52 protein-coding genes and 1 pseudogene are annotated in these 57,671 nt (G+C 36.4%); 25 read left to right on the forward strand and 28 right to left on the reverse strand.

Going from position 1 to position 57,671, the window contains the following annotated elements; genetic code table 11:
- Positions 1–417 precede the first annotated feature (417 nt).
- The 6 genes from H7U22_RS19375 to H7U22_RS19400 all read right to left on the reverse strand — a co-directional run bounded on the left by H7U22_RS19375 (position 418) and on the right by H7U22_RS19400 (position 6,005).
- Positions 418–741: a DUF962 domain-containing protein gene (locus H7U22_RS19375; protein ID WP_187072996.1), complete on the reverse strand. Its 324-nt coding sequence runs from the start codon at positions 739–741 to the stop codon at positions 418–420.
- An 8-nt stretch (positions 742–749) separates the two neighbouring features.
- Positions 750–1,385, reverse strand: coding sequence for an HAD family hydrolase (locus tag H7U22_RS19380; protein ID WP_187072997.1), 636 nt, complete (start codon positions 1,383–1,385; stop codon positions 750–752).
- A 120-nt stretch (positions 1,386–1,505) separates the two neighbouring features.
- Entirely contained in the window at positions 1,506–2,249 is a 744-nt protein-coding gene (locus tag H7U22_RS19385; RefSeq protein ID WP_187072998.1) for a c-type cytochrome, read from the reverse strand.
- Positions 2,249–4,195 carry a PQQ-dependent sugar dehydrogenase gene (locus H7U22_RS19390; protein WP_187072999.1) on the reverse strand — a complete coding sequence of 649 codons (1,947 nt, stop codon included), beginning with the start codon at positions 4,193–4,195 and terminating at the stop codon, positions 2,249–2,251. Before H7U22_RS19390 ends, H7U22_RS19385 begins: the two co-directional genes overlap by 1 nt.
- 111 nt (positions 4,196–4,306) lie before the next feature.
- Entirely contained in the window at positions 4,307–5,716 is a 1,410-nt protein-coding gene (locus tag H7U22_RS19395) for a PQQ-dependent sugar dehydrogenase (RefSeq protein WP_187073000.1), read from the reverse strand.
- Between the two features lie 106 nt (positions 5,717–5,822).
- Positions 5,823–6,005 carry a hypothetical protein gene (locus H7U22_RS19400; RefSeq protein WP_187073001.1) on the reverse strand — a complete coding sequence of 61 codons (183 nt, stop codon included), beginning with the start codon at positions 6,003–6,005 and terminating at the stop codon, positions 5,823–5,825.
- Positions 6,006–6,215: 210 nt separating this feature from the next.
- On the opposite strand from H7U22_RS19400, the gene H7U22_RS19405 reads away from it, so the two are divergent.
- The gene (locus H7U22_RS19405; protein WP_187073002.1) at positions 6,216–6,458 is read left to right on the forward strand and encodes a cold shock domain-containing protein; all 243 of its coding nucleotides are present in this window, start codon (positions 6,216–6,218) and stop codon (positions 6,456–6,458) included.
- Here the strand turns inward: H7U22_RS19405 and H7U22_RS19410 are convergent.
- Positions 6,455–6,985: a GAF domain-containing protein gene (locus H7U22_RS19410; RefSeq protein ID WP_187073003.1), complete on the reverse strand. Its 531-nt coding sequence runs from the start codon at positions 6,983–6,985 to the stop codon at positions 6,455–6,457. The genes H7U22_RS19405 and H7U22_RS19410 overlap by 4 nt on opposite strands.
- Before the next feature lie 735 nt (positions 6,986–7,720).
- Positions 7,721–10,180, reverse strand: coding sequence for an ATP-binding protein (locus tag H7U22_RS19415; protein ID WP_187073004.1), 2,460 nt, complete (start codon positions 10,178–10,180; stop codon positions 7,721–7,723).
- 297 nt (positions 10,181–10,477) lie between these two features.
- Between H7U22_RS19415 and H7U22_RS19420 the strand changes: the two genes are divergently transcribed.
- From H7U22_RS19420 to H7U22_RS19450, 7 genes are all read left to right on the forward strand, one after another.
- Positions 10,478–11,068, forward strand: coding sequence for an RNA polymerase sigma factor (locus tag H7U22_RS19420; RefSeq protein ID WP_187073005.1), 591 nt, complete (start codon positions 10,478–10,480; stop codon positions 11,066–11,068).
- A 108-nt stretch (positions 11,069–11,176) separates the two neighbouring features.
- On the forward strand, positions 11,177–12,211 hold the full coding sequence (locus H7U22_RS19425) for a FecR family protein (RefSeq protein ID WP_187073006.1): 1,035 nt from the start codon (positions 11,177–11,179) through the stop codon (positions 12,209–12,211).
- A 189-nt stretch (positions 12,212–12,400) separates the two neighbouring features.
- Positions 12,401–15,784, forward strand: coding sequence for a TonB-dependent receptor (locus tag H7U22_RS19430; protein WP_187073007.1), 3,384 nt, complete (start codon positions 12,401–12,403; stop codon positions 15,782–15,784).
- 11 nt (positions 15,785–15,795) lie between these two features.
- Positions 15,796–17,172, forward strand: a complete 1,377-nt coding sequence (locus H7U22_RS19435; RefSeq protein WP_187073008.1) for a RagB/SusD family nutrient uptake outer membrane protein — start codon at positions 15,796–15,798, stop codon at positions 17,170–17,172.
- A 121-nt stretch (positions 17,173–17,293) separates the two neighbouring features.
- Entirely contained in the window at positions 17,294–18,409 is a 1,116-nt protein-coding gene (locus H7U22_RS19440) for a TlpA disulfide reductase family protein (protein WP_187073009.1), read from the forward strand.
- A gap of 4 nt (positions 18,410–18,413) precedes the next feature.
- Complete coding sequence (locus H7U22_RS19445) at positions 18,414–19,895, forward strand: redoxin domain-containing protein (protein ID WP_187073010.1); 1,482 nt, start codon at positions 18,414–18,416, stop codon at positions 19,893–19,895.
- Positions 19,896–20,067: 172 nt separating this feature from the next.
- Entirely contained in the window at positions 20,068–20,361 is a 294-nt protein-coding gene (locus H7U22_RS19450; protein WP_187073011.1) for a putative quinol monooxygenase, read from the forward strand.
- 74 nt (positions 20,362–20,435) lie between these two features.
- Here the strand turns inward: H7U22_RS19450 and H7U22_RS19455 are convergent, their stop codons facing one another.
- Positions 20,436–21,128, reverse strand: coding sequence for a DUF2461 domain-containing protein (locus H7U22_RS19455; RefSeq protein WP_187073012.1), 693 nt, complete (start codon positions 21,126–21,128; stop codon positions 20,436–20,438).
- 122 nt (positions 21,129–21,250) lie between these two features.
- On the opposite strand from H7U22_RS19455, the gene H7U22_RS19460 reads away from it, so the two are divergent.
- A complete protein-coding gene (locus tag H7U22_RS19460) occupies positions 21,251–21,649 on the forward strand; it encodes a hypothetical protein (RefSeq protein WP_187073013.1) in 399 nt (132 codons plus the stop codon).
- Between the two features lie 10 nt (positions 21,650–21,659).
- On the opposite strand, the gene H7U22_RS19465 is transcribed toward H7U22_RS19460, so the two are convergent.
- The 4 genes from H7U22_RS19465 to H7U22_RS19480 all read right to left on the reverse strand — a co-directional run bounded on the left by H7U22_RS19465 (position 21,660) and on the right by H7U22_RS19480 (position 24,650).
- Positions 21,660–22,022 (reverse strand): response regulator transcription factor, encoded by a 363-nt coding sequence (locus H7U22_RS19465; protein WP_187073014.1) that lies wholly within the window; start codon positions 22,020–22,022, stop codon positions 21,660–21,662.
- Between the two features lie 209 nt (positions 22,023–22,231).
- Complete coding sequence (locus H7U22_RS19470; RefSeq protein ID WP_187073015.1) at positions 22,232–22,750, reverse strand: RNA polymerase sigma factor; 519 nt, start codon at positions 22,748–22,750, stop codon at positions 22,232–22,234.
- Between the two features lie 130 nt (positions 22,751–22,880).
- A complete protein-coding gene (locus H7U22_RS19475) occupies positions 22,881–23,531 on the reverse strand; it encodes a response regulator (RefSeq protein ID WP_187073016.1) in 651 nt (216 codons plus the stop codon).
- A gap of 39 nt (positions 23,532–23,570) precedes the next feature.
- On the reverse strand, positions 23,571–24,650 hold the full coding sequence (locus H7U22_RS19480) for a PAS domain-containing sensor histidine kinase (RefSeq protein WP_187073017.1): 1,080 nt from the start codon (positions 24,648–24,650) through the stop codon (positions 23,571–23,573).
- A gap of 369 nt (positions 24,651–25,019) precedes the next feature.
- On the opposite strand from H7U22_RS19480, the gene H7U22_RS19485 reads away from it, so the two are divergent.
- The 3 genes from H7U22_RS19485 to H7U22_RS19495 all read left to right on the forward strand — a co-directional run bounded on the left by H7U22_RS19485 (position 25,020) and on the right by H7U22_RS19495 (position 26,875).
- Entirely contained in the window at positions 25,020–25,637 is a 618-nt protein-coding gene (locus H7U22_RS19485) for a YciE/YciF ferroxidase family protein (protein ID WP_187073018.1), read from the forward strand.
- Positions 25,638–25,958: 321 nt separating this feature from the next.
- On the forward strand, positions 25,959–26,480 hold the full coding sequence (locus H7U22_RS19490) for a sigma-70 family RNA polymerase sigma factor (protein ID WP_187073019.1): 522 nt from the start codon (positions 25,959–25,961) through the stop codon (positions 26,478–26,480).
- A 215-nt stretch (positions 26,481–26,695) separates the two neighbouring features.
- Positions 26,696–26,875: a hypothetical protein gene (locus H7U22_RS19495; protein ID WP_187073020.1), complete on the forward strand. Its 180-nt coding sequence runs from the start codon at positions 26,696–26,698 to the stop codon at positions 26,873–26,875.
- Positions 26,876–27,013: 138 nt separating this feature from the next.
- Here H7U22_RS19495 and H7U22_RS19500 read toward each other — a convergent pair whose 3' ends face one another.
- Both H7U22_RS19500 and H7U22_RS19505 read right to left on the reverse strand, forming a co-directional pair.
- Positions 27,014–27,211 (reverse strand): cold-shock protein, encoded by a 198-nt coding sequence (locus H7U22_RS19500; protein ID WP_187073021.1) that lies wholly within the window; start codon positions 27,209–27,211, stop codon positions 27,014–27,016.
- A 128-nt stretch (positions 27,212–27,339) separates the two neighbouring features.
- Positions 27,340–27,630 (reverse strand): hypothetical protein, encoded by a 291-nt coding sequence (locus H7U22_RS19505; RefSeq protein ID WP_187073022.1) that lies wholly within the window; start codon positions 27,628–27,630, stop codon positions 27,340–27,342.
- A gap of 612 nt (positions 27,631–28,242) precedes the next feature.
- Here H7U22_RS19505 and H7U22_RS19510 point away from each other — a divergent pair.
- The 8 genes and pseudogenes from H7U22_RS19510 (at position 28,243) to H7U22_RS19545 (ending at position 35,937) form a co-directional block, all read left to right on the forward strand.
- Entirely contained in the window at positions 28,243–28,647 is a 405-nt protein-coding gene (locus H7U22_RS19510) for a LytR/AlgR family response regulator transcription factor (RefSeq protein ID WP_187073023.1), read from the forward strand.
- Positions 28,648–28,790: 143 nt separating this feature from the next.
- On the forward strand, positions 28,791–30,176 hold the full coding sequence (locus H7U22_RS19515) for a mercuric reductase (RefSeq protein WP_187073024.1): 1,386 nt from the start codon (positions 28,791–28,793) through the stop codon (positions 30,174–30,176).
- Between the two features lie 7 nt (positions 30,177–30,183).
- Complete coding sequence (locus tag H7U22_RS19520; protein ID WP_187073025.1) at positions 30,184–31,146, forward strand: ABC transporter ATP-binding protein; 963 nt, start codon at positions 30,184–30,186, stop codon at positions 31,144–31,146.
- A gap of 25 nt (positions 31,147–31,171) precedes the next feature.
- Positions 31,172–32,710: pseudogene (locus H7U22_RS19525) on the forward strand (ABC transporter permease/substrate-binding protein).
- Entirely contained in the window at positions 32,710–33,858 is a 1,149-nt protein-coding gene (gene egtB / locus H7U22_RS19530; RefSeq protein WP_187073026.1) for an ergothioneine biosynthesis protein EgtB, read from the forward strand. Before H7U22_RS19525 ends, egtB begins: the two are co-directional and overlap by 1 nt.
- 8 nt (positions 33,859–33,866) lie before the next feature.
- Positions 33,867–34,841, forward strand: coding sequence for an L-histidine N(alpha)-methyltransferase (locus H7U22_RS19535; protein ID WP_187073027.1), 975 nt, complete (start codon positions 33,867–33,869; stop codon positions 34,839–34,841).
- Positions 34,842–34,897: 56 nt separating this feature from the next.
- A complete protein-coding gene (locus H7U22_RS19540; protein WP_187073028.1) occupies positions 34,898–35,368 on the forward strand; it encodes a DinB family protein in 471 nt (156 codons plus the stop codon).
- Positions 35,369–35,556: 188 nt separating this feature from the next.
- The gene (locus H7U22_RS19545; RefSeq protein ID WP_187073029.1) at positions 35,557–35,937 is read left to right on the forward strand and encodes a VOC family protein; all 381 of its coding nucleotides are present in this window, start codon (positions 35,557–35,559) and stop codon (positions 35,935–35,937) included.
- A 15-nt stretch (positions 35,938–35,952) separates the two neighbouring features.
- Here H7U22_RS19545 and H7U22_RS19550 read toward each other — a convergent pair whose 3' ends face one another.
- From H7U22_RS19550 to H7U22_RS19565, 4 genes are all read right to left on the reverse strand, one after another.
- A complete protein-coding gene (locus tag H7U22_RS19550; RefSeq protein ID WP_187073030.1) occupies positions 35,953–36,906 on the reverse strand; it encodes a cytochrome-c peroxidase in 954 nt (317 codons plus the stop codon).
- A gap of 19 nt (positions 36,907–36,925) precedes the next feature.
- A complete protein-coding gene (locus H7U22_RS19555; protein WP_187073031.1) occupies positions 36,926–37,312 on the reverse strand; it encodes a hypothetical protein in 387 nt (128 codons plus the stop codon).
- Between the two features lie 124 nt (positions 37,313–37,436).
- Positions 37,437–40,376, reverse strand: a complete 2,940-nt coding sequence (locus H7U22_RS19560) for an ATP-binding protein (RefSeq protein WP_187073032.1) — start codon at positions 40,374–40,376, stop codon at positions 37,437–37,439.
- A gap of 91 nt (positions 40,377–40,467) precedes the next feature.
- The gene (locus H7U22_RS19565; protein WP_187073033.1) at positions 40,468–41,568 is read right to left on the reverse strand and encodes an SGNH/GDSL hydrolase family protein; all 1,101 of its coding nucleotides are present in this window, start codon (positions 41,566–41,568) and stop codon (positions 40,468–40,470) included.
- A gap of 365 nt (positions 41,569–41,933) precedes the next feature.
- On the opposite strand from H7U22_RS19565, the gene H7U22_RS19570 reads away from it, so the two are divergent.
- The 4 genes from H7U22_RS19570 (at position 41,934) to H7U22_RS19585 (ending at position 46,897) form a co-directional block, all read left to right on the forward strand.
- Entirely contained in the window at positions 41,934–43,076 is a 1,143-nt protein-coding gene (locus H7U22_RS19570; RefSeq protein WP_187073034.1) for a TlpA disulfide reductase family protein, read from the forward strand.
- A gap of 117 nt (positions 43,077–43,193) precedes the next feature.
- Complete coding sequence (locus H7U22_RS19575) at positions 43,194–43,424, forward strand: hypothetical protein (protein ID WP_187073035.1); 231 nt, start codon at positions 43,194–43,196, stop codon at positions 43,422–43,424.
- Positions 43,425–43,605: 181 nt separating this feature from the next.
- Positions 43,606–44,445 carry a hypothetical protein gene (locus H7U22_RS19580; RefSeq protein WP_187073036.1) on the forward strand — a complete coding sequence of 280 codons (840 nt, stop codon included), beginning with the start codon at positions 43,606–43,608 and terminating at the stop codon, positions 44,443–44,445.
- 13 nt (positions 44,446–44,458) lie between these two features.
- On the forward strand, positions 44,459–46,897 hold the full coding sequence (locus tag H7U22_RS19585) for a bifunctional YncE family protein/alkaline phosphatase family protein (protein ID WP_187073037.1): 2,439 nt from the start codon (positions 44,459–44,461) through the stop codon (positions 46,895–46,897).
- A 159-nt stretch (positions 46,898–47,056) separates the two neighbouring features.
- Here H7U22_RS19585 and H7U22_RS19590 read toward each other — a convergent pair whose 3' ends face one another.
- Together H7U22_RS19590 and H7U22_RS19595 are read right to left on the reverse strand one after the other, a co-directional pair.
- Positions 47,057–48,316 carry an arsenic transporter gene (locus H7U22_RS19590; RefSeq protein WP_187073038.1) on the reverse strand — a complete coding sequence of 420 codons (1,260 nt, stop codon included), beginning with the start codon at positions 48,314–48,316 and terminating at the stop codon, positions 47,057–47,059.
- Entirely contained in the window at positions 48,316–49,548 is a 1,233-nt protein-coding gene (locus H7U22_RS19595; protein ID WP_187073039.1) for an MFS transporter, read from the reverse strand. Before H7U22_RS19595 ends, H7U22_RS19590 begins: the two co-directional genes overlap by 1 nt.
- A 258-nt stretch (positions 49,549–49,806) precedes the next feature.
- On the opposite strand from H7U22_RS19595, the gene H7U22_RS19600 reads away from it, so the two are divergent.
- Positions 49,807–50,598 (forward strand): tryptophan-rich sensory protein, encoded by a 792-nt coding sequence (locus tag H7U22_RS19600; protein WP_187073040.1) that lies wholly within the window; start codon positions 49,807–49,809, stop codon positions 50,596–50,598.
- A 286-nt stretch (positions 50,599–50,884) separates the two neighbouring features.
- On the opposite strand, the gene H7U22_RS19605 is transcribed toward H7U22_RS19600, so the two are convergent.
- From H7U22_RS19605 to H7U22_RS19635, 7 genes are all read right to left on the reverse strand, one after another.
- A complete protein-coding gene (locus tag H7U22_RS19605) occupies positions 50,885–51,070 on the reverse strand; it encodes a CsbD family protein (protein ID WP_187073041.1) in 186 nt (61 codons plus the stop codon).
- Positions 51,071–51,167: 97 nt separating this feature from the next.
- Positions 51,168–51,554: a hypothetical protein gene (locus H7U22_RS19610; protein WP_187073042.1), complete on the reverse strand. Its 387-nt coding sequence runs from the start codon at positions 51,552–51,554 to the stop codon at positions 51,168–51,170.
- Between the two features lie 25 nt (positions 51,555–51,579).
- Complete coding sequence (locus H7U22_RS19615; protein WP_187073043.1) at positions 51,580–52,593, reverse strand: hypothetical protein; 1,014 nt, start codon at positions 52,591–52,593, stop codon at positions 51,580–51,582.
- Between the two features lie 132 nt (positions 52,594–52,725).
- Entirely contained in the window at positions 52,726–53,307 is a 582-nt protein-coding gene (locus H7U22_RS19620; RefSeq protein ID WP_187073044.1) for a hypothetical protein, read from the reverse strand.
- A 25-nt stretch (positions 53,308–53,332) separates the two neighbouring features.
- A complete protein-coding gene (locus H7U22_RS19625) occupies positions 53,333–54,613 on the reverse strand; it encodes an OmpA family protein (protein WP_187073045.1) in 1,281 nt (426 codons plus the stop codon).
- Between the two features lie 428 nt (positions 54,614–55,041).
- Entirely contained in the window at positions 55,042–55,761 is a 720-nt protein-coding gene (locus H7U22_RS19630) for a LytR/AlgR family response regulator transcription factor (protein WP_187073046.1), read from the reverse strand.
- 211 nt (positions 55,762–55,972) lie between these two features.
- On the reverse strand, positions 55,973–57,625 hold the full coding sequence (locus H7U22_RS19635) for a sensor histidine kinase (RefSeq protein ID WP_187073047.1): 1,653 nt from the start codon (positions 57,623–57,625) through the stop codon (positions 55,973–55,975).
- Positions 57,626–57,671 lie beyond the last annotated feature (46 nt).

Consider the following 57,671-nt stretch of genomic DNA (forward strand, 5'->3'; position numbering starts at 1 on the left):
CGGACAAACAGGAAGGGAGCTGGGTTTAATTGAAAGGGAATTAAAAAGAAGGAAGCTTTAAGTACAAACTTATTAGCATTAATTAAAATAATTTCTTGTAAACGAACGTTCGGGAATTCTTCGGATGATGTAGTCCCGCTTTACGCTGTATCGCCAGTGAAGAACTGGCGGATGTCGCTACAATCGGGTTTAAAAAACTTAGTTTAGTGCAATTAATATAATTTGCAGATTGCTAAGGCATCTTTCTTTTTCCGTGTCTTCTGTGTTTCCGTGGCAAAATTTTAGATAGAGGATTACCCCACAGGAGTTCTATTTGGAAAAAATCCTCATTACAGAAGACGGGATTGCAAATCCCGACTAGCTGAGAGTGCCTCAGCATGACAAGGATATTCGAGGTTTGTGGGTAATGAATAATCCTTAATCTTTCTTCACTGCAAAACCTTGCTTACCTGTTAACAAATCGTAAAACAAAATAAAATCACTGGCTAAGCTATAACCAGGATACTTAAAAGTTGCAGGTTTATTTTTCTCGAAAAAGAAATGACCAACCCAAGCAAAACCATAACCCAAAACGGGCATCGCTAAAAAGAAGTGCCAGTTGTGAAATAAGAAGCCTGTAAAAAAGGCAAGCGAAACTAAGCCTGTGCCTATAAAATGAAGGATTCTAGAAGTTGTATTGGTGTGTTCTGTTAAATAATAAGGATAAAATTCCTTAAGGGATTTAAACTCTTTCTCTGGCATAATCTAATCTAAAGAATTCCGTTGGCTTTTAAGAAAGCTTCTAATTGAGCCGGCTTTTCAGTCATTAATAACGTATTTAACCCAACTTTTTTAGCGCCTTCAATATGTTGCGGACTATCATCAATAAACAATGTTTCAGCAGGATTAAGGTTGTTATCCTTTAAAACCTGTTCGAAAATATTGGTGTTGGGTTTGCGCAATTTCATGTGTTGAGAAAAGTAAGCTTTCTCGAAATACTCTTCGTAATTATTAATTTGAAAAGTGGTTTTTAGATAATTGATAATCCAATCGTAATGAATTTCATTGTTGTTGCTCAAAAGAAAGGTGCGGTATTTCTCTTTCACTTTTAATAATACATCGTGGTTTTCTTGGATGGTTCCAATTAATAAGCTATTCCAAGCCTCATCAATTTGGGCGTCAGTTAAATCTGGCTTGTTGGCAGCTTTTCTAATTCCAGCTCTAAACTCTGCAGGAGAAATTGCTGCGGTTTCAAAGTCATCAAATAATTGATTATGAGATTTATGCGCAAAGAAACTTTCAATATCTGTAATGCCCAGTTTTTGAAACGAGGCTTGGGCGATTTTAAAATCTATATCGAATATTACGTTGCCGTAATCAAATATGATGTTTTTAATATGTTGCATGAGGAATTCTGATTATGGTACAAAGATATTATTACTGCGTTAAGCCCATGTATGGATTTGTATTTTTTACATAAAAATGCCTCGCATATTGAGTTATACGAGGCATTGAATAAGATTTAATTAAAGAGATTCTACTGTAACCGATTTTATAATTGGCCTTTCACCAGAGGCTTCCTTAAAAACAAAATATACTCTATGGAATTTTCCACCAGAAACTGGGTGAATTGCGACATCGCTTTTCAGTGCAGATTTTCCCAATAGTTCTCCTTCTAAGTTATCTAATCGAATTTCTACCTCATAATTGGTGCTATTGGCTAAATTAAATTTGAAACCGCTAATGTTTGTTAAATCAATATTGCTTAAGCTAAACGAACCATTATTTTCTGTTAATGCAATTACTTCAGCTCCAGATACTTCCTTTTTCTCAAATCCTTTTAAATTTTTAATGTCAGAAGCATCAATTTCATTGCTTTTTAAATTAACAGCATTGGTTGTAGTTAAAGGTTTTAATTTTGCAGTGCCGGCATCTGTATAAGTTGCTTTAAGTGTTAAAACCGATTTCTTTTTATCAACATTATTGGCTGGAGTAATTTTTCCGGAAGCTGGTAACGATTTAGCAACAGCATCTTTATTGCCTAACGTCATAATCCATTCGGTAATTTTTTTAACCTCAGCTTCCTTCATCGCCGAATGCGCAGGCATCGGGATTTCTCCCCAAACACCAGAACTTCCGTTAATCACTTTGTTGGCAAGATAATCTACAGCTTTCGGATCACTTTGATATTTTATAGATACTTTTTCAAAAGCAGGTCCGATTGAGGTTGTCGAGATTTTATGGCAAGTACTACAATCCGATTTAAGCATTAATGTTTTCCCAATGAGGGTTTGTGCAGCCTGTTGATGCCCCAATTGCGCACCAGCCAATCACTTCCTTCGGTGTAAGTATTTGAAATATAAATTCTTTCTTTATTTACGGTCGCACCTTTATCCGATACCAAAACTTGGTAATCTATCGCTTTATTTGGAAACCAAAAACTTTTATTCCCTGTTAAAACGATATCAACATTTGGGTGTTCGTTACCCGCAAAAACCGGAATTATCTGGCTTTTTGCAGAAGCTTTACTTTTATCTAAAACCAAAACACTTACCGGATATTCGCCAGCAATGGTGTAGGTATATTTGAGTTCTGGAACATTTGTCGTTTTTTTAATTCCATTACCCAAATTCCATATATAAGTTAAAGCGTCTCCATCAGGATCAGTCGCTTTTACTTTTGCAGTAAGCTTGTAAGGCAATAAACCACTGGTTTTAGTAATTTCCAATCTATCTACATTTGGCGGTCTGTTTCCTTTTAAATAATCAATTCTAGTGATTCCTGCATCTGGATTTTTCGTGAACCAACCTTTTCCATATTCCAAAATGTACAATTTCCCATCGGGGCCAAGTTCCATATCAATAGGGGCAGCCAAAGAAATTTTAGAAAGCATGGGTTCCATGCTCATATAATCGCCTTGTGGCGACATGGTTACTGCTTTTACCCAGCCACGAACCCATTCGTAAATAATTAATTTTCCGTTATAATAAGCAGGATAAGGTGATGCGCCCGGTTTTGCATAATAAACTGGACCTGCCATTGCTGTTCTACCTCCAGAACCAACTTGTGGAAATTCCTTAGATTCGCCATAAGGATACCAAATAAATGCAGGTTGTGCGGGTGGTACTGTACTTAAACCCGTATTATTTGGCGAATTGTTAATCGCACCGGCGGGATCAAAAGGATTTCCGCTTTGTCCGTTTGTATAATCATATGCTCGATAAGGATAATTATTTCCGATGAAATATGGCCAGCCAAAATTCCCTGCTTTTCGGGCTTGGTTAACTTCATCGTAACCACGAGGGCCACGAGAAGCATCATCATTACTGGCATCAGGACCAACCTCGCCCCAATATAAGTAGCCGGTTTTTTTATCAACCGAAATTCTGTAAGGGTTTCTATTGCCCATAACATAAATTTCTGGTTTCGATTTGGGGTCACTTTTTGGAAACAGGTTCCCATCGGGAATGCTATAAGTTCCATCCTCGTTCATTTTAATTCTTAAAATTTTGCCCCTTAAATCATTTGTATTTCCGGCAGATCTTCTTGAATCGTATTGTTCCAAACCTTTGCGATTATCTAATGGTGCATAACCATTATTTACATATTGCTGTTTGGGAGCATCGAAAGGAGTGGAGTTATCGCCAGTAGAAACATATAAAAGGTTATCTGCACCAAAAGCGATCGAACCACCCGTGTGGCAACAGATCTCTCGCTGAGAATAAAACTGTAGGATGATTTTTTCTGATGATTTATCGATTTTATCGTTAACCATTTTGAAACGGGATAAACGATTTACTGATTTATCAAATGGACTATAGAAAAGATAAATGTATTTGTTTACGGCAAATTTTGGGTCTGCAGCCATTCCCAATAAACCTTCTTCGGCATTAACATCAGGTGTGCTGGTTTTAAAGTAGACATCTAATTTTCCCGCTTGCGATAATTTTTTAGTCAGGTTTTTATAAAGCATAATCTCCCCACGGCGTTGCGCAACAAGAATATCCAAGTTCGGTAGAACGGCCAATTCTGTAGGTTCGGTAAATTCTCCCTGAACAAGATTAACCTTAACAAACCGATCCTGATCTGGAGTATCAATTCTGTTTTCGGCTTTTTGAGCGGTTTTCTTTTGCGTATACAGGTTTTTGTTTAGCGTGGTTGCGTACAAAAAGGAAAAGGCAATGAACGAAATTGATAGAGTAAAAATAGTTTTCATTTATTTGGTTTTGTGTGTTTACTCAATAAATATATAGGATTGTTTCTCAGCGTGAATAATTATATCAACATTTATACTCAATCGCTTATTGTAACTCTTATACGATGGCGATTATTTGGTTACTGTTAATATGTAATCTGCCAATCCTTCAATATCTTTTTTGCTAATTGCACCATTCCATGCGGGCATTCCTTTGGCCACTACACCATTTGTAATGGTTTTTATTATCGATTTTTTATCTGCACCATAATTAAATTTTCCACCTATTAGGCTTCTTACAACTTCTGTTCCTTGTAATTTATCTCCATGACAGGATGCACAAAGCTGTTTAAACATATTTTGAGGGTTGTTTTTTGCTAAATCACTTTTGTTGTTTGAGGTAATTCGCTCACTTGCAGTGATAACTGTTCTATCAGTGGAAGGACGGAGTCTCAAAATCATATCATAGGGGCGTTCCCCTTTACTTTCGGGCATATCGAAGTTAGATGTGGAGATGTATATAAAGCCATCAGGACCAACAACCACCGAACGGATTCTGCCAAATTGCTTTTTAAGAAATACTTCTTGGTCATTTGGTTTATCCAGAGGGATTCTCAAAATTGATTCGCCACGCAAACAACCAACCAGTAAATTTCCTTGCAATGATGGGAAAGCCTTGCCGGTGTAAAATAATGCTTCGGATGGGCCGATAGATGGAGTATATTCAAAAATTGGAGATTTCATTCCTGCTTTTACATCTTGATGATGAATAACTGGCCATCCATAATTTGCGCCTTTTTCAATTATATTCACTTCATCGCCACCAGTTGGACCATGCTCGGTTTCATATAATTTATTTGTGCCTGGCTGAAAAGCAAGACCTTGAGGATTTCTATGTCCATAAGACCAAATCTCTTTGTGGGCAGTATCATTTTTGACAAAAGGATTATCCACTGGAATGCTTCCATCATCATTTAAACGAAGAATTTTGCCATTATAGGTTTTCAAATCCTGTGCACGAATAGGCTGATCGGCATCGCCAGTGGTAATGTATAATTTTTTATCAGGACCGAAAACAATTCTGCAACCCGTATGGTTTCTTGCCGCTGGGATTCCTTGAATTAAAGTTTGAGGATTTATTAGAGTATCATTCTTGTATTCATAACGAACAACTCGGAGCCACAAGCCATTATTTTCTCCATAATTATGTGCAATGTAAATTAGGTGATTTTTTGTAAAATCGGGGTGAATAACCATTCCCAATAAACCAGTTTTAGATTCTGCCTTGATATCGTTAACAACAAAAACAGGCTTTTCCTGAAGTTTTCCGTTTTTGTAGAGTCTCACTTTTCCGGGGCGCTCTGTAAATAGCATAGATCGATCTGGCAAAAACGTAATCTGCCAAGGCACAGTTAAATTGGTTGCCAGCGTATCAATTTTAAAGGATAGCGTCTCTTTGTTTTTTGTTGATGATATATTTATGAAACCACTTGCAAAAGCAAACAGCATTACAATACTTAAATAAGTAAATACTCTTCTCATAAGGTAGATTTGGTTGTTAAATCGTTTTACTAGATAATATAAATATAGCTAATGATTTGATTTAATCAGAATAAACCGATAGGCTAAATTAAGGGTTTTCAAAATTTTATTTGATTACCAAAATGGTTCCGTCATCTTTTAGTTTATAATAATATTGGCTTTCATGTTTTCGTTTAAGTATTTCTACAACTTCAACCTCACCTTGTTTTCCAGTATCATCTTTAATGGCATCGCCTTCCTTAACATTTTCTAGGTCTTTATTTGAGCTGTTTTTGCCTAACTTTTTCATGTTGAATGGATTAGTTAATTATAAGCGAACAACACTCAATAGCTGGATATGTTTCATTTTTCGGAAGCCAGCCTATTATAAATGGAACATCATATTGGAAATCTTCTTATCCTAATCGAATATCTATTTATTTGAGTGTGTTATCTACTACAGTGTTTTCTAAGCTATGTTCTGTTTATATTTAAATATCTTATCCCTAATAAAAACAGTATGGAAGGCGTAATAACAGCTTACAATAAGCAGAGAGGCTTTGGCTTAATTTCTCAGTTCATGGTAGAGCAAAGCATTTACTTTGATTTAGTAGATTGCAAAGTAAAGGGCTTGTATATTGGGAGCTCAGTTCAATTTGATTTAACTTTAACTAAAAGAGGTAATGTTGCTAAAAACATTACTGCAACACCACAACTGAAGGTGAGAAAGACAAAAAAATCGATTGCTCAGGTAGCCTACTAATTAATTTCTATTTCAAAAGAATTTACTAAGGTTCTTGCTTGCAGTTTCAACTCCATAAAATCCATCACTATATCTCTCAAGTCCTTTAGGAAGGCAATTTCGAAAAATTCTAGATGTCTGGGTTGTTTATCTAGGATGCAGAACGTTCCTAAATTGTAACCTGTTGATGTTTTTAATGGGAATGCTGCATAAAATTCTAAGCCCATTTCGCTGGCAATTAATGGATTTGTCAAGGTTCTAGGATCAACAGATGCGTGCTCAACAGTGTAAAATCCATCTACCAGAATTGCTGAGGCGCAAAGACCGGGTGCTCGCTCGATCTCTGTAATGTTTGCACCATAAATTGATTTAAACCAGATTCTGTCCTCATCAACTAATGAAATAATAGCGATAGGAACATTTAAGAATTGTGAGGCGATTCTAGTTAAACGATCAAAGGCTCCATCCTTTGGTGTATCTAAAATATCGTAGCTTTTTAAAGTTTGTAAACGAAGGATTTCTTCATTGTCAATTTTTTCGGAACTCATTAAATAATAAGGATAGTAAAACGTTTTAAAGATAGCCATCCGAGTTAGTTACGAAAGCGGTAGAATTATAAATCGCACAACCTATAGTGGTCAAAATTACATTAAAATGATCAAAAATGGCTTCAGTGATTAAATAAATGCATATCCCAAAAATATTGTGTTTTGATGAAAATAAAATAATTAGAATCGGATGACAATTATGGCTACTTTAGGGAATGGGCGATACAGTTAATTTTATTTTAGGCGTAGTTTTTATACTAAGCGGGTTTAGTGTTTTTTGTGTGATTTTTGGTGGAAAGAAGGCGAGCTGATATTATTCATATCTAAAAAGCATCCCGTATTCTCTTTTAATATTTAGTTAAAAGAGTGCAATCATCCTCTATTGTAAAAAAGAATTAAATCATCTTTTAGGTGTTCATTCCGATTTTTGCGCAAATTAGCGTGGCTAGGGTGATTGATGTAAACTTACATTTTGCATAATTGGGATTTTTCCAATTACCAAGCGCTACAATCGTTTGCTTTAGGCTCACAAGAATCTAGAGATTACTAAGGATGGGGTTGTTACCTCTAACTTCTAATATCTTATTTTTTTTAAGGCTGGAGGAAATATTTTTTTAGCATACGAATTATGCAAGCTCCCTTATGGAAAGCTTATAAAATGATAATCTTTTAAGCAGATGAACTTTACTTAATCTACTAGTTAAACTATTCCATTTAGATTCTGCAAGCACCCAATTAATTGTTTTTTAAAATGGGCAATGTAAAATAGAAAACAGATCCGTTTCCAGTTTCACTTTCTGCCCAAATTCTTCCATTATGGCGATGAATTATTTCTGCACAGAGGTACAATCCAATTCCAAAACCTGCTACGGTTATAGAAAGAGGGTGTTCTACACGATAATATCGTTCAAATACTTTTTGTAAATCTTCCTCACTTATCCCAATGCCTTCATCCCTAACACTAACGAGTGCATAATCTTTTTCGGTAACACAAGCAACTCTAATGGTACTATCTGCAGGCGAATATTTAACCGCATTGCTAATTAAATTGGTTACAACTTGTCCTATTTTATCACGATCTACATCAACAAAAGTTGTTTCTACTGGCGCAAATATAATACGGTGCCTAGTAATGGTTGGCACCACTTCTTGCTCTACTTCCTTAATTAATTCTGCCATATCAAAGCGTTGCTTATCTATGTTAATTTTTCCGGATTCTAGTCGAGAAACATTTAAAAAGCCATTTATCATCGCCGTCATTTTTTTTACCTGTTTATCGGCCTTTTCCAGTGCAGAGGATGTAAATTTATCTTCGTTTTTTTTGGCAAAACCCAATAATAATTGAATGTAAGCACCAATAGAAGTTAGAGGTGTTTTAAGTTCGTGACTTGCCATACCTATAAAATCGTTTTTGCGTTGCTCATCCCTTTTACTTTCGGTAACGTCCATCACAAACCCCGAAAACATACTTCCTTCTCCCTTTATTTCTGGCGTGATTTTACCTAAAGACCTAAGCCAAATAATTTCGCCATCATTAAATCGATGTTGAGAAAAGGTAATGTCGTAATCGCCACCATCAGCAATTGCTTTTTCTATCTCATTAATTATCTTAGTTTTAAATTCAGCACTAACCTGTCCAATTGCTTGTTCATAGGTCATTTTTTCTTCGCCCTCATAACCATATAATTTAGCTAGGGTATCATTATAAATCAATTCTTTAGTAATTGGGTGGATGTACCAAGAGCCTAACTTAGCCGCATCTATAGCCATGCGCATCATTTCCTCCGCCTTTTGAACTTCGAGGCGGGCATTTACCTGCTCGGTGATATCTGTAACCACCTGTAAAATACCTGTAATGTTGTTTTTTTCATCTTTAACCGCCTGGCAGATAAAATTAAAGTACCCTTCTACCCGTACTCCGTTTTTGATAATGTGTGCTGGAGCTTCATTTCCATAAAATGTTTCTCCGGTTAGCAATACGTTTTGAAGAATAGCAATAAATGGTTGCCCGATTAATTCTGGCATTGCAACTGCCAGCGGTTTACCTAAAATATCTATTGATTTTCCCCAAATTTCCAACATACTCTCGTTCACAATATCGATGTTGAGCTCCATATTTTTAAAAAGCGCAATCGGAATTGGAGACTGTTCTACCAAAGATCTAAATCTGGTTTCACTTGCGGAAAGTTCTCTATTTAAATAAATTAGTTCTTCTTGGGTTTCATTAAGTTCTTCATTAGTAACCGCCATCTCCTCGTTCGTAGCAGCCATTTCTTCATTGGAAGCTTCTAATTCTAGGGTAACTTGTTCAATTGCCCTACGAGCATTGGTATTTTCTGTTACATCTATGGCAACAATCATAATGGCATCTACTTTTCCATCGATATTTAGAATGGGTTCGTAAACAAAATTAACATACACAGTTTCCTCAATGCCCTTCCTAATCAACATTATTTTATGCTCATCAGCATGATAAGTTTGTCCAGTGGCCAAAACATGGTCGGTTATGGGCTCGTAGAGTTGGGCAGCTTCTTTATTAACGACCCAGTAAGGAACGGTTTTAAAAATTTCTCTGTCTTTACCAATAATCTCTAAAAAAAGGTCGTTTACCTCTTCTAACATCAAAGGTTTGCCTTTTACAATACACATTCCAACAGGTGCTTGCCTAACCATGTTGCGAATATTCTGTTCGTTTACAGCAAGTTTTGCCTGAGCTCTAATTTTTTCTGTAGTTTCTATACAAATTACGAGTACGCCTTCAATTTTGCCATCCTCATTTTTTATCGGACTGTAAGAAAAATCAAAGTAGCAATCTTCAAGATAACCGTTACGGTTTAGCGGAACCATAAAATTTGGAAAACCTACAGATTTACCATTCATCACTTCTGCAAACATTGGCCCTATGGTATTCCATACTTCGGCAAATGTATCGCTTGCACGGTTTCCCAAACTCTTGGGGTGCTTGTTTTGCCCCAAAATTGGTCTATATGCATCATTGTAAAACTGAATGTATTCAGATCCCCAGCAAATTAGAGTCGGAAATGTTGTACCCAGCATCATGCTAATCGAATGCTTTAACGCAGAACTCCATTGGCTTGGATCTCCCAGAGGGGTTAAAGACCAGTCCTTTTCTCTAATTAGGTTGCCCATCTCTCCGCCAAGAGCCATGAAAGGATAGTTTTCGTTATTTTGCATTCTTTAAAGGGATATGTTTTGGGTAAAATTTGTTGTTCAAAAAATCAATACTGATGTAAGCGTTTTAACTAAATTTAAACACCAGAAGTGTTTATTTGTTGGCTTTAATTTTTAATAATTTATTTAAAGATGACTGGATGGAATAAAATCTGTATAACTTTTTATGAAAATAAATGCTAGAATAGTAGAATCTATCTGCTCATTTTATCAAAGATTTTCCCTCGAAAAAACATCAGATTTATGTTAAGCTTTAAGGCTCAAAATCAAAAATTTAAGTTTAATTGATATATTAGCCATATGGAAAAGGAAATGGCGGATGAAAAACTGATCCTGGCAAAAATTGCCAACGGAGATCAGCTTGCATTTGCCAATTTGTTCCATTTCTATAGGAATAAAGTTTACGGTTACGCACTAAAAATTCTCCAATCCGAATCTTCTGCACAGGAAATTGTTCAAGAGGTTTTTATTAAACTTTGGTTGAAGAGAGATCAACTTTCAACAATAGAAAATTTTGGCGGTTTTTTAAGGATAATTGTTCGAAATGACACTTTAAATGCACTAAAAAAAATTGCTGTAGAACATAAAAACTATAGTCTTGCTCATTTAAATAAAACCGAGGTAGATACAGGTACAGAAAATTCGATCCAATATCGTGAAACCAAAAAATTATTGGATGATGCTATAGAAAAACTTCCTCCACAACAAAAATTGGTTTACAAACTTTGCCATGTGGATGGGATAAAACAGAAAGAAGTCGCTACTCAACTCAATATTTCTCCATTAACGGTCAAAGTGCACTTAAGGGAAGCTGTTAAATCCATTCGATTATATCTTGATGCACATAATGAGATTAAAGTATTAGGCATTCTACTGCTGTTTTTAAAATAATTTAATTTTCCACTACTCCCTTTTATAGTTTCAGTTGTCATCATAAAGTAGAACCTGTTAGCGATCCCTTATTATCTGATATTTTCTAGCGCTTAAATAATAAATCCAATGGAAAAAGAAAGATCAGCTTACTTATTTCAAAAATATATAAATCAAGAATGTTCAGCAGAAGAAATGGATGAGTTTATGTCTATTCTCAGAAATTCTGACGATGAAGCTACATTGGAAATGATTTTGGATAACTATTGGGATAAAACCGATGAGATAGATTTGCAGAAAGACAAAGCTGAAGAAATTTTCAACAACATTGTTGCCTCAGAATCTGCAACGCCACAAAAGAAAAAGATCAAATCAATTAAAATGTGGATTGGATGGGCAGCTGCAATTTTAGTGCTTGGCATTGCTTCTTTACTAATTCTAAATAAAGCAGATAAATATTCAGCCTCTGTAAAGGAAGATCAAAATAAGCCCAATTTATTGCTCCAACTTTCAGAATCTACTGTTGCAAAAACATTAAACGAGCATCAAAAAGTAACGCTGCCTGATGGAAGTACAGTGATCTTAAATAATAACAGCTCAGTTACTTATCCAAAGGATTTTAAAGGTGATAAGAGAGAAGTCATATTAAATGGAGAAGGTTATTTCGATATTAAACATGACGATAAAAAATCTTTTACAGTTTACACGGGGAAACTTAGAACCATAGTTTTAGGAACGGCATTCAATATAAAAGCTTACGAAAAAGACCGCAATATAGAAGTTACGGTTACCCGTGGTAAAGTGAGTGTGCTCAATGATCAAGCAACTTTGGGAATCCTAATTCCGAACCAGCAAATTATTTTTAATAAAGATTACAAAAAATCTAATCTTGCCCGCGTTTTAGCAAAAAGCATTGTACAGTGGCAAGAAAGTGATTTGTTTTTCGATGACATATCAATGGAAGAGGCTACTGAAGTTTTATCTAAAAAATTTAATACCCCCATTACATTTACCAATGATAAGGCAAAAAAATGCAGGTTTACAGCCACATTTTTAAAGGGAGAATCACTAGAGGAGATTTTAAAAGTAATCTGCTCCTTTAACAACGCACAATACCAATTCAACGCCGGTAGAATAACCATCAAAGGCGAAGGATGTGAATAATAATAACCTACAAACCAATTAATTTTATCAAACTAAACCAAACAACATGAAAAAAACTTACCAGCTGCGAATTTGAATGAATAAAAAAACTCCCTGTCGCTAAACAAGGAGTTAGGTTGTAGATACAGCGCTAACTGTATCTAACACGTTTTAACAATTTTCTAAGATTCATTTAAAACATTTAAAATTATGTATTTTTCTGCACAATCGGCAGAGAGCAGGAAGAAATATGTTTTCTTCACTGCATCCAACCCACGATATTTAATTCGTCAGCTTATGCGTATCAGCTTAATCACAGCAATCGTATTATTTACATCCTTTCAATGCTTACTCGCGGTTGATTTAAAAGCTCAATCCGCACAGCAAGCTCAAATTTCTTTAGAACTTAAGAATGAAACCATTACATCAGCCATAAAAAGAATCGAACAGAGCAGTCAGTTTAGATTTCTTTATCGCAACAATGAGTTAAAAGACTTAAAAACAACCACTTTGCCTTTCGGACAAAGATCCGTTAAAGAAACATTAGACCTTATTTTATTTGGAACTGGGTTAACTTATACCCAGGTAGATAACAAAATTTTGATTTCTAAAATTCCGGTGGTTTCTAGTGTGGAGGTTAACAAAGATGTTCGCCTAACAGGAATTGTAACAGACGAAGTTGGAAACCCCCTTCCTGGCGTATCCATTCGCATAAAAGGCAACAATTCTATTAGCACAGCTACAGACATGAACGGCCACTTTAATATTTCTTACCCAGAGGACAAAAAGGCAATTTTGATTTTAAGTTATGTTGGATATGTTATGCGTGAAGTTATTATTGGCGAACAAACTTCTATAAAAGTTTACCTAACACCAGAGGTTGGCAGTTTAAATGAAGTCCAAATTATTGGCTATGGTACCACAACCAGAAAAACGAGTACCGGTTCTATTGCATCCATCACTTCAAAAGAAATTGAAAAGCAGCCTGTTGGAAATCCTTTAGCTGCATTATCTGGTAGAATGTCTGGCGTTTTAATTGCACAGAATAATGGTGTTCCGGGGGGTGCAATACAAGTACAAATTAGAGGACAGAATTCGTTATCATCGGGTGGAATTCCTTTATATGTAATTGATGGTGTTCCATTTACAAATTTTAATGGCGGATCTCCAGCAACTGATAATTTAAATGCTTTTGGTACATCAGGTGCAAGTGGTGGTATTAGTCCGTTTGGAATGATCAACCCATCAGATATTGAAAGGATAGATATTTTAAAGGATGCTGATGCAACTTCAATTTATGGATCTAGAGGTGCAAACGGTGTGGTTTTAATTACAACAAAAAAGGGAAAATCGGGGCGTGTAAAAATTGGACTTAACTTAAATTCTGGTTTTACAGAAGTAAGTCGCTTTATCCCTGTGTTAGATCTTCAGCAATATTTAACTTTAAGAAAAGAGGCCTTTCAAAATGATGGTGTTACGCCAAATACAAGCAACGCACCAGATTTAACGGTTTGGGATCAAAACAATTCCACGGATTTCCAGAAACTACTCATTGGAAATAGGGGGCATGTTAACGAGATTCAAGGATCAATGTCTGGCGGAAATGAGCAAACTCGTTTTTTCTTTAATTCTGCGTACCGCAGAGAGAGCACGGTATTCTTGGGAGACAATAACGACAAAAGATTTTCTGCAAGATTAAATCTGGATCATAATTCTGCGGATAAAAAATTCAATGCTTCGTTTTCGGTAAGCTATACAAACGACAATACAAACATCCCCACATCAGATGTTTCATCCGTTTATAACCTTCCTCCAAATCTGCCGCTTTATGATCCTTCGGGTAAACTGTTCTGGGCAACGGGATTTACGAATCCATTGGCAAGTTTGCTGAGAAAATATACCGGAGTGACCAATAATTTGATCGCCAATGCCAACCTAAAATATACCATCCTGCCCGGGCTTACCGCCAAGACCAATTTTGGATACACCAATACCAGGCTCGAGCAGATTGCAACTACCCCTGCATCCTCTCAAAATCCCGCAAATAGCCCGACAAGTTCTGCAAATTTTACAAATCTAAATGCCCAGAACTGGATTATCGAACCCACTTTGGATTATGTAAAGACGATTGGAAGCGGAAAACTGACTGCGCTCATCGGAACCAGCTTTCAGCAGAATACATCGAATGGATTATATCTGTCCGGAACAAATTACAGTAACGAAGCTTTGTTGGGAACACTTGGCGCAGCGGGTACCACCACCGTTCTATACAATAACATTATCAAATATAAATATGATGCAATTTTTGCCAAGCTAAATTACGATTGGCAGGAAAAATATTTACTGAATGCAACCTTTAGAAGAGATGGTTCTTCCAGATTTGGACCTAAAAATCGCTTTGGAAATTTTGGAGCAATTGGTGCCGGATGGGTATTCTCAAGCGAAGATTTTATTAAGAACAACTTATCATTCTTAAGTTTTGGAAAGTTAAGAGCAAGTTATGGTTCTACAGGGAACGATCAGATTTCCAATTTCCTATACCTGCCCTTATATTCTTCGGCCACTGCTTACCTTGGCAACGCGGCAACCAATGTAACGGTTATTCCTAACGAATCTATTCAGTGGGAAACCACCAAAAAACTGGAATTCGCCACTGACCTTGGTTTCTTTAAAGACAGAATATCTTTCACGGCAAATTATTACAGGAACCGTTCTTCTGATCAGATTACCTCAAATGCCCTGGGCAGCCAGAGCGGATACAATAGCTTCACGCTGAACCTTCCGGCTACCATTCAGAATAAAGGACTAGAGCTTGAACTGAATACTACAAACATCGTGATGAAAGATTTCTCCTGGAAAACTTCCGCAAATTTCACCTTTACGGATAATAAGATTGTTGAATTTCCAAATCTTGACAAATCGTTCTATTCTACAAGCTATGTGGTTGGAGAATCTGTCAACTTAATCCGACTTTACCATTATTTGGGCGTTAACCCGACCAATGGCACTGCAATGTTCGAAGATAAAGATGGCAATGGTGTAATCAATACAAACGATCGTTATGTAGCTGATCTTGGAACACCATTCTTTGGAGGTTTCAATAATACTTTTACCTACAAGGGCTTTGAACTGGGCATATTCTTCCAGTTCAATCACCGTTTTGGAGTGACTCAGATTTTGAATACAAGACCGGGCGCTCTTGTTAATCAAAATGGTTTCTGGCTGGACAGATGGACACCAACCAATACAGCCTCCAACATTCCAGGAGCATCGGCAACTGCCGGAACACCAATTTACACCTCTTACAATAACTATACATCTTCTGATGCAGTTTATGGAGATGCTTCTTACTTAAAATTAAGATCGGTCAACTTATCTTATAGTCTTCCGGCCGAATGGCTCAAACACGTAAAGATGTCCAGTTGCAGCGTATTTGTTCAAGGTCAGAACCTATATACCTGGGCTAAGAACAAATATATTCTGGATACGGAAACGACTGTTCAAGGCGGCCCATCAGGATTGGGTACTGGCACGATTGGCCAGGTACTGCCTCCTTTAAGAACTATTGTATTTGGTGTTAACTGTTCATTTTAACTTAAAAAATCATGAAAAAAATATATAAAAATATCTTTTATAAAGCATTGATTATTAGTACGGTACTAACTGTTTCATCCTGTAAAAAATTTGTGGAACTTGGCGCCCCGCCTACACAGATCTTGTTTGAAGATGCATTTAAAACAGATGCATCCGCTCAGAGCGTGGTTTTGGGCCTGTATTCATTCTCTTCACAGGCCGCAAATGGCCTGCTCACATCATTAAATTTCTATTCCGGGGTATCCAGTGATGATCTTCAGTATAACTCCAGTGATGCGCTGTATCAGGAGTTTGCAAACAACTCTATTTCCAGTACCAATGGCGCTGCCAATACCATCTGGGGAACAACTTACCAGTTGATAAAAAATGCTAACAATGCAATTAGTGGGATCACCGCATCTGCAAGCTTGACACCCTCGGTAAAAAGTCAGCTATTGGGCGAAGCGAAATTTATGCGTGCATTTGCTTATTTCTATTTGGTCAATCTATATGGAGATGTTCCATTGCCATTGAAAGATGATTATTCTGCTTTTGAAAATGCTGTTTTACCACGGTCATCAACAGCTGATGTTTATACACAGATTATAAGGGATTTAACCGATGCACAGACTGCATTACCTACAGCCTATGTCGGTACTTTTAGGGGAAGAGTAAATAAATATGCAGTTTCGGCACTGTTGGCCCGTGTTTATCTTTATCAAAAGGATTATGCAAATGCCGAAGCACAGGCTACCCAGGTCATCGGTTCGGCAGTCTATACGCTTCCGTCTCCAGACGTTGCATTTGTAAACACCAGTAATGAAATTATCTGGCAGATTGGTAACACCACTGGATTTTCTGTATTCGGTTCGGCCTACATTACCGCTGCAACCGTAATACCTGCATTTTCTTTGGCAGACGTGACTTATCAAAGTTTTGAAAGCCCAACAGATTTACGCCGTACAAATTGGACAGTTACCAAAACTATAGGTGGTAAGGCCTATTATGGCATTACTAAATATAAATTAGCAACTGCTGGTAATGAATACAATATCGCCTTAAGATTTGCTGAGCAATATTTAATCCGAGCAGAAGCAAGAGCACAACAAAATAACCTTTCGGGGGCTAAAACGGATGTGGATATGGTAAGATCAAGAGCTGGATTAGTTGGCGTTAGTGCTTTATTAACGCAAACACAAATGCTTACAGCAATAGAGCAAGAGAGAAAAGTAGAGTTTTTTGGAGAATGGGGTCATCGTTGGTTAGATTTAAAAAGAACCAATCGTGCAAATGCAGTACTTGGTGCCTTAAAGCCAGCAACATGGAAAACCACTTCGGCTTTGTGGCCAATTCCTCAGGCACAGATTATCATAAATTCAGCGTTAACACAAAACCCAGGGTACAACTAATTATAAAGAGGCCAATAAATAAATTACAAGAATTTGCTCCTATGAGCTTGTCGATATTTCGGCAAGCTCATTAGGACGAAAATTGCTCTAAAAAGTATCTTAACAAAATCAATCTACTAAAATGAGAACGAAATTATTAGCACTTACAGCTTTGGTTTTTTTAGGTGCAAGTGCATTTAAAATTCAATCGGGATATAAAATTAATGGCACAATCATAGGTGCAAATCAAGGCACCATTTACATTTCCCATACCATTGGCGGAAAAGAAATTGTAGATTCTGCCAGCATAAAAAACAGTTCCTTTACTTTTAGTGGAACAGTGCCGGAGGCTATGCTCTATACCTTAAAACTTAAAGGAAGCAAGCAACAAAAAATGTTTTTCTTGGAGAATAAACAGATCAGTATTGTTAGTCATAAGGATTCAATTTTCGATGCAAAGGTTACAGGTTCACCAGAAACCGATACTTACTATGGTTTCTATAATGGGCCGTGGAAAATAATTACCGCTAAAGCTGGAAATATTTACCGCAGATTGGATAGCGCAAACCAAAAAGGGAAAATAACCTTATCGCCAGAACAGCGTAAACCTTTCGATGATGAATTTAAAAACTTAGATATTCTTAATCAAAAGGCCATTAAGGATTATGTTATGGCACATTCTTCTTCGGTTGCCGTTGCCGCTATTGTAGAAGATCGTTTTATAAATTATCCTTACCCAGAACAGGCTACTGAGATGTATGCACTGTTTAATCCTGATGTACAGAAATCATTTTATGGTAGAGCGATTAAAGCGAGTCTAGACTTAACAAATAAAACTGCACCCGGAAAATTGGCGCCAGATTTCACTATGAACGATGTTAGTGGAAAAGCCGTTAAGCTCTCTAGCTTGAGGGGAAAATATGTTTTGGTTGATTTTTGGGCAAGTTGGTGTGCGCCTTGCAGAAAAGAAAACCCAAATGTGGTAGCTGCCTACAAAAAATACCACAATAAAGGTTTCGAAATTTTAGGCGTCTCTTTAGATAGTAAAAAGGAATCGTGGTTAAAAGCAATAAGTGATGATGGTTTAGCCTGGAATCATGTTTCCGATTTAAAAGGCTGGGCAAATACAGCAGCATCCGCTCATGGCGTAAAATCTGTACCTGCAAGCTTTCTGTTGGATCGAGATGGAAAAGTAATTGCAAAAGATTTGAGAGGCGAAGCATTAAATAAGAAATTGTCGGAAATTTTTAAAGACTAAGAAAATGAAAGTATTAAATAAACTTACGGGATTACTTTTTTGTGTAACCGCTTTTACAGTTAGTGGTTTAAAAGCACAGTCTGTTACAAGCGACAGCACAAAAATTTATCTTGATAAATTAATCGCTTCAACAAATGCTGAAGACAAAACCCTTTTAAATAAAAAACTTAAAACGCTTGGTGCATCAAATAGTGAAAAAGATGTAGATCTAGCTATTAATTATTTTTATAAGCTGAAGAATCAAAAAGCAACTGATTCTTTATTGGATGTTGAAGTGCAGAAATTTCCTTTGGGCTCTCGAGCTAGAAGTAAAGTTGCAACAGATGAAATTTATATTCAGAAAACCGCTTTAGCGAAAGAAAATGCTTACAAAGCCTGGCTTAAAAAATTTCCACCTGCTAACTTTGGGGATGATTTAATAGTTTACGATTACGTTGTAAGCTCTATTGCAACCGATTATGCGAAAGATAAAAATACAGCCAAAGCACTAGAATACATAGAAAAACTACAGGTTGATTTTTGGAAAGGTAATGGATACGGTGGTGTAGCTCAAGCTTTTTATTCTACAGGTGATTTAAACAATGCTTCTATCTATTATAAAAAAGCGATGGAAAGCGCAAAAGAATATTATGATGGAAAATTACCTAATGAAAATTCATCCAAATTTGCTGCATCGGGTTACCCGGGCTTAACAATGACATACGCTGGGATTCTTTATGAGCAAAAAAAATATGATGAAGCGCTTAAATATGCAGATTTAGCAAACAAAAATCCCTCAACAGCTTCACCAAAATCTAATTTTCAATATGCCAAAATCTTAATGGCTTTAAACCGAAATGATGAAGCTTATGTTAGACTTGAGGAAGCAGTAAAATCTGGAAAGGCGAATGATGAAATGAGCGAAACATTTAAGAAATTATATGTTAAAGTTAAAGGAAGTAATGCTGGCTTTGATCAATATGCTGCGGAAATTAGAAAAGGTATTATTGCAAATCTACAGCAAAAGTTAACCAAAGAAATGATTAAAAAAACGGCTTCAGATTTTACCTTGACAGATTTGGATGGGAAGAAAGTATCCTTAAGTAGCTTAAAAGGTAAAGTTGTAATCTTAGATTTTTGGGCAACTTGGTGTGGACCTTGCAAAGCCTCTTTTCCTGCAATGCAAATGGCTGTTAATAAATATAAACAAGATGCCAATGTTAAATTTTTATTTATCCACACTTGGGAGAAAACCGCAACTCCTGTAAAAGATGCAGATGATTATATAAAATCTCAAAAATATACTTTTAAAGTTTTAATGGATACTAAAGATCCTGTGACGAAAATAAACAAAGTAGTTACCGATTATAAAGTAAATGGCATTCCATCCAAATTTGTAATTGATCCAGCCGGAAACATTAGATTTAGCTTGATGGGATTTGACGGAAGCAATGAAGCCGCTGTGGATGAAATCTCTATGATGATCGATATGGCGAAGAAAGGCTAGCAAACAACGTTTAAAGTGCCTTTACATTCTAAATATTATATGAAATGCCTCAAATTAATTTTGAGGCATTTTTATTGTATTCTACAACTAACAAAATCACTTTTTTCATGTTTAAAGTAGGAATGACTTTACAGATAGTCAGTTTATATAAATCAATATTAAAATATTTATCATGGAAAAATTTGCATTACTTGCTCGTGTTGAAGCAAAGCCCGGTAAAGAAAATGATGTGCTAAATTTCTTGAAAAGTGCATTGCCTTTGGCTCAAGATGAACCAGATACCATAAGATGGTATGCACTTCAAATCGGCGAATCTACCTTTGGGATTTTCGATACATTTGAAACCGAAGCGGGTAGGGAAGCACACCTTGCCGGAAAGATTGCTGAAGCCTTAATGGCTAATGCTTCAGATTTATTGGCCAAAGATCCTGTTATAGAGAAAGTAAGTTTATTGGCTATTAAATAATATTCTGATGGCTCTTCAATTTACGAATCGAAGAGCCATAAGTTAATTTAAAATTCTTTACAACCATTTCGGATTTAAAGATTAAGTCCGTTATGATCGGTGATTAAAACCTCAGTCATATAATCAAAAAATGGGCGCATTTCTCTATAAGTTTGTCCAGCTATTTTTACAAAATCTGGTTGCAATACCTCATCATCCGTAAATTTTCTTAAAACCTTAAATTGCTTATATCTTAATAAATCTATGGCTTCGTGGTTGATGTCAAATCCTTTTGGTGCAGTCTTTACCTGCTCACCTCTAAGGGAGCCGAATGAAGCAATAAATTTTTCATCCATTAGAATGTTTCTTAAAGGTGAATCATCAAAGCCAATATCATCTCTAATCAATTTTAAATCCTTAGGATTTGGATTCTGAAAGCCTCCTCCAAAATAAGTATTTCCAGGCTCTATGTGAAATACATAACCACCTCTTCTTGATTTAGATGCTCGAGTGAAGTTTCCACTCCAATTGATTTTATAGGGTGTCTTATCTAACGAAAACCGAGAATCTTTGTAAATTCGATGTAAGCTTTTCTTTCCCGAAAGCGTTTCTATAACATCGTGAAGATTGAGTTCTGCAAGAAGCGCATCTGCAAATAAAACAATGGCACTTTGCTCCTCAATAAACCTGTCTTTATTTGCATTGAACCATTCTCGGTTGTTATTTTTCTTAAGCAGTTTTAAAAAATCTAGATTTGATGATGAAATAATAGGTAAAGCTTTTGGCATATTTTTAATAGATTTTCGATATAATAATCACCGCAATTTGAAGAAAAAATATGAGTTGCTCTAACTCAATTTATCACCAGAAAGCAAAAATTCGTTATATTTATTTCTAAATCTCCGATAAAATGAAAACGCTCCAATTATTCACAATCTTCATTCTGGTTTCTTGCAAAAATACTGGAGAACAGAATTCAGTTTTTTCTTTAAATAAGCCACAATCAGAACCCTATAAAACTGAGTTGAGTAGGCAGATTAATAAAACCTCAAATCAAGAGTTGACCTATATATTTAATGGATATCAAAAAATTAAGGATAAAGAATATGTGGATATCATCATTAAAGGGGAAGACTTTGAAGCCAAAACATTGGTATTGGTAAATTATTGGGGCAAACTAGAAAATATTAAGAAAAAAGAGGGGAAAGGTTACAAAGGTTCGGAGCTTAAACATTTGGTGATTTCAAAAATCACTAACAATCCTTATAGTGATTTTGAATATAAGGATGTTGAAGAGATACTTGATTAACGTTAATCAGTTAAATTAAGGCTTCTACCTTATTTACCAACTCGCTAATTTCAAATGGCTTTTCTATAAAATCATCGGGCTCGCAATCAAGCTGTTCTAACTTTAATGTGGCTGCCGATAAGAGTATAATTGGAATGTGGGCGGTTTGAGAAGACTCTTTTAGAGATTTACAAATTAAGCGACCATCTGTCTCGCCAAGATAGATATCCAAAAGGATAAGATTTGGATTATAAGCTAAAACCTTTTCTTGAAGATCTATCGAATTCGAAATTCCTTGAACGGCGTAGTTATACTCTTCAAAAATTAATGAAATAATATCATGTATACTTTCTTCATCATCAATAACGAGAATCTTTTTTGAGCGCTTTTGCATGAATTACAAATCTATAAATATGCACAAATCATGATTCAAGTATTTATACCCGAATTAATACTTAAATTAATTATGAAACTCGTTAGATTTTGAAGGATATATTGCTTTGCTTATGTGTAAACCAATGTACCATGATTTAATAAATATATTCAAGTACAACAGAAAGTAAAATAAGCGAGGTATTTTGAATACCATTTTCTAAATCGTAATTAGATATTTACTCCGACGTTATAATTTTTAAGCATCTTTTTCAAAAGATGTCTGGAAACGTGAATTTTAGTTTTTACAGTACCCAGAGGAATATTCATTTCATCGGCAATTTCGTGGTATTTATAGCCTTCAAAATAACGGGTGAAGCAATATCTGCAATCTTCTGGCAAGCAAGACAGTGCTTTCTGAATGTCTTCCATCATAAACTTATTTGTACCGCTATTTGATGTAGCACTTTGGAAGAGCTGTACCGAAGTAAGTTCATCACCTTGGGTAACCATTTCATTTTTGCGTTTAACTTTATGATAATGGTTTAAAAAGGTGTTTTTAAGAATGGTAAAAAGCCAAGCCCTTACATTGCTTCCCAATTCGAATTTTGCTGAAAAACGGAAAGCCTTCATAAAGGTATCTTGCACTAAATCTGCCGCATCATCTTCATCTCTGGTGTAGGCGAAAGCACGATCTAAAAGCGGCTGTTTGTATTGGTAAATGTCACAGTTAAAGTTTAAGCTTTCCATAGGTAGATCGATTGATTGAATACCTAACAAAAGCGAGCAGAATTTGGTTAGCGGGAAAATACCCGTTTTTTTACTGAATATTTTTTAAGGGCTAAAAAAGGGTAAAAAAGCGGGTATTATCAATTAATTTCTACTGAATGTAACCATTTCTCATGGCGAATCGGATGAGTGAAACCGAGTTTTTGGTTCCCGTTTTATTAATGAGTGCTTCTCTTTGACTCTCTACCGTGCGCCTACTTAGGTATAACTGGTCGGCAATTTCTTGGTTGGTTAATCCATCAGCAATTAGCTTTAAAACGTTAATTTCACGTTCAGAAAATTCGATATGGTGACTGGGACTTTCGGATAATTTGCCTAAAAATTTGTTGAATCTTTCTAAGATAGAAATACACAAATTAGAGGATAAATAGCGTTTTCCCTTCATTACGTGTTGTAAACAAAACAACAATTCATCGGCTTCTACGTTTTTAGTTAGGTAACCAAAAGCGCCTGAAACAAAGGCATTTGAAGCATACTTGTCTTCCTCTAAAACAGAGAGCAAAACCACTTTTGTAGCAATTCCCTTTTCCTTTAATGCCGTAATTAAACTTAGGCCATCCATCTCTGGCATTACTACATCCGATAAAATAATATCCGCTTCAATTCCTTGTTCAAAAAGTCTTAAAACCTCCAAGCCGTTTTCTACTTCTGCTACTACTTTTATGCCTTCATATTTCTCTAAAAGTGCGTGTAAAGAAGTACGTATAATGTGGTGGTCATCCACTAGGATAATTTTAATCATAACCCAAATTTAATTACGGATTTGTAAAAATTAAAATCACTACTTCGGTAACTCGATGTAAAAGGTGGTTCCGATACCAACTTTACTCTTAAACCAAATTTTACCCTTGTGTAAATCTACAATTGCTTTGATAATGCTCATGCCAAAACCTCCACTTTCCTCACCTTTTAAGCCAGGTCTTAATGTTTCAGGAATTCGATCAAAAAGACCATGCTGCATGGCCTCCGGAATCCCGATTCCGTTATCTTCAACAGAGATAATTACCGAATTTGGTTGATCTTCGATATGAACTTTTATAAAACCGTTCTCATCGGTAAATTTTAAAGAATTTGAAATGAGATTATTGATAACCTGAAGAAATTTCATGCTATCAACATTTATATAAATTTTATCTGATGATGTTGTAAAGCTAAACCTTTTTGTATCACTTAAGCCAGATCTTTTGTAAAACCGAACAACATCTCTAAGCTCCCAAACTAAATCGGCCCGCTCTTTCCCAATTTCTACTTCTGCCGATTTTAAAAACTCTTTATTAATCATGCTCCTAACCAAGAGGAGGTTTCTAGCGCACATATCTTTAATAAATTCAAGCGAATTTATCATATAACGATTGCCGGTTTGGGCTATTCCATCCTCCATGGAAGATGCAGCCAAGCTCATCATTCCGAGTGGTTCTTTAAGATCGTGCGCCAATACTTCTAAGGTAATGTTTTTACGGGCATTAATCTGCTCGATGTGTATTTTATTGTGGCGCATTACCGTGGTATCTTCTACTGTACCAATCAAATACATTATATCTGCCTCTTTAATTGGCGAAACAATTAATCGAACATATTTTTCGCGGTTGATTTCGTGCATCAAACGAAATTCGTACTTTTTAGATTGGCCATCGATCAAACATTCCTCGTAGCACGCTTGAACGTGCTCAATATCTTCTGGATGGATTTTTTCTAAAAGAATTTCTGGGTTTTCTTTAATACTTTTTACATCGATTTCCCAAATGCTGGAAATTGATTGATTAAGGTATTCGAACTTATTTGAAGATACTTCGTAAATAAAATATCCATCATTAGAAAGTTCTCCCAGTTTACAAAAGAGTTCGTTGTTTAATTCAGACATGTTTATTTGTTTTGGTTAAATTAATTTTATTTTGCAATAAATACTAACCCAACCACAACAGTAATTTTTTAAAAAGGTTTTAACAATTTAAATGAAAATAAAATTCTTTTTAGGTTTATAAAAAACATGTGGATCGGATGAGATTTGGATGGCTGTGGAATAAATAATATGGGGTATAATCGACTATATTAAGCCTATGATCAATTGTTAAAATTAGCAAAACGATAGTGATTTCGCATAATTTGAAATGCATTTAAATTTTAAATTTAACTATATCGTTTTGACTTTTTGCTTCTACAGTTTCTCAAAAATACTTCAAACTTTTTCAAAAAACGGATGGTTGTTTAAGTACATCTTTAAAAAATTACTATGGCAACTACAACGAAAAAGGCTGAAGTTAAAACCTCGGCAACTAAAACACCCGCTACTAAAGCGAGCACAAAACCTACTGCAAAATCGACAGCTAAGCCACAAAACAAAACTGGAAAAATGGAAGATTCAGAATTCCACGAATTTTTTGTTGATGAACTGAAGGATATCTATTGGGCAGAAAAGCATTTATCTAAGGCTTTGCCAAAAATGAAAAAGGCTGCAACGAGTACCGAATTGGCAGATGCCTTTGAAAAGCACACCGCAGAAACTCAAAGCCACATTGATACATTGGAGCAAATTTTTTCATTATTGGAAGAAAAAGCAGTCGCAAAGAAATGTGATGCTATGGCTGGATTACTTGAAGAAGCAGACGGGATAATCGAAGAAACAGATAAAGGAACGATGGTTCGCGATGCTGGATTAATATTAGCTGCACAAAAAGTTGAGCACTACGAAATTGCAACTTACGGAACGCTAAAGGTTTTCGCCGAAAACATGGGCCATACCGAAATAGCAGAATTGTTAGGCCAAACTCTTGAGAATGAAAAAGCTACAGATGTTGCTTTAACAGAAATTGCAGAGGGTTATGTAAATCAAAGCGCTGCAGCAGAATAATAAAACCTTGTAGGTACGGAAGAATTAATACTTCTTCCGTACATTTTAAAAATCCGCTCCAAGTTAAGTCGAAAATTGGCAAGCATAATCGTTCGGTTGGCTGTCCGAAATTTCAAACATTTTTATCGAAATGGTGTTTAAACATTACGTATTTATACCTAATATTTACCTATCTGCTTTTTTACAAAAAAAAATAAATGTCGCTGAGTTTCTTTAAAAATAACTTTATAGTAAAAAAACGCGTATTTCGTACAATGTGGCTTTTAAGATGATGGTATAACATTTGTTAAAAAATTAATATCTCTCTTAACCTATAGCAAAATGACTCAGATTGAATTCAATAACATGGTTAAAAGCCATTCCACCTCATTGAAAATGCATGCATTAAACTTCACAAAAGATGTAGAAGATGCTAATGATTTGGTACAAGATACGATGCTTAAAGCCATTCGTTTTTACAATAATTTTGAGGAAGGTACCAACTTTAAAGGTTGGTTATTTGTAATTATGAAAAACACTTTCATAAACAATTATCGCAAAACTGTTAAATCGAAAACCCTAATTACGCAGGAGGAAGATATTTCATCCATGAATTTAATGTACAGCTCTGAAAAAAATGGATCAATCAGTAAAATGATTGTTGATGATATTCAGAAAGCATTAAATCATCTTCCAGAAGTTTACAGTATCCCATTTATAAAATATTTTGAAGGATTTAAGTATCACGAAATTGCAGATGAGCTGCAGATTCCGCTTGGCACAGTGAAAACCAGAATCCACGTGGCTAGAGAGATGCTTAAAAAATATTTAAAAACATACGCTAAATCTGATCAAGTTGGATAGGTTTTCCGTTGAGGCCTTAAATCTCAACTATGAATTATAACCTGAACACTTCAGTATTTCAAGTCATATCATGTTTTAGTTTAAATATATGTGCCTCTATCACTGCCTTATATCATGTCTGTTTTAAAACTATTCACTTTTTTTTAAATAAAAATCTGATTTAAAATCTGTTACGTATTTAAGATATCCATTGCAAACTCTTAAATTATTTTCTCATGATTATTAAACACAGCAGCTCCATCAAAGAACTGGAATCGATCAGAGTTGGAGATAAAGTACAAGATGAATACGGAAAAACAGGTTTTGTAGAAGAAATTGAGGTTCTTAAGCACAGAGATAGCCATCAATATTATTTCAGGCTTAAGAATTCTGGAACCATTTTAATTTTAAAATAAAAAAAGGCAGGTTTTTAAGCCTGCCTCTGTCATTTTCTATATCGATTTCAATCCTGAAATAGTAGCAATAAAATTAATTATTACATTTTCAATTATTTAGGTTTGAATAAACTGAACAAAAAATAGATTGCTGAATTTTTATGCGCTAAGCACAGTAACTTTAACAGCTTCTACGCCCAATTTTGTTTGTTCAACATCAAACTGAACAATATTATTTGATTCTATAGTATCAATTACGCCGTGCGCATAAACTCTTAATTCATATCCACCATTTGATGATGTTATAAATCCAAAACCTTTCTCTTTATCGTAAAATTTTACGGTGCCTAGCTTCATTTCATACTGATTTAGAATCTAAACATAAAAAAAATAGGATTGTTTTAACAAAACAATAGATGTAGCTATCCCATAAATAGATTATTCTATATTTCCGGGTGATTAAATTTTTGATTACTTATAGATTTCTAATATTCATCGATTTTTTGAATCTCAGAAAAACCACCAATCAGCAATAGATCTTCTGCATTTGGCAGCTTAGCTAATCTACGTGGAAGTATTTTTCCCTCAATATTACCAATCCTTTTTATTAAATTAAGGTTTACAAGCAATGTTATATATTCAATTGTCAATTCCTCACTTCCTCTACATAACTTTAATACTCTTTTGGTACTTATTATTTTCTCTTCTCCAAACGCTCTAAGAATATTATCTAATAAATCAGCCTTTTCACGAGTGAGACGGAATGTTATATTCATAGCTCAAACTTTTTCTGCCCCAAAATTACGGAGATGATATAAATTTTATAGCTAAATGGAATATAATGGCTAAAATGAATACGCAATTGAAGATTATTTGGCAAAAAACTTCAAAATGTTAGTTACTAACAGATTGTTAATAATTATTGTGTAAAACCAAACTAATAAAATCCTAAATTGTTGAATATAAAATAGAGATAAAAAAGTCCTGTGAGCGGGAGATCCGCGTTGGGCAGGCACACCATAAAAGCACGAAATCCCTGCCTTTTTGAGCCGGGATTTCTTTTTTAGGGATAATCTGTTTTTATTGATTTTAAAATTATGAAATCCATCAAGTGTGATTCAATTTCATCTTTCTTTTAATATAGCTTTATAAGCAATCAAAAATTATATAAGATGCGACGCAGATGTGTTTTTTGAAAAATTATTGGGGTAAAATGCGTATTCAAACCCCAAACTAAAAGCAATTTCCACAACTCTTTAATCCATATTAATCAATAACGCTTTTTATTTTTTATTCCAAGTTTCTCTATTTAAGTAAGTTAGCATTCTTAAAAGTTGTTTTCAGGTTTTTGGCTCGTAGTTTGCTATTAATGGCGCATAACTAGCTAAATGAAAACCTCTACTTTACCAAAATATAGATGCGCAATCATCGATGATGACCGCATGACCGTTGATATTCTTAAAAACTATATTTCAAAAATTTCTAAGATCGAAACCATCCATGCTTTTACGGATCCATTACAGGCACTTAGTCAAATATCTGAAAATGACTTAATTGATTTCCTTTTTCTTGATATTAGGATGGATATTTCGGGAATCGATGTGGCTAAAGTTCTTCGAAATAAAGTGAAATTTTTAATATTTGTAACCAGCTATAAAGAATATGCGCTCGATGCTTTTTCAGTTGATTGCGATAAATACCTTGTTAAGCCTGTTCTTTTTCCTGATTTTTTAAATGCCATCAACGAGATTATAATTAAGGATAAAAAGCAGTCTAGAAAACCAGTTAAATAATTCTACGAGATTTATTTACCTAATATTAATAGGCAAATCTCAATATAAAAATTATTGGCTTCAAACATTGCCATTGTATTCCTGTTATATTTCTGTTCCCGATTTTTCCAAATTAATTTCCGGGTATTTAAATACAACAAAATATGAAACATTTTGATGCCATCATTATTGGTTCAGGGCAGGCAGGCGTTCCGCTCGCTAAAAAACTCGCTCTAGCCGGAAAGAAAACAGCAATAATTGAAAAAAAACATATCGGCGGAACTTGCATAAATGTTGGTTGTACCCCAACTAAAGCAATGGTTGCTTCTGCAAGAGCTGTTTACCAAGCTAAAAGGGCAAATGAACTGGGGATCGAAATCCATGATATAAAAGTTAACCTCAAAAAAATAAAAAGCCGAAAGGATGGAATCGTCGAATCTTTTCGATCGTCTGCGCAGAAAGGTTTAGAGTCAACAAAAGGGCTTAAAATAATTTTCGGTGAAGCCAGATTTTCAGCACCAAAAGAATTAACTGTTTTGGCTAGCGATGGCATTGAAGAGAAATTAACGGCCGATTGGATTTTTATAGATACAGGTGCCAAAACAACTATTCCAGATCTAGACGGACTTTTAGAAGTAGATTATTTAACATCAACAACCATTCTTGATTTGGAAGAAATACCCAAACATTTGGTGGTTGTTGGTGGTAATTATATTGGGTTAGAATTTGGACAAATGTTTCGCCGTTTCGGAAGTAAGGTTACTATTCTAGAAAAATCTAAGCGCATTATGGGACGAGAGGATGAAGACATTTCTAACGAGATTAGTGAAATTTTTAAGGGTGAAGAGATAGATATTCTTACAGAAACCCAAATTGTAAGGATTATTAAAAAACAGAAAAATCAACTTATTTTAGATGTTAAAGCTGGCAACCAAAATAAAAAAATAGAATGTAGCCACATATTGATCGCTACGGGAAGAACGCCACAAACTGAAAAATTAGGTTTAGAAATCGCAGGAATAAAAACCGATAAAAAGGGAAATGTTTTGGTAAACGAAAAATTGGAGACCAATGTTAAAGGGGTTTTCGCTTTGGGGGATGTAAAGGGTGGCCCCGCATTTACGCACATTGCCTATAACGATTACACAATTGTTTATCGTAACTTAATCGAAAATACGAATTACACCATTTCTGATCGGCCAGTGCCATATTGTATGTTTACCGACCCACAATTAGGACGGATTGGTTTATCGGAAAATGAAGCAAAAGAAAAAGGATTAAATTATAAAGTAGCCAAAATTCCAATGTCGCAAGTGGCAAGAGGTATCGAAACAAATGAAACTTTGGGGATGATGAAGGCTATTGTGGATGCCGACACTAAAAAAATTCTTGGCGCATCCATTCTTGCATCAGAAGGTGGCGAAATTATGTCGGTGCTCGAAATGGCGATGGAGGGCGGGATTACGTATGATCGGATTAGATATTGTGTTTTTGCGCACCCAACTTATTCCGAATCATTGAATAATTTATTCATGAAAATCGAAGATTAGATCAACAATGATTGAATTAAAAAGCGTTAGTAAAAGTTTTGGAAATACACAGGCGGTAGATCAAATTTCTTTTAAGGTTAACGAGAAGGAGAATTTGGTTTTGCTTGGCACCAGTGGTTGTGGCAAAACAACTACGCTTAAAATGATCAACCGATTAATAGAACCAGATGCTGGAGAAATTATCATCAACGGAAAAGATATAACCAATCAAAATCCTGAAATTCTTCGCCGTGGAATTGGTTACGTAATGCAAAATATTGGTCTTTTTCCGCATTACAATATTGCTGAAAATATAGCAGTTGTACCCAAATTATTGAAATGGGATAAAGAGAAAACCCATCAAAGGATTGCCGAATTAATTGAAAAACTTCATTTGCCAAATAATTGTTTAAAAATGTTTCCGCACGAATTAAGTGGCGGACAACAACAACGGGTGGGTTTGGCTAGAGCATTGGTTACAGATCCTGCTGTGCTCTTAATGGATGAACCTTTTGGGGCGCTTGATAATGTAACTCGATCGAGCATTCAAGCAGAATTTAAAGCTTTAGAAGAATTAAAACGGAAAACAATTGTAATGGTAACGCATGATGTTCAGGAAGCTTTTGAATTGGCAGATCGCATTTGCCTAATGGATAAAGGCGAAATTATCCAAATCGGAACCCCGAAAGATTTACTTTATAATCCTACAAATGATTTTGCAAGAAAATTTCTTGATGGGCAACGTTTGGCGCTTGAATTTAAAGTGATTACGCTCCAAGATCTTTGGGGTTTTCTGCCAGCAGATCAAATTTCAAATGGGGAAAAACCTTTAGATGCATCTTCAAATATTTGGAATGCGATGGAAAATATTAGATCAACTTCCAATGGCAGAATTCGAGTTTCCAATACAAATAAAGAACAGAAATCGGTTGATTTTCAACAGTTAACCCAGGCATTTAATCAATACAAATACAATCATCACCATGAATGAGCAACAGCAAACTTTATGGGGTTTTATGTCTGAGCAATCGGATAAACTGCTGAACCAGACCTTACAGCATCTCGGTTTAACATTTATTTCTTTACTTTTTGCCATTGCAATCGGTCTTCCTTTGGGAATTTTAATTGCTCGAAAGCGAAAACTCTCAACCGGTATTTTGGGCTTAGCAGGCATATTACAAACTGTTCCCAGCATTGCATTATTGGGGTTTATGATTCCCGTTTTGGGGATTGGTGCAAAACCGGCAATTGTAGCGCTGTTAATTTATGCTTTACTGCCAATTATTAGAAATACCTACACGGGCATTATTGGGATTGATCGGCATATTATTGAATCAGCAAGAGCGCTAGGAATGAGTAAAATGCAAATCCTTTTAAAAGTAGAATTGCCTTTGGCCATGCCAGTTATTCTTGCAGGGATTCGTACTGCAACTGTAATTAATGTGGGCGTGGCTACCTTAGCATCATATATTGCTGCAGGTGGATTAGGCGAATTTATTTTCGGAGGCATCTCACTCAATAATACCAATATGATTTTGGCAGGCGCAATTCCAGCCGCTTTATTGGCCGTCATTTTGGATTTCCTTTTATCAATCATCCAAAAAATGGATTTTAAAAAATTGAGAAAAGTACTGTATGTATTTCCCGTTCTGATTATTGTTTTGAGTGGATTTTATATTTTGCCATCGGCTTACAGTTCTAGACTCACTGCAGGCTTTACACCCGAATTTATGGGCAGGCAGGATGGCGATTTGGGTTTGAAATCTGAATATGGACTTAAAATTCATACGATTGTGATTAGTGATGCCGTAATGTACAAAGCGGCCTATTCCAAAGAACTTGATGTAATTAGTGGATATTCTACAGATGGAAGGTTGAAGGCTTTTGATCTTAAAATTCTGAAAGATGATAAGGGGATTTTTCCTCCATATTATGCTGCGCCGATTGTTAGAGAAACATCTTTAGAGAAATTTCCTGAGTTAGAAAAAGTGCTGAATCTCTTGTCGGGGAAAATTACCGATTCCATTATGACGGATTTAAATTATCGAACAGATTATCTTCATCAGGCGCCAGAACGGGTTGCAAAAGATTTTTTAGTTAAGAATAAGTTATATAAGGATTCGAGAAATGGCCAAAATGGTACCGTAAGAATTGGCTCGAAAATTTTTGGAGAACAATATATTCTCGCCGAAATGTATAGCATGTTGATTAAGGGAAATACGGATTATAATGTTTCGACGAAAACCGGTTTAGGTGGAACAAAAATCTGCTTCGATGCGCTGGTAAATGATCAAATAGATTTTTATCCAGAATATACCGGAACAGGACTTTTAGTGCTTTAACAGCCTAATCCAAAGCTTTCGAAAGAGATTGCGCATGATAAGGATCGAACCTATAATTATGTTAGCAAAGAATTCGAAAACAAATTCAAAATAAAGTGGTTAAAGCCCATAGGATTTAACAATTCTTATGCGCTTATGATGAGGCAAAAACAATCAAAAGCACTAAATGTTAATACCATAACAGACTTAACAAATTATCTAGATAAAAATTAATGAATCTGGCAGAACACTATACTCAGATTAGGAAATATTCCGAAAAAATTTGTGCGCCATTAGCTACCGAAGATTATGTGGTTCAGCCGATTGCGGATGTTAGTCCGCCGAAATGGCATTTGGGTCACACCACTTGGTTTTTCGAAACATTTGTTCTAAAACCAAATGTTACAGGTTATCAAGAATTTGATGAGAATTACAATTACGTTTTCAATAGCTATTATGAAACTGTTGGCAACCGTGTAATTAGAACGGATAGAGGAAATTTAAGTCGACCGAGCGTGGCTGATATTTACAAATACAGGGCTTATGTTGATGAAGCAATGGTGAAATTTTTAGCTCAGCCAATTGATGGCGAGCTAAAAGAATTGATCACCCTCGGTTTTAACCACGAACAGCAACACCAAGAACTTTTAATTACAGATATTAAATACATTTTAGGAAACAATCCTCTTTTTCCTGCTTATGATGATCATTGGAAAGAAGATTCTTCGATAAGAAATGAAAATGATTTTGTGACTATTGAAGAAGGGGTTTATGAAATTGGTTATCAGGGCGATGACTTTCATTTTGATAACGAACTCAATCGACATAAAGTTTACTTAAACGAATTTTCCATCAGCACAGCTTTAGTTAATAACGCCGAATATTTAGAATTTATAAATGCTGGTGGCTATCAAAATTTTAATTATTGGCATGCCGAGGGTTGGGATTGGGTAAAAACAAACAGCATTTCTGCACCAATGTATTGGCATTTAATTGATGGTGGGTGGTTTAATTATACGTTTGCTGGTTTAAAAGTTTTAGATAAAAATCTAGCTTTAAGTCACATTAGTTATTACGAAGCTTATGCTTTTGCGAGCTGGAAAGGCATGAGATTACCAACAGAATTTGAATGGGAAATTGCTGCAGAACACTTTAATTGGGGGCAGCGATGGGAGTGGACGGAAAGCGCATATTTACCATATCCAGGTTTTAGTAAGGCACCGGGAGCAATCGGTGAGTACAATGGAAAATTTATGGTTAATCAGAAGGTATTGCGAGGTGCATCTATCGCCACACCAGAAAATCACAGTCGCGTTACTTACCGCAATTTTTTTCACCCAAATTTAAGATGGCAGTTTACGGGCATTCGCCTGGTTAAATAATCAAATTTATGAGCACGATTACTACTGAAACAACAACAAACAAAATACAATTTTTGGAAGAAACGTTAATCGGTTTAAAAGCCGAACCAAAGTTTATGCATTCCAAATATTTCTACGATGAAAAAGGCGATTACATCTTCCAGCAGATTATGAATATGGAGGAATATTACCTAACCGATGCAGAAATGGATATTCTTTCCAACCAAACCAGCGAACTTGTGCAGGTGATTTCTGCCCAGGGAGATGCTTTTGATTTGATTGAGCTTGGTGCTGGCGATGCCACAAAATCCATTCATCTATTGAAAGAATTAATCGATCAAAAGCATGATTTTACCTATTTTCCCATCGATATTTCTGAACACGTAATTTCAGATTTAGAGCAAAATCTTCCCTTGAAACTTCCTGAATTGAGTATGCAAGGATTAAATGGAGACTACTTTGAAATGCTTAAACGGGCAACAGAACTATCCAAAAGGAGAAAAGTAGTATTATTTATGGGCGCAAATATTGGCAACATGAATGTGGAAGATGCTCGTAATTTTTGCATTGAATTGAAAAATGTACTTTCAGAAAATGATATGTTAATTGTCGGTTTCGATTTAAAGAAAAATCCACAACAAATTCTCTCCGCATATAATGATCAGGAAGGCATAACACGTTCCTTTAATTTAAATCTTCTCCAAAGAATAAATAAGGAACTAGATGGAAACTTCAATCTGGAAAATTTTGAACACTATGCATTCTATGATCCAGAATCTGGTGCCTGCAAAAGTTACCTGATTAGTCTTAAAAATCAACAGGTAAAAATCGGTGAAACTGAAGCCATCAGCTTTGGAGAAAACGAGTATATTTTTATGGAAATCTCTCAGAAATATTCGTTGAAAGAAATCGATCATCTTGCAAAATCTTCGGGCTTTAAATTGCTTACCAACTTTTTTGATGATAAAAGCTATTTTGTAGACTCCGTTTGGACGATTAATTAAATCCGGTAAACCGAAAGCAGATCTGTTTGTTACTAAATGTAAATAGGATTTAACTCATGGAAAAAGAAATATTAATAACCGAACTGAAAAAACTTTTAATTGGTGGTACTGCGCATGTAGGTTTAAAAGATGCCCTTGCAGATTTACCTTTTGAATTGCTGGGTGAAAAACCACATAACCTGCCTTACAGTATTTGGCAGTTAACAGATCATATTAAAATTGCCCAGTGGGATATGCTTGAGTTTAGTAAGGATGCAAACCATAAATCGCCTAAATGGCCCGATGAATATTGGCCGAAAGAAACCGCACCAAAAGATAAAGAAACTTGGGAAGCGACCGTTAAACAGATTGATGATGACCTAAAAAAATTCATCAAAATAATAGAATCTGAAGATCTTTTTGAGCCAATTCCGCATGGCGATGGACAAACCATTTTGAGAGAAGCCTTTCAAGTTGCTGATCATAACGCTTATCACATTGCCGAAATTATTGTAATTAGGCGATTATTGGGAGCTTGGAAAAGTTAAAGTCTTAATCAACCCCTAAGTTTGGCGCATAGCCACCCTAATATTTTCTTACATTCTAACTAAATTTATCATAACAATAATTGATTATTTAAAACAAGAATAGTAACTGTCAGCATTGTTGTGGGAAAAGCGCTATGGATTTTTCACTGCATTCGGAATGACAGAGTACTAGAAAACGGTCTAAAATCATGTTAAATAGCAAAGAAGTATTTAGCTCATTTTCTGTAAATGATCTATCAAAGGCAAAAGAATTTTATAAAGATGTTTTGGGTTTAGAGGTTGTAGATAATCCGATGGGGATTATTGAGATTCATTTCCCCAACTCGAGTAAAGTGATGGTTTATCCAAAACCAAATCATACACCTGCAACTTTTACAGTGCTTAATTTCCCTGTAGAAGATATTGATCAAGCGGTTGATGAATTAATTAAAAAGGGTGTCCAATTTGAAATATATGATGAGGAGTATTTAAAGACAGATGAAAAGGGAATTTCCAGAAATAATGGCGGACCTTCAATTGCTTGGTTTAAAGATCCTGCAGGCAACATTTTTTCAGTTTTAAAGTCATAAACTTCTTTAATTTTCTTATTGCCGTTTAGCTGCAAATCTTTTATCGGTAAGCGTACGGAGGAAATTTTCCAGGTCATCTTTTTCAGTTTCCGTAAGGTTTAAGGGTTTTGATAATAGAGAATCTCTCGTAACTGGATTTGGAACTATTTTTTCGGGATCGTTATAATAATTAATTACTTCCCTTAAGGTTTTAAACATTCCATTATGCATGTATGGCGCAGTTAATGCGATATTTCTAAGTGGTCCGATTTTAAATTTACCCAAATCTGCCGGTTTTTTGGTGATGCCTGCTCTACCACTATCCAAGAGTTTTTTTCCATCGTATAAACCAATCGTTCTAAATTCTACATTATTAAAATCAGGACCAAAATGGCATTGTACACAATTGCCTTTACCATTAAATAGAATAAAGCCACGCTTTGCCGAAGCACTTACAGCATCTTCGTTATCATTCATCCGCCAATCATCAAAAGGCGAATCCGTGGTTTCTAACGTCCGCTGAAATTCTGCTAGGGCAGAAGCAAGGTTGTTTTGATTAGGCATTTCATGAAATACATTTTGAAAAGCCTTGCGATAGAAAGTGTTTAATTGCAAGCGTTTAACTGCAATGGCAATAGGTAAATCCATTTCTATAGGATTTGCAATTGGGATGAGTGCTTGTTTTTCTAGCGTAGAAGCTCTGCCATCCCAAAAGAAACTTGCTTGCATACTCAAATTCATGGATGATGGCGTGTTTCTAATCCCTTTTCGATTGTGTACACCAAGGCTAACAGCCGAAGTATCTGCAAAGGCAAATTCTTCTTTATGGCAAGAGGCGCAACTAATTTTTCTGGTTCCCGACAAAATTGGATCAGAAAAGAGCAATTTACCAAGCTCTACGGCATTTTTTGGTTCAGGCTTGGTAAAGGCAAATTGTGCTCCAATAATTACAAATGCACACAGCACAAGTAAGCAATAAAACTTTCTCATAACCTAGTTCTTAGCTTAATTATTTTACTGCTTTTATTTTTTTATAAACAGTAGCATTAGCGCCCTCAACTCTACCTTTGCAGGTATCGGCTATTACATCAAATCGTACCGAATCTTGAGCACCATACATGGTCATTTTATAAGTGCCTTCATATTTGGAATTACAAATAGGATCAGAAATATAAAGAGTATCCTTTTTTAATCTGTAAGTTCCGGTAACAAACGATTTTTGATTTGCAAAGCCATCATAAGTTCCGTTATTTCTAAAAAGGAGCATTATTGCCATTGGCCCTTTTTTATACACTTTTTTCCATTCCCATTTTCCCAATAAAGGATTGGGTTCATCATAAAATTTGAAACTGCATAGGGCAACAACAATCAGGCTGAAGAATACTAATTTTTTCATGGTGTTTAAATTTTAGGTTAAATTAATTACACCACAAAGTAAGATAATGGAGAAATGAAAAGAGTTTGCTGATGTTGCAACATCATCTTAAAACGTTGCATAATTCGTTTAATTGAAGGAAAATTTAATGATTTACAGCTTCGGAGGGTGAAAAACCAAAATGTTTGGAGAAGCTGGTTGAAAAATTTTTAGGGTTTCCATAACCCACCATGTAAGAGATTTCTGATACGGTTCCTGTTCTGTTTTTAAGTAATTCGTAGGCTCGCTGTAAACGGATTAAACGAATTAAATCTCCAGGACTTTGATTAAGTAGTCCTGTTAATTTACGGTGCAATTGTGTTCGGCTAAGTCCAATTTCGTCACCTAGTTTTTCTACACTAAACTGCTCATCATCTAAATGCAGTTCTACAACTTTTCTTACCTTGTTCAGAAAAACTTGTTCCATAGATGGTAAATCGGAAGTATCAGTTAACCAAATATGACCAATACTAAATTTTTCTCGAAGCTGAATCCGCAACGTGATCAGATTTTCGATAACAGCCAATAATTCTCTCTGATCGAATGGTTTGCTGAGATAAGCATCGGCTCGGGTTTCAAAGCCCGTAATCCGGCTCTCGGTATCTGCTTTTGCGGTAAGAATAATCACCGGAATGTGGCTGGTTTTAGCATCTTGTTTTAACGTATTGCAAACTTGATAACCATCCATAATCGGCATCATTAAATCGGTAACTACCAAATCTGGAATGTTTTCAATAGCCTGATTGATACCTTCTTGGCCGTTGCTAGCCGTAATGAGGCGATATTTAGTAGAAATCAATTCAGAAATATAATTGCGGAGTTCTACATTATCTTCAATAACTAAAACTAAAGGAAGATCTTTTTCTTCATTTGCTGGTACAACAGGCAAGCTAAGTTCCGTTTGATGTGAAATTTCCGGTAGTATTTTGACTTTTTGTATCGTTGCTCCTTTTGAAATTTGAATTGGTAATTGAACTTGAATATCTGTTCCTTCGTTTTCTTTACTGTATAGAAAAAGCTTACCACCCATCAGTTCAACAAGTTCTTTTGTAATGGCCAAACCAATCCCTGTACCTTCATTCGCTCGCGTATCCGAAGAATCAACCTGATAAAAGCGATCAAAGATGTATGGAATTTTTTTATCTGGAATCCCAATGCCGGTATCGGTTACATTTATAGAGATGCTCGAAACCTCGTTATTTTTTCCTTGGCTAATTTCGAGCAAAACCAATCCACCAGCTCCGGTAAATTTTATGGCATTTGAAATTAGATTATATAAAATCCTTTCTAGCTTATCTATATCGATTAAAATTTCTATTTGATCAAATGCAGATTGAAAATCAAGCTTAATTCCTTTTTGCGAAGCCAGCGATTCGAACGATAAAAAATTACGCTTAAGCAAACCAATTACTTCAGTTGGACTATTACTGAGTTCCATTTTTCCAGCTTCTAATTTGCTGAGGTCTAAAAGTTGGTTAATTAAATTCAGTAATCGCTCTGCATTTCTTTGAATTGTATCTCCGTAATTAGTGAGTTGTTTATCTTGTGTGCTATTTAAAAGCTGTTTAACCGGGCCTAAAATTAATGTTAATGGCGTTCTAAATTCGTGCGTCAGGTTAATAAAGAATCTAGATTTTACAGCATCCATTTCCCTAAGTTTATCGGCTTGTCTTCTCACTTCTGCCGTTCTTTCGCTTACCGTAACTTCCAATTTTTCTGCTTGTTGGGTAATCAGTTCCAGTTTGTCTTGTTCCTGAGCAATGGCTTTGGTAGAAAGTTCTTCTACTTCGATTAGCCTTTTAGATAAATTGAAATTTGTTGTTGCAAAATCTAACGCCAAATAAATTGAATAACAGAAAGGAAAAGATAATATGCCCAAGCTCATTACAAAGCACCTTAGTGGGTAATTTCCCCAAAGTTTGAAAACATCTGCGCCCACGAAAAAGTAAAATAAAACAATCAAAACCATGCCCAATCCAACAATCCATACATGAGATTGTCTTTTCTTAATCGCTCGGAATAATTTCCAAATTCCATCAGCCATTATGATTAAAAAAATAATACTGAAACCATCCTGTGAATTGTTCAGTGGGAAGATTGAATATTTTAAACAGTACAAAAGGGTGATGATTCCGATGGTTATTCCTTTCCATTTAGGGATTTTAGCATTTGCTGTTTTGTACAAAAGAATCCACGCTGTTGTTGTACCTAAAATGCAACTTAAAAAGAATATGGGATTGGATGCGTATTGAATTACAGGATTAGAGGTGACATTGTAAATACTTACTGCCCAACTTGTGGCCGCGAAGAAAACGGAAAAAAAGAAATAATATAAATTAAGTTTGTTTTTGGGATAAAATAAGAAAAGAAAAAGATGGAGCAAGCCCAATGCTAATTGCGCAGCTACACTTAAAAACATATAGTTAAAAAGTGTTTTACTTTCTTCATTAGCTACATGCATTTTTTTATAATCGCCAGCCCAGATTTGGAAACCGGAAAAATCTGGAAATATAGGCTGATAATTGCTGTAATGGATAGCTATTAGATGTGGTTTTGTATCCTCAATTTGGAAAGGAATTACTTCAAATGGCGCTCTTTCCCTTTGCATATTTTTTTCAGAAGTGCCAATTTTGCCAAACCCACCTTTAAATTTTCCATCTATGTAAATTTCAGATGCGCCATCATGGTTAATTCTTAGGCCAAGTGTGTTTTTTGTTAATGCGCTATCTACCGTAATCCACAATCTAAACCAACCGGTGCCTTTCCAATTTGGTATAATGTTTAAATCTCCGAATCGTGGATTAACAGATTTCCATAGACTATCCGAAAAAAGAGGATTTTTCCAATTTGAATTGGATCCAGAATTAAACTTCCAATTTTTATTCGTCAGCCCAAACTCTGATTTTTTGTTTTTTAAACTGTCTGAAGATAAATGAACAGGTAAGGTTTGCGCACATACCGAACCACAGCAAAACAAAAGCACGGCGAAAACACCCAAAAAGACATCTTTTATTAAGCCAAGAAAATTTGAAGATTTAAGGCGCATAACAGAGCGGATGTTATTTCCTCTAATCTATAAAATATTAAATAAATTTGATGCTTTAGTGTTTAAAATTCTGAATTTAAGTGAGTTAATTTTAGTTTTTTAACAACTTTTGATAGAATGGTTTAAGTTGTTCGGCAAGAATTAAATGATCTGCCACACTTGGATGACCTGTACAACCATGCGCTTGCATTAAAGGAAAGAAAAAAGTTTCAACTGATTTATCATTTGGATATAAATTATTAACCTTTGATTTTATAGTCAATAAGCATTTTTGTAAAACTTCTCTTGATGTGCCTGATATCATCGGACTGCTTAACAATGCAATTCGAGCCTTTGGATATTTCTGCTTTACGAGTTTAATAAAGTTTACAAAATTATCGGTAAAAATTTTTTCGTCGAAAGGTTTTCTTGGCGATTTTCCATCTCCATTACTCAAATCATTTGTTCCTAAAGCAATGCTTACAATTTGTGGTGTATAAGTTTTAAAATTCCATTTAACTGGGTTGTTGAGCTGGAAATCTATGTTTTCATAAACTTGAGGCATTGATAGCCCTTCCATATTCCAAGTGCGATAAATGCCAATACCACTTACACTACTCATAATATAATTTACGCCTAGCGCTCGTGCAACTCTTGGTCCATAAGCCATGTATGCATTATGTTGATCTTGATATTCTCCTTTTCCACAAGCTACTTCAGAAGTATCTGATGCTGCGCCACAAGTAATGCTATTGCCAATAAATTCGATTAATGGGGCTTTAATTACCGATTCTGCTTTAACATGACTGGCCACGATTTTTGAAATAATTATGGGTCCTGTATGTGCTTCGGTAGCTTTATAAATCCAAACCGTGTGTTCGCCTTTTCCTGAAGTTTTAATAACGATTGGCTCCTTTAAATTTCCATTAATACGGATTCTTTTTTGATAAACCCCATCCAATTCGTACTGGATATAATTATGCGCTCCTTGATCTTTAACAGAAGCGAAAATAGTGCATTGATCACCTTCAAATTTAAAACCAAAATGTACAGCAGAGCTGATAAGTTCCAATTCCTGTTGCTTATTTAACAATGTACGGCCAAAAGGTTTTAATTGTGAAGCATAAAGCGTATCAATTATATTTTGTTTTTCTTGAGCCTGACCAATTTCGCCCAAAAACAAAATGGTTAACAAGAGGATAAAAGATTTCATAATTATTCTTATTTCCATCAATAATAAAGAAACAAAAATGCTTACTGCTTTTCTTGCAAATAAATATCATAAAATGCTTGAAAAGTGTAATTTCTAATATTCCCGATTTATCAAATAATATTTTATTTGAGCATCAACCTAATTAAAATGCCTTGCTTATTCTCTCTTGGTGGTGCGTGGAGACACGTACCACGGCTTTAGATCTAACTCTGTTTTAGGCTTGATGCCTTGGTTCTTATGTACAGGAAATAAAAAAACTTAAAATCAAAATTTAAAGAAACTGAAGTTTGTAACAAACCTAATAATTACACTTCTTTAATATCTGCAAAGCTTAAATTTACAAGTACACCTAAACGTAAATCCCTATGATTAAGCACTTCTTTTCCATATCCTTATTTCTTATCCCTTTACTTTCTATAGCTCAAGAAACCTTTAAAATTAATGGAAATGGTAACGGTTTAATCAACGGGAATAAAATTTACTTGGTTTATGAGTCTAATAATAAGCAGATTACAGATTCTGCCTTTGTTAAAGATGGTCGCTTTAATTTTAGCGGAAAAGTAGAATTTCCTGTATTTGCTTCTTTGTTTTTAAATAAGAATCCATATGTAAACAAGCTAGCAAAAGGTGAAAACATGGATTATTTTAAGTTCTATTTAGAAAATAGTCCTATAAATATGGCAACAACTGATTCTTTAAAAAAGATCGTAATTACTGGATCTCCTGGCAATGCACTTAATAAAGAATTGCGATTAATGTTGAAGGAAAATGACGAGAAATTTGTTTCGCTGCGAAAATCTTACGAGGCTTTGCCGGAGAAGAACCAAAAGGATAGTTTGGTTTTAGATAGCTTTATTAAACGGGAGCAAATGATTATGCATGAATCTTTTCAAATTCATTTGGCTTTTGCAAAAAAACATCCTACTTCTTATTTAAGCGTAATTAGCTTATCGCAAATTGCAGCCCAACCGGGAATGGCAGAACCTACAAAACTTGCATACGATAAACTTTCTCCAAAACTGAAGGAAAGTCCAATGGCAAAGGGAATCCCTATACTTGTAGCCTCGCAAGAGCGTGCGAAAGTGGGCAAAATTGCACCTAATTTTGAACAGCAAAATGCAGAAGGGAAAATTGTGAAGGTATCAGACTTTAAAAATAACTATCTGTTGTTGGATTTCTGGGCCAGCTGGTGCGGGCCATGTAGAGCTGAAAATCCAAATGTAGTGGCTGCATATCAAATGTATAAATCAAAAGGATTTCAAATTTTAGGGGTTTCGTTAGATTCTCCTGGACAAAGAGACGCTTGGTTAAAGGCAATAGAAACTGATAAGCTTACTTGGCCTCAAGTATCAGATTTGAAGGGGTGGGATAACGCCGCTGCTAAGGTTTATGGTGTAAGATCAATCCCAGCAAGTTTTTTAATTGATCCTTCAGGTAAAATTATTGCTCGTGACTTAAGAGGAGCGGAGTTGAACAAAAAACTGAAAGAAATTTTTAAAGATAAATAACTAAAAAGTGCTACACTTTAGTTAACAAATTGTGGAATAATTAATAAGATAACATGAATGCACAGATAAGTTTAAATGCTTTGCATTGTTTTGCACAAAGAAATTTAAAATTCTACAATGGAAAACATCAAAGCCAATATCAGTTCAGATCTACAACAGTTTATCAATAAATTTGAGCCCATCAAATTTAAAATGATGGCAAAGGGAATTGAAATTAGAGGCATAAATGATTTGCACAGAAATATCGTTGAAGCCAATCAAATTATAGAAAGAATGGGATTAAAACTTATCGTTTCTCATAATGCAGAGATGCTCAGTTATCGTGGTTTTGAAGTCAATAATCTGTAAATTACTATTTAAATTGACCTATCTTTTTGGCTACAATTTCTCTCCAAAAAATCAATAATCATTCTATTGTGTAATATTTATGTTCGTTAGGACGCTGTTAATACAAACTTAACATGATTTTAACCGACTAGATTTATTTTTGATGCAGTTAACAACTTCTAACATTTGGAGATAATTCGGCATGAAAAAAATATTATTAAACTTCGCTTTTCTTTCCATTATTTTTTGCTCAAATGCTCAAAATAAAATCATTAGCCCGCCGTCTAGTTTTGCAAGCTCATTGGCCTCTCAACCATTTTTATTTTCGGTAAACACACTTACTGCTGAAAATCAAAAATGGAACATCCATTATTCTGGAAGCTATGGAGAGCGGGCTTCAGGACAGTTTGGTTATGATGGTTTGGGTCAACAATTTGGCGTTAAGGGTTATTTAGGGAGTCGGTTTACCCTTTACGCAACGGCATCGGTTGGTTTTGCCAACGGTGGAGGAATCAGTTCTGCGCAACAAGCCGAAGTTATTAGAGATTTGATTGGAGGGAAGGAAGCATTCGGTTTCCGGCTTGGTGCCGGGCTGGGGCTTAGTAGAGATTGGTCTAACACAGGCTCGGCAATCAGCCGGATTTCAGCTTCTTTTGATCAGCTTAATTGGCGATTGGTTGGTAATTTGCGCTTTGAAAAAGCTTTCGATAAAACACGAGATAAACTTGATTTTATTTCTGGTTTAGGTTTTCAACATCAAATCACCAATGGCTTTTATCTAGGCTTTGAGGCATTAGGACAAGATTTGGAAGGCTTTTGGGAAAAAGACGAAGCAGAGGGAGGAGCCAAAGTTATGGTTGGGCCATCTATCAATCTTTCCCCAAGTCGCTCAAAATTATCATTTTCTCTATCTGGCGGACCTGTGTTTTATGTCACACGAAGTTCAGTTGTTCCATCAGAAGCTATCCGCGAAATTGGTTCCATTGCATCGGGTAATGGTTACACCATTCGTGCTCTAGTTAATTTCAATCTTCATAAATAATAAATATTCTACAATGAAAAAATACCTTTTCATATCTATGTTTGTACTTGTTTTTCAGGGCGTTTATGCGCAATGGCCAGGGAAAATAGAAAGTACACAACAAATTCTTTTGCCAAACGGTTGGAAGTTAAGTCCTGCTGGGCATTCTCTACAATTGGGCGATTTACCCTTGAACATGCAGGTTAGCGCTTCGGGAAAATTTATCGCCGTTACCAATAATGGTCAAAGTACGCAATCTCTTCAACTTATTGATGCTAAAACAGAACAGATTTTAGATGAGAAAATACTCAAAAAATCATGGTATGGGTTGGCTTTTACAAAAGATGAAAAACACATTTACGCATCTGGGGGAAATGATAACATCATTATAAATTTCAGTATTCGTAACAATAAGCTGGCAGAAAGCGACACCATAAAGCTTGGAGAAGCTTGGCCAAAAGGAAAAATAGGGCCTGCTGGCATTGCCGTAAATAAAACCAACACCAAGCTTTTTACGGTAACAAAAGAGGATAGCAGTCTTTACGTTATTAACCCAACTACCAAAACGATAATTAAAAGAATTCAACTGCATGCAATTGCATACAGCTGTGTACTTTCTGCCGATGAAACTAAATTATATGTTTCTTTATGGGGCGGTAAGGCGATTTCGGTTGTAGATGTGGTTGAAGAGAAAATCACTGGATCTATTCCAGTGGGGGATCATCCGAATGAATTATTGTTGAATAAAAAGGGGAATTATCTTTTTGTAGCCAACGCGAATGACAATACGGTTTCTGTGATTAGCACAACCGATAATAAAGTTATAGAAACAATTGCAACTACGTTATATGCAACTCAGCTTACTGGTTCTACTACAAATGGTCTTGCGCTAAGTGTTAATGAAAAATCTTTATACATCGCCAATGCGGATAATAACTGTTTGGCTGTTTTTGATGTAAGCAAGCCTGGAGCAAGTCAGAGTTTAGGTTTTATCCCAGTTGGCTGGTACCCAACAAATGTTAAGGTTATTGGCTCGAAAATCTTAGTAACCAATGGTAAGGGCAATACTTCTATGGCGAATCCACAAGGACCGCAACCAATTTCTAAGGCCGATAATAGTGGCTATCAAATGGGAAGTACAGCGACTAATAAACTTCAATATATAGCAGGTTTATTTAAGGGAACACTATCCATTATTGATTCACCAAAGCCCGAACAATTAAAAAGTTATACTACACAGGTTTACGCGAACACGCCATTTAGCGATAAAAGAACGATCATGGCCGATGGGGAGGAAGGCAATCCGATCCCTCGTAAACAGGGCGAAAAATCACCCATTAAACATGTGTTCTACATCATTAAAGAAAACCGTACCTACGATCAGGTTTTAGGAGATGTAACGAAGGGTAATGGTGATTCTTCGCTAACCCTTTTCGGGAAAAGAATTACGCCAAATCAACACGCTCTTGCAGAGAACTATGTGTTATTGGATAATTTTTATGTAGATGCTGAAGTAAGTGCCGATGGGCACAACTGGAGTATGGCTGCCTACGCAACCGATGTGGTTGAAAAAACCTGGCCTACAAGTTATGGCGCTCGTGGCGGATCGACAACTTTTGAAGGTGGCAGACCCGTAACTTATCCAAAAGGAGGTTTTATTTGGGATTATTGCCAGCGTGCCGGAGTTAGTTATCGCAGTTATGGTGAGTTTGGAGATTATGCAAAGGCCAATATCAAATCTCTGCAGGGCCATATGTGCCCAAGCTCTCCAGGCTTTGATATGGATATAACCGATCAGGTTAGGGCAGATGCCTGGATTCATGATTTTGATTCTCTGGTGGTTGCCAATTCGGTTCCGCAATTTAGCACCTTAAGAATTTCCAATGATCATACAAGCGGGCAGAAAAAGGGTAAAGTATCTCCACAATCTGCCGTTGCAGATAACGATTTGGCTGTAGGAAGAATTTTAGATAAACTTTCACACAGCCCTGTATGGAAAGAATCTGTTGTGTTTATTCTCGAAGATGATGCTCAAAATGGTCCTGATCATGTGGATGCGCATCGGTCTCCTGCGTATGTAGTTGGCCCTTATGTAAAAAGAAATACAGCCATACACACCATGTACTCTACTTCGGGTTTTTTAAGAACGATGGAGCTAATTTTAGGATTGCCTCCAATGAGCCAGTACGATGCGGCCGCCGTTCCTTTATATGAGTGCTTTACCAGCAAACCAGATTTTACTCCATACACTACAATTCAGCCTACAATAAATTTAGACACCAGAAATGTAGCTGTGAATGAAAGTAGTAAACGATCAGAACTTTTTAATTTTGCAAAGGAGGATTCGGCTCCTGATTTGGATTTAAACGAAGTAATCTGGAAATCGGTTAAAGGTGAAAAATCGATTATGCCTGCGCCTAAAAGAAGTGCATTTGTTATTTTAGAAAAGAAAAAGAAAGACGACGACGATTAGTATCAACAGTTTTTATTTCGAAAGTTAAATCCTTGTTTGACAAAAACAACGCTATAAAATCACACAGAAAAACCTTTTATCAAAAGGTTTTTCTGTTTTTGCACCTTGTTACACCTGCCTTGATTTTAAATTGTAGTTAGAAATTTTGCGAAGAATATATTATCCCATCATGATGTAGAGTGCTAATAAAGTAGCAAAAAGTGCAGGTATCATGACCAAAGCACCAGTTTTAAGGAATGTCCATCCCGAAACTGATAGCCCTTCTCTACGAATCGCAACTAACCAAAGAATTGTAGACAGTGAACCTGTTAGTGATAAATTTGGACCTAGATCGATTCCTATAACCACAGATGCCCTGACCAATCCGGAGACATGAGCAGACTGAATTGCATGAGCGGCTATTAAACCGGCAGGCAGATTGTTAAATAAATTGGAAGCAAAGGCAGCTATTATGCCTCCAAAAAGTGCTGTGATAGATTCAGATTTTTGAGTTTCTAGGCTTAGAAGATCTGATAAATGATCTAGAATGCCTGTCTTTCCAATCCCGACCACAAGGATAAATAAACCAGCAACCAATGGGATAACTGACCAAGAAATGCCTTTTAAAATTGCATTTGGTTTTTTTTTGGCAACAATTAAAACAATTAAGGAAGTGGTTAGCCCCATTATTGCCGTCATCATTCCGAGCGATATGCCATTCATTGATGCAATCATTAGTACAATTGAGGTAATCAAGATCCCATATGCCGCTACTTTTCCGGCTTTTGAAAGGTTTACGCCAAGAATATCCTTTCGGATACTCACCTTTAATTCTTTTCGCTGGGAGAAGCGTAATATCAAAAATGTTATTGTGATAGAAGTTATGGAAGGAATCAAAAACATAGGGATCCATTGAGTGAGCGTGGGCAGATCATTTCCATAAATAACCAGATTTGCGGGGTTTGAAATGGGTAGCAGAAAAGATGCAGCATTAGAAATAAATGCACAGATTAATAGGTAAGGCAAAGGATTCTTAATTCCTGCAGCCCGAACTCCTACGGCAACAGCCGGTGTAAGCACAACGGCGGTTGCATCATTTGACATTAATGCTGTTACCACGATTCCAACTAAATATATCATTAAGAAAAGTGCCGATGCAGAACCATTGGCTTTTCTGGTTGCAATATCTGCCAGCCATTCAAAAACACCTTCGTTTCGAGCCGTTTCAGCAAGCATCATCATGCCCAATAAAAACAGGTAAACATCTAAGCCCTTCAAAATTCCGCTCGTTGCATCGGCAAAAGAAATCAACTTAAAAATAAGAAGAAGCGCAGCGCCTGCAACTGCCCAAACCATTTCTGGAATTTTGAAAGGTCGAATAATTATTCCTGCAATGGTGAGAATTGCAATTAGAAGGATGTAGAAATTTCCCGTCTCCATTAGGTTTTTCTAGTTAAAGACTTCCCTTCATTAGGTATTCCGCAAGCCGATTTAAGGAGTGGGGAAAAATAAATCCATAGGACAACCGAGACAAGAGCAAAGCTTCCCAAAATTAAAAAGGAATACTCATATCCAGTGCCTTGAGAGATCCAACCCCCAACAGCCGGGCTAATTGCTGCACCCAAACCCTGAATGGTCATCACCGCACCCTGACCGATATTTACTCGCCCTGTTCCATTAAGGATATGGGCGACCAAGCCTGGTACAGCAACGCTCTGTAGGCCGGCGCCAATTCCATCTAAAATCTGTACCGGATAAAGCCCTATGTGACTAATCATTTGGGAGGCAATAATCCCTCTTAGTGGCAAGGAAAGAAAAGAAATTAGCAAAACCAGCCAATAACCGCTCTGCTCAGCAAGTTTCATTGCGAACAGTGATACCCCTACCATGACCACCTGTGCAATAATGATGGTTAATGCGACAAACATAATTGGATTTCCTATATTCTTATTTGCTGCAGCTATGCCGTAAAGTGGCAACATTGCTCCATTTCCCAGATGGAAAAAGGCAAGTGCGGCAGCGAGGATTAAAAGCGGTTTGCACTGCAACAAAATTTTGATTCCCCCAGCTTGGTCTTCTAAATTAGAATCTGAAAGTCCTCTCGCAGCTCTGTCATCAATTGATTTGGATGGAATCATTAGTGCCGATGTGATGGCTAGCACCCCAAATAGAGCAGCAAGTAAGAAAACAGCGGGCATCCCGTACTTCATCCCCAAAAAACCCGATAATGCAGAACCAACCACATTACCAGCATGATTATAAGCTTGATTGTAACCGTTCTGTCTGTTAAAGCCTTTCTGTTTTACAATGCCCAAGGTAATGCCGATTACCGCCGGGCCTAACGCCGAACCTGCAATCGCTGTTGAAACCTGTGAAATGGAGACGATCCAGAAGTTTTGGGAAAGTAGAATGAGCCCCGAAGCCAGGACTGTAAATATTGCGGGAACTACCACAAATAATTTCTTTCTTTTAGTAGAATCAATTAATGCACCTGCAGGTGCAGTCATAAGCATCCCAGCAACCCCGCCAATTGTCATTACCGTTCCAATCAAACCACTCTTCCAGCCTTGAGCCAAAAGGAATATTCCAAGAAAGGGTCCTATTCCAGCCTGCATATCGGCCATGAAAAAGTTCAGCGCCTGCAGCGGCTTCTTAGGGATGTTATTTCTCATGAAAATTTTGGCAATAATTATCACACTAACAACATTTTAGGTATTTATGTTTTCTTATCTCGTTAAAATTAAAACGGATTTGATTATAAACTAGTTTTTCACCCCAAATTTTGATTTTAGCTTACAAATGCCATTTACTTTAGATTATTTCTCATGCATTTTGCAGACAACTCTAAGGAGTAGGTGCCGAATATGTATCATCACGCTTTATCGCAAATTTCCTTATCTTGACTGGGCAAATTATATTTTCATATAAAGATGGATCACACTAAAAAAATTCTCCCCTTTGCCAACGGAATTGCTCTTATTCTGACAATTTTGGTCAACTACCTTTCTAATGCTGGGCTAATGAACGGCAATAGTATTAAAATGGTTTCTGACAGGTATTTAAATTACTTTACGCCGGCGGGCTATGCCTTTTCTATATGGGGCATCATTTATCTTGGGCTTCTGGGTTTTATTTTTTATACCGGAGTAAATGGTAGAAAAGATCCGATCAAATCCGCTATTGTGTCTAAAATCGGCTGGTGGTTTGTTCTGTCCTGTGTGGCGAATGCCCTCTGGGTAGTTGCATGGTTATATGATTATACCGGAATTTCGGTGGTGATCATGGGAATTCTTCTTTTTTCTCTGCTGAAGATAGTAGTCAATACCCGAATGGAACTCGATGCTCATCCATTGAAGGAATATCTTTTTGTATACTGGCCATTTGCAATGTATTCTGGATGGATTACGGTAGCTTTTGTAGCGAATATTTCTGCCTATTTGACCAAAATTGGCTGGCAGGGCTGGGGGATTTCCAGCATCAATTGGGCAATCATTATGATCTGCGCAGCTGGATTGGTTAATGTGGTTATGGTTTATACCAGAAACCTTCGAGAATTTGCAGTTGTGGGAATTTGGGCACTATTGGCTATCTCTGTTTCCAACAATCATGATCCTGCTCGGGAAAATATTGTTTATGCCTGTTATGCCATCATTGTTATTATCGCTGCATTTGTTATTAAAAGTGGTTTGAAAAGCGATAAGCATTCGGTTGATAGTATGTGATAAGTGGCAGATATGTTGCTGATTTACTTTCTGCTGAAATAGTAGGTGATTTTGCGGTAGCGTAGGAGCGGTAAGAATATATTACTAACCTTCTTTAGCGATGCTACTTAAAGCTGATTATGGCACAGCAAGATGTTGTTATTTTATTATTATCTATTTGATATCCAATTTCTGCTTTACTCAAAACGTTCTCAGTTGGTAAGCTATAATTTGATTAAATAATGGAAACTGTTTATATTGAAAAAGCTCCAAAACACTGGTTTTGGAGCTTTAAATAGAGTGGCGACTACAAGGATTTTAACCAATCTACAACTTGTTCACGGGTTTTTCCCGTTTTTTGCTGTAGTTTTCCGTAAAGTTCATCATCCTTTCCTTCTTCGTACTTTAGATCATCTTCAGTCAGATCTCCATAGGCCTGTTTAACTTTTCCTTTTAGCTCATTCCAGGCACCTTTTAATTCTAATTTGTCCATTGTATTTGATTTAAGTGTAACTATTTTATGTTAATTTTTCTGCTCTTATCGCTTTCAATTTTCTTAATGAAAGGCCGGTTATAATTTGTTTCCCGCTTTAATCTGGAATTTCCCTTGCAGCGTAAATGCTGTCAACAACATATTTACTAAATCCTCTCCAGGGTAGGCTACTTTTATATTCCCTGTAATGCAGTTCATAAAATTTGCCACTGTTTCCCATCAATTTTGCCGCAATGTTTTCATCAGAAACAGAAAATTCAAACTCATTGTTTTGCAGTGTTCCGGTTTGTCTGGAGCGGACGCCACTCTGAATGAGTTTTCCCTCATTCGTTTTAAAAATATAGCCCTTCTTTACAATGTAATTCAACTCTCCAGCCTTAACGCCTTCCCCGAAAACAAAAAAGTAATTATAATAAGCCAAGCCGATAAGCAGTAAAATGGCAATCACCGCAGCAATGGTTCCTATTCTCTTTCCTTTAGTCATATTTTTATTTTATTAATCAATAAGGTTAAATCCTTTCCACAGGTTTTGTTTCAATGATTGTGAGGCGTTTTTTTGAAGCTAAAACTGCTCCGAAACTCGCACTAACTGCGCCCAGTATCATGCCGATAAAGGAGAAGATGGCAAATTTTGAAAGGGCAGATGCCATATCATCGCCAATCTTTCTTGCTTTTTGTTCTGCTTCTACTTTAACTTCCTTAACTTTTTCTTTGGCGGTCTTTAGAGTACTCACCCAGTTTTCAACAATCTGCTCCGATTCTGCCTGGCTTTTTCCACTTCTGTTTTTTACAATATTTACTAATGCTTCCTGATCTACCGCATTGAAGGTAGAATCGTTTTCAGAAAATAATTTGGAGAAAAGGGCATCAATTTTTTGCTGTGCCTCCTGAGGGTTTTCCAGAACTGCTTTTCCTGTTGATTCTCCTTGATTGGATGCCTGATCAATTTTCTTGTTTAATGCATTAGGCTGTAATTCTTTTTTCTCTGTCTGTTTTAGCAATAATTCTGCCTCACGTTTCATTTTTCCAAATGTGTTATCATCAGCGCCCAACTGGTCTTTGATCATTTTACCAGCTTCAGGAGCTACTGCCTTGATTCCTTCTCCAGCAAGTGAAAATCCCTTAGTAATTACCGTGCCAACACCGCCTACAATTTTTCCAACTGATGAGGTAATTAGGTACATGTTCAAAAATGTAAGCAGGCACCAGGTCAACAGCCCATGCAATATTAGATCTGTTTTTTGTACGTGGTTAGAAAACCAGCCTGCAACCCAGCCACCTGTGAATACGGAGATCAGCATGGTAACGATCCACCAGACTAATGCGCCAGTGCCAAGGCCACTAAAAGGTTTAGCCTCATCAAGTGGATTGATGCTGCCAAAGCCAATGCCCAACCCCAAGAAACTCAATAAAAGTTGAATTGCAATGGCGATGAAAACCCCTGCGATTACTGCGCTCCAGGATAAGCGACTGATAAATCCGATGGCAGACTTATCTCTTAATGTATCAATTTTGTGTTCCATATTGTTATTTTTATAGGTAGATGGATAGAAATTATTTGAAGAGCGACTAGAAATGGCGAAAGCCTTTAGAAATTTGTGTTTTATATTGAAAAAATGCTGCTTTCAACAGAAAGCAGCATTAAAACTTGGTTACTAATTGTTAATATCTTTTTTTACCTTATTGGCAGTTCTCTGTCCCGGTAAATAGATCTGAAAACCGAAAGATAAATTAAGGTTGTTCTGTGTTGTAGCACTTCCAAAACCTACCAGTCCATTGTATTTTAATAAGGTTTCTAATCCGATGTTTGGAGTGATGAAATAGGCAAAACCAGGTCCAACACTAAGGTTTAATCCGTTGGTGTTGCCACCGCCTTTGCTTACGTTAACGCCACCTATCCCTACGGTTGCCTCCGCAAAGAAACGTCCGTGGCGAAGAACCTCAACATCTTGCCCAGTATAATATCGGCCCAATGCGCCAACTCCGTAGCTCGTTGTTGTATTTGAATTTTTGGCTGTTTCCAGTCCAAAATTTGCATAACCACCCAGCGCTACATTATCCTGAATAAACCAGGCTGCTTTAGGGGTAATGTCTACACTGAAGATTTTCGGATCATCCAGTCCAAGGTTGATATTGGTCAGGTTTCCACCCACTAGTACATTGCCTTTTTGGATCTGTGCATTTGCAGCAAGGATAGTGGTTGCTGAAATAATTACTGTTGCTAAAAACTTTTTCATGATTGATTTTGATAATATTAATGGATTAGTATAAAGTGAACTCTACGCGGCGGTTTTCCTGGCGTCCTGCGGCGGTTTTGTTAGTTGAGATTGGTTGATCAGGTCCATAGCCGGTGGCTTCAACTCTGGATGCATTAACACCCTGAGATACCAGATAAGCTTTTACAGATTCTGCTCTTTCTTTTGATAAACGCAGATTTAATTCTCTACCACCAGTATTGTCTGTATGTCCAGCCAATTTTAAACTAAAGTTTTTCTCTATTAAAAGGGCGGCAACTCTGTTCAATGTCGAGTATGATTTTGAACGGATAGTTGATTTGCCTAAATCAAATTCCAGATTTGAAATCGCATCTCTTACTACCTTGCGGTCTGCTTCGGTAATTACAGTTGTTTCTTTGATAATGGTAGTTGGAGCAGCTAAAGGACATCCTGAGCCATCAACAACGGTGCCTGAAGGCGTGCCAGGGCATTTGTCAAACTTGTTGGCAACACCATCATTATCATCATCCGCTAAATCTTTAGCATATTGTTCTCGATCTCTTGCGGCGTTTTGCTCTGCGGTAGACAACGCTTTTCTTAACTCAGCGCTTTCTTCTGCGCTTTGTTTGCGTAAATCAGCAACTGCACTGTAGTTTTGTAGCTGAGAATTTTCTCTGTTTCCCAAAGCAAATTCCAAACCTGCATGAGCGTAAGAGAACCTGCTTTCATTGTAAACATTTTTTACGGTTTGTGATGATTTAATGAAGTTGATGTCGTAGCCCAGATCGATATTGATTCCTTTGGCAACCCCAAATTTAAATCCAACTCCAGTCGGGATAAACCAGCCCTCTCTTTCAGAAAATACTTCAGTATTTCCAAGTTGAGCATCTGACGACATATAACCTGCACCTGCTTTCAGATAAGGAATTAAAACGGCATTTTCAGTATTTAGGCTGAAGTTAGCAATGTTCAAAACTGCAGTTAATGAGCCTGACCAATTGATACTGTTTTTCTGTTCGATGGTGCTAATACTATTTAAGGTTTTGATTTCGCCGCGTAAAAAGTCGGCCTGCAAGCCCAAAGCTGGCAAGATCTGCTTTTTGATAAAAGCGCCATAACCAATACTTTTAAATTCTCTGGCTTTTACGCTTCCGCCACCTATAAAGGTATTTTGGCTTAAGATACCGCCATGCGCTCCAATATTCCATGTTCTTAAAGATTGTTTGCCAAACCTGCCCGAAGCAGTAGGGGTTTCCTGGGCAAATAATTGAGTTGATAAGCTTAACAAAGCGATCAAAATTGTGGGTTTTGTAAATTTGATATTCATCTTTTGGGTGTTTTTATTTATTTTAAGCTGTAATTCAATGTAAGTGGATAGCTATAAAAGATTTGGCCGATTCGGGAACGCTTAATCACCCACCGTACAAAAACTGTCGGCGGGCAGTACATTAAATGCACCTCAGGATCAGGGATTCTCCTTAAAATCTTATGATTTTTAGATCAGATGTATGGAGCTCAGCCCTTTGATGGGTTGAGGTACTTTACATTTTTAGCAACGTGTGGATAGAAGCTCGGATAATTAAAAATATTTTTTTTCATGGTCGTGTCATATTGGTAAGAGAGCTTCTCAGCCCTCAGGTAAACACTTCAAAGAAAGTTATTTGTATTTTTAGTAGAAAATGCGTTCGTCAGAAAGCCTTACCCGTCCGATAGAAGGTTTAGGTTAATCGTCGAGATCAATTGGTGATCTAAAGATTATAACCAGGATTTAAAATGTGATTTGAACTGCTGGCGATATTGATCAGTAACAGGTATGACCGCTTTACCGATTTTGACTGTATAATGCTGAATGGCATCTATCTTATCCAATGCGACAATAAAAGATCTATGTATGCGCATAAAACGTTCTGGTGGCAATAAACGCTCCATTGCTTTCATGGTCGATAGTGCCGTGATCATCTTTCCACCTTTGGTAAAAATATTTACATAGTCTTTCTGGCTCTCTCCGTAAAGGATTTCATTAATGGCTACCCGGATCAATTCATGCTCTACCTTGAGGAAGATAAATTCTTCTGCCTCACTTTTTTGGACTGTTGGCACGAGATAATTTTTGGCTTTAAAAGCAGCTTTGAAAAAATCCTCGTAAGTAAAGGGCTTCAAAAGGTAATCGATAGCATCTACTTTATACCCCTGTGAAGCATAGTCGCCAGAGCCACTGATGAAGATTATCCTTGGCATATCCTTTCCATATTGATCATAGAGTGTTTTGGCAAAACTCATTCCATCAATTCCCGGAAGATTGATATCTAGTATGATCAAATCAATATCTGAACTGCCCAGAACATCGATGGCTTCAGCTGGACTGCCATGTACGGAAACCAGATGAAGGAAAGAAGTTTCTCGAACAAACTCACTGACATAACTGCTTACCTCAGGATCATCATCAATAACAATACAGTTAAGCTTATTCCTCATGAAATTGAAGGGTAGGAGTGATGTTGATGGTATAGGACATTTATAGTTATGCGCTTTATTTCGCTCCAAAGGTAACTTTATCTTGGAGAAAAGGAAAGGTGAGCCCGGTAAAATTTCACAGGAAGTATCTCATGGCAACCTCAGCACACAACATCGGCTACAAGCTTTCACTTATAACAGTTTAAATTTCAGACCTAATAAGAAAAAGGAATTAATAAGGGATTGAAAACTGCACCGTACAGCCTTGGCCTTCATCACTTTCAAGTTCAATGTTACCACCCTGGAGCTTTACCAGATGGCGACACAAATATAAACCCAAACCTGTTCCCGGCTTTTGCCCGCCAGCCTGGTAATAAGGGGAAAATAGTTTAGCCTGCTTAGCTTTGGCAATCCCTGAGCCTGTATCCTTTACGCTTACGTTAAGCAAAAAAGAGTCTCCGTTTTCCCGGAGCTCAGCCGTTAGATTCACATAGCCTTTGTCTGTGTATTTAATCGCGTTGCTTAATAAGTTAATGAGCACCTGTTTAAGCCGTAAATCATCTCCGTTTACGCTTGCATCAATCCTTCCCTCAAATTCAAAATTCAAATCAATTCCCTTTCTTTCAGCCATAAAACGCATGGCCTCTATCGAATCGCTGATTGCTTGGTGGGGAGAAAATGGGTTTACTTTTAGTTCAGTTGTGCTTTGCTCCAATTTACTAACATCAAGAACATTGTTCACCGTTTCTAGGAGCAGGGTGGAGGACAATTTAATGGAGGTGATTTTTTTCTCCTGTTCAGGCAATAAAGTCGTTCTCTTCAACATAAATACCGCACCGTTGATGGCCATTAATTTATTGCGGATCTCATGGCTCATAATAGCGAGTATCTCTGACTTCTGTCCAGCCAGTCTGACAGCCCTCGAATTTTCCATAATGTACCGCCTTTCCGCACCGGATGCCTTTCTTATATAGGCTATTAGGATGATGATAAATATCAGAATGAATACAGATGCTATGGCGGTGAATGTGTTTAGATCGCGAGAAGTGGATCGGTACTCTTGGAGTATCTCTTCCCGGCTTTTCTCAAATGCTACCCGTTCGATACCCTGAACATCGAGTAAAAGCTGGCGCAGTTCGGTGAGCAGGTTTAAATTTGCCAGAATCATTTCCTGGTTTGACTGGCCCAACAGCGCATACTGTTCACCAAGTGCGCTCAATAAATTGCTCTGGTTAGTCTCAATATTGGCATTCTGTAAATTTTTGGGCTGCTTGATCGTCAATACTTTGACTTTAGAAGTATTTTTGACGGCATCTTTTAACCGTTTAATCAGGCTCCTTTTGGTCTGTTCCCGATAAACCGAAACTGAGGTATCGGTTCGCATATTACCCCGCCTAGAGGCGTTTGCAGATGATCGGTCATTGATGGAGGCTAAGGTTGTTTCCTCAAGGAGTGATGTAAATCTTTTTTGAAGATCAAACAGCTGTTGCGATACCGCTATTTTTTGCTGAAGCGCGAGCGCGATCTGCTGTTTGCTTTTCGGTATGTGACCATTTCCGTCGGCTTTATAGCGATTGATGATGCCTCCCATCTTCGCAAAAATATCCTTAAGATGTTTTTTATAGGCTTCTAAATCACCCGTCTGCCCATTAGCACTTGCCTGCCGAAAGCTGTTTTCGGTTAAGTTAAGATCAACTAGGAGCCTGTTGATTGCAGGTTGTTGCCATGGCTGGTGCAGCTGGCCGCTTAAACGATCCAGTTTAGTGGTAATGGTGTGTCGGAGCATAAATGACCCGGCTGTAACTATAAAGGTAAATATCAGAAAAATAATAAATAGTTTTCTGATAATACCGGTAAAACGCTCGGACTGGCGGTGATTGATCATCAAGGATTTATTTTCTTATTTGATTATGGTAAAACACATGCTTTGC

The organism is Pedobacter fastidiosus (assembly GCF_014306625.1).
Lineage (GTDB): Bacteria > Bacteroidota > Bacteroidia > Sphingobacteriales > Sphingobacteriaceae > Pedobacter > Pedobacter fastidiosus.

Bases quoted from the DNA above. Each gene is read 5' to 3' on its own strand.
- H7U22_RS19440 (WP_187073009.1), top strand. From the start codon at position 17,294: ATGAGAACGAAATTATTAGCACTTACAGCTTTGGTTTTTTTAGGTGCA.
- H7U22_RS19410 (WP_187073003.1), bottom strand. From the start codon at position 6,985: ATGAGTTCCGAAAAAATTGACAATGAAGAAATCCTTCGTTTACAAACT.
- H7U22_RS19540 (WP_187073028.1), top strand. From the start codon at position 34,898: ATGGAAAAAGAAATATTAATAACCGAACTGAAAAAACTTTTAATTGGT.
- H7U22_RS19490 (WP_187073019.1), top strand. From the start codon at position 25,959: ATGACTCAGATTGAATTCAATAACATGGTTAAAAGCCATTCCACCTCA.
- H7U22_RS19445 (WP_187073010.1), top strand. From the start codon at position 18,414: ATGAAAGTATTAAATAAACTTACGGGATTACTTTTTTGTGTAACCGCT.
- H7U22_RS19595 (WP_187073039.1), bottom strand. From the start codon at position 49,548: ATGAGAAATAACATCCCTAAGAAGCCGCTGCAGGCGCTGAACTTTTTC.
- H7U22_RS19560 (WP_187073032.1), bottom strand. From the start codon at position 40,376: ATGCGCCTTAAATCTTCAAATTTTCTTGGCTTAATAAAAGATGTCTTT.
- H7U22_RS19580 (WP_187073036.1), top strand. From the start codon at position 43,606: ATGAAAAAAATATTATTAAACTTCGCTTTTCTTTCCATTATTTTTTGC.
- H7U22_RS19625 (WP_187073045.1), bottom strand. From the start codon at position 54,613: ATGAATATCAAATTTACAAAACCCACAATTTTGATCGCTTTGTTAAGC.
- H7U22_RS19480 (WP_187073017.1), bottom strand. From the start codon at position 24,650: ATGTCTGAATTAAACAACGAACTCTTTTGTAAACTGGGAGAACTTTCT.
- H7U22_RS19570 (WP_187073034.1), top strand. From the start codon at position 41,934: ATGATTAAGCACTTCTTTTCCATATCCTTATTTCTTATCCCTTTACTT.
- H7U22_RS19535 (WP_187073027.1), top strand. From the start codon at position 33,867: ATGAGCACGATTACTACTGAAACAACAACAAACAAAATACAATTTTTG.
- H7U22_RS19600 (WP_187073040.1), top strand. From the start codon at position 49,807: ATGGATCACACTAAAAAAATTCTCCCCTTTGCCAACGGAATTGCTCTT.
- H7U22_RS19590 (WP_187073038.1), bottom strand. From the start codon at position 48,316: ATGGAGACGGGAAATTTCTACATCCTTCTAATTGCAATTCTCACCATT.
- H7U22_RS19510 (WP_187073023.1), top strand. From the start codon at position 28,243: ATGAAAACCTCTACTTTACCAAAATATAGATGCGCAATCATCGATGAT.
- H7U22_RS19495 (WP_187073020.1), top strand. From the start codon at position 26,696: ATGATTATTAAACACAGCAGCTCCATCAAAGAACTGGAATCGATCAGA.
- H7U22_RS19505 (WP_187073022.1), bottom strand. From the start codon at position 27,630: ATGAATATAACATTCCGTCTCACTCGTGAAAAGGCTGATTTATTAGAT.
- H7U22_RS19425 (WP_187073006.1), top strand. From the start codon at position 11,177: ATGGAAAAAGAAAGATCAGCTTACTTATTTCAAAAATATATAAATCAA.
- H7U22_RS19555 (WP_187073031.1), bottom strand. From the start codon at position 37,312: ATGAAAAAATTAGTATTCTTCAGCCTGATTGTTGTTGCCCTATGCAGT.
- egtB (WP_187073026.1), top strand. From the start codon at position 32,710: ATGAATCTGGCAGAACACTATACTCAGATTAGGAAATATTCCGAAAAA.
- H7U22_RS19460 (WP_187073013.1), top strand. From the start codon at position 21,251: ATGAAAACGCTCCAATTATTCACAATCTTCATTCTGGTTTCTTGCAAA.
- H7U22_RS19390 (WP_187072999.1), bottom strand. From the start codon at position 4,195: ATGAAAACTATTTTTACTCTATCAATTTCGTTCATTGCCTTTTCCTTT.
- H7U22_RS19385 (WP_187072998.1), bottom strand. From the start codon at position 2,249: ATGCTTAAATCGGATTGTAGTACTTGCCATAAAATCTCGACAACCTCA.
- H7U22_RS19635 (WP_187073047.1), bottom strand. From the start codon at position 57,625: ATGATCAATCACCGCCAGTCCGAGCGTTTTACCGGTATTATCAGAAAA.
- H7U22_RS19380 (WP_187072997.1), bottom strand. From the start codon at position 1,385: ATGCAACATATTAAAAACATCATATTTGATTACGGCAACGTAATATTC.
- H7U22_RS19565 (WP_187073033.1), bottom strand. From the start codon at position 41,568: ATGAAATCTTTTATCCTCTTGTTAACCATTTTGTTTTTGGGCGAAATT.
- H7U22_RS19605 (WP_187073041.1), bottom strand. From the start codon at position 51,070: ATGGACAAATTAGAATTAAAAGGTGCCTGGAATGAGCTAAAAGGAAAA.
- H7U22_RS19400 (WP_187073001.1), bottom strand. From the start codon at position 6,005: ATGAAAAAGTTAGGCAAAAACAGCTCAAATAAAGACCTAGAAAATGTT.
- H7U22_RS19450 (WP_187073011.1), top strand. From the start codon at position 20,068: ATGGAAAAATTTGCATTACTTGCTCGTGTTGAAGCAAAGCCCGGTAAA.
- H7U22_RS19520 (WP_187073025.1), top strand. From the start codon at position 30,184: ATGATTGAATTAAAAAGCGTTAGTAAAAGTTTTGGAAATACACAGGCG.
- H7U22_RS19585 (WP_187073037.1), top strand. From the start codon at position 44,459: ATGAAAAAATACCTTTTCATATCTATGTTTGTACTTGTTTTTCAGGGC.
- H7U22_RS19455 (WP_187073012.1), bottom strand. From the start codon at position 21,128: ATGCCAAAAGCTTTACCTATTATTTCATCATCAAATCTAGATTTTTTA.
- H7U22_RS19465 (WP_187073014.1), bottom strand. From the start codon at position 22,022: ATGCAAAAGCGCTCAAAAAAGATTCTCGTTATTGATGATGAAGAAAGT.
- H7U22_RS19550 (WP_187073030.1), bottom strand. From the start codon at position 36,906: ATGAGAAAGTTTTATTGCTTACTTGTGCTGTGTGCATTTGTAATTATT.
- H7U22_RS19395 (WP_187073000.1), bottom strand. From the start codon at position 5,716: ATGAGAAGAGTATTTACTTATTTAAGTATTGTAATGCTGTTTGCTTTT.
- H7U22_RS19405 (WP_187073002.1), top strand. From the start codon at position 6,216: ATGGAAGGCGTAATAACAGCTTACAATAAGCAGAGAGGCTTTGGCTTA.
- H7U22_RS19630 (WP_187073046.1), bottom strand. From the start codon at position 55,761: ATGAGGAATAAGCTTAACTGTATTGTTATTGATGATGATCCTGAGGTA.
- H7U22_RS19620 (WP_187073044.1), bottom strand. From the start codon at position 53,307: ATGAAAAAGTTTTTAGCAACAGTAATTATTTCAGCAACCACTATCCTT.
- H7U22_RS19470 (WP_187073015.1), bottom strand. From the start codon at position 22,750: ATGGAAAGCTTAAACTTTAACTGTGACATTTACCAATACAAACAGCCG.
- H7U22_RS19545 (WP_187073029.1), top strand. From the start codon at position 35,557: ATGTTAAATAGCAAAGAAGTATTTAGCTCATTTTCTGTAAATGATCTA.
- H7U22_RS19610 (WP_187073042.1), bottom strand. From the start codon at position 51,554: ATGACTAAAGGAAAGAGAATAGGAACCATTGCTGCGGTGATTGCCATT.
- H7U22_RS19615 (WP_187073043.1), bottom strand. From the start codon at position 52,593: ATGGAACACAAAATTGATACATTAAGAGATAAGTCTGCCATCGGATTT.
- H7U22_RS19420 (WP_187073005.1), top strand. From the start codon at position 10,478: ATGGAAAAGGAAATGGCGGATGAAAAACTGATCCTGGCAAAAATTGCC.
- H7U22_RS19435 (WP_187073008.1), top strand. From the start codon at position 15,796: ATGAAAAAAATATATAAAAATATCTTTTATAAAGCATTGATTATTAGT.
- H7U22_RS19375 (WP_187072996.1), bottom strand. From the start codon at position 741: ATGCCAGAGAAAGAGTTTAAATCCCTTAAGGAATTTTATCCTTATTAT.
- H7U22_RS19475 (WP_187073016.1), bottom strand. From the start codon at position 23,531: ATGATTAAAATTATCCTAGTGGATGACCACCACATTATACGTACTTCT.
- H7U22_RS19515 (WP_187073024.1), top strand. From the start codon at position 28,791: ATGAAACATTTTGATGCCATCATTATTGGTTCAGGGCAGGCAGGCGTT.
- H7U22_RS19575 (WP_187073035.1), top strand. From the start codon at position 43,194: ATGGAAAACATCAAAGCCAATATCAGTTCAGATCTACAACAGTTTATC.
- H7U22_RS19500 (WP_187073021.1), bottom strand. From the start codon at position 27,211: ATGAAGCTAGGCACCGTAAAATTTTACGATAAAGAGAAAGGTTTTGGA.
- H7U22_RS19485 (WP_187073018.1), top strand. From the start codon at position 25,020: ATGGCAACTACAACGAAAAAGGCTGAAGTTAAAACCTCGGCAACTAAA.
- H7U22_RS19415 (WP_187073004.1), bottom strand. From the start codon at position 10,180: ATGCAAAATAACGAAAACTATCCTTTCATGGCTCTTGGCGGAGAGATG.
- H7U22_RS19430 (WP_187073007.1), top strand. From the start codon at position 12,401: ATGTATTTTTCTGCACAATCGGCAGAGAGCAGGAAGAAATATGTTTTC.